The following is a 52,638-nucleotide window of genomic DNA, read 5'->3' as shown; positions in this document are numbered from 1 at the left end:
CAAACGGTCTCCACTTGTAGTACGCGAGCACAGCGGCCCAGGAGATTACGGTGTGGATCATGGTGAGCTCGTAGGGCCTCCAGCCCTTTGCGTTTGTGATAAGCAGGTAGTTGGCCCAGAGCGCCAGAACTGTGCCCCAGCCTACGGTTACCTTCGGATACGTGCCCAGCTTTGCGTCTGCGAATATTGCCGGCAGTATCAAAAAGAAGGCGGTGAAGAATATGCCCGGTGTTAGAATCCAGAAGTTTGGTTTTAGGACGTTGCCATCCACCAGGGCCCTCACCGTCGCCCCGAATACTACCATCGGGGTAACCGCCCAGAAGAGCCTCTCGTCCACCTTGATCCTGAGGGGTTTGATTATGTACCTGTACGAATATATGACGCCCAGCCCGAAGAGCAGCGCATAGACGAAGGTGTTTACGGCGTTGTATCCCTCCCTGGTGTACATGGGCTCGATGAAGTACTGGTTCAGAAACTGCCACACAGATTCCAGCATCCCATCACCCCCCTATGGTGCCCCTTATGGTTAATAAGCTTTGGGGGTTTGGAACAACTTTTTAAGGTCTTCCTCGTTATCTCCAACGGTGGTGCACCCAATGGAGTCTTATCTCCAAACTCTGCCCGGTGGTGCAGTTGATATAGGCACGGAGAGGATGATGGGCCTTATAGGGTCCATAATCGGGCTCCTGGGCTTTATTCCGTACATTGGCAACATACTGAGCCTCCTTGGGTTTATCCTGATTTTGATAGCCCTCCACGGGATAGGGAACAAGCTCGGGGACGAGAGGCCGTTCAAGAACTACCTCAAGGGGTTCATAATAATCTTTGCCGGAGTTATCGTCGCGGCAATCATAATACTCAGCGCTTTTGCGGTGTATTCCGCCGGCGGTGTTGTTCGGCACGAGCGGAATCTGGGTCTCATTTTCGTGGGAATCGCTGTTATCATTGTGGCAGTTATACTCGGAGCTTATTTCCAGAAGAAGGCGTGGGATGCGATGTACGAGATAACCGGGGTGCAGGAGTTCAAAAAGACCGCGGACTTCCTCTAGTGGGGTGCTCTTACCCTCATAATCCTGGTTGGGTTGATACTGCTCCTGGTATCGGCAATATACCGAATACTGGCGTTCTCCAACCTGCCCCAGCAGATCAGCAGAAAAACCTCCCAGCCGGAGGTTCCGGCTGAGGACTTCACGGGGGACTTCACCTGGTGAGGTCTCCCTTTTCTTCTGACCGTAAAGTTTATAAACCCTTTTTGGGTGGTGTGTATTGGTGCGGTGGTCATAGCGGCGGGGTCACACCCGGTCTCGTTTCGATCCCGGAAGTTAAGCCCGCCCGCGTTCCCGGGTGTACTGCCCTCCGGAAGGGGGCGGGAAACTGGGAACGCCGCCGGCCACTATCAAGCGCCCGGGTGGTGTAGCCCGGTCTATCATACGGGACTGTCACTCCCGTGACCCGGGTTCAAATCCCGGCCCGGGCGCCATACAGCCCTTTCTGACGAAAGCGCTGGCGGAAGATTGAGTGCCTTCTGAAAAACTCAAACCCTCAGGGGTTTACTCATTAGCTGCCATTTCTCGAACGCTTGCCATCCTCAAGGCGTCCTTTACAGGCTGTTTTTAGTGCAGGTTCACCCTATAGGGCAAAGCTTAAAAATGCATTTCAGTTCTATCAATTGCGTGGGCCCGTAGCCTAGCAGGACAGGGCGCCGGCCTTCTAAGCCGGAGGTCGCGGGTTCGAATCCCGCCGGGCCCGCCATTCTTGAAACAACCGCTCCCATACGCTTCACTTCTCCAAATGCCCCCATAAAAGCTTATTTGCGAGAGCCGACAGGTTATATTTCTCTGCCCTGAGGCCTCCGACCACTTCTTTATCAAGGTATAAATGAACGCGCGTCTTTCGCCTTTTCTGGGCTGATTTCCTTTGAGAGCCCTGCTATATGACGGCTCACTTTGTCCCCCTTTGGCCCACCAGTGTGATAATGGACTGAGGATGATATCAAGCCTGGAGGAAGGTCGGGCGGGTTCTTTGTTGATGGTCAGGAAGTCGGCCAGTTGCCATGAAAAATAATCTTTATTTATATCATGTGATGAGCCCGTGAGAATGATCGGGCGATGAGCCGCATGAGCATGAAGTCCCGGTGGGGACGGAGTTGGCGGCTTCTTTTACTCATTTCCAAACACCGTTGAGGTTCTTTTTAAGCCTTAAATAGTTACACAGGTTGTAGGCAAGCTCCATAATTTTCTTGAGCTGCCTGTCTGTTAATTTTCCTTCTACAAGAACCATTGGCTCGGATATCGCTTCTGGAGGGCCTCAACGAGTTTATCATCCATAACAAAGATGGTGTATTTATCAACATAAGCTTCGATGGTCGAAAAGAGAACTGGAGGGATCTTTGAGCCTTTGAGATATGAAAAGGCCCTCGACGCTTCAATAAAAGGCAGAATTTGGGAATATCTGGCGGAGAAATCGTTAAAGTAACTGGTTTTCTTCTTTCCGAGCTTATTAGAGTGTTTGACCCATTTAACTATGTTGCCGTAAATATGGGTCTTATTCGAGTCCGTGATTATCAGAAGGGAAACATAGGAGATGTGCCTGTCGTCTGATTTGTCCACGAAGATTAACCAACTCATTCCATCGCCAGCCAGCTCGGCCTCTTTTCCTGTGGAATCAGCTCGGCGATCTCTTTAAGCTCCTCAGGAGTTAGGATGTAAACTTCATCTGGAAGTTCAGCCTTGGACGGGATGTAAATAAGCCTCTGCTCAACATTATAGACTTTGCCCCTCTTCTTCTGCCTCTCGACTTGCTTGCGAACCCGAACCTTGAGCATTGGCTTCCGCTTGTGCCCTTCAGCGCGGAGTGACTTCACGAACTTTACCCGAAAAATTCTTTTAATCTATCCCCAACTCGGAGCTGGTGGTTGTTATGGAGAAAGAAAAACTCATTGACGAAATACTCAGGCTTAAGGAGGAGCGCAACGCGATAATCCTGGCCCACAACTACCAGCTGCCGGAGGTTCAGGATATAGCCGACTTTTTAGGGGACAGCCTCGAGCTCGCAAGGAAAGCGGTGAACGTTGATGCCGACGTCATAGTTTTTGCTGGCGTTGATTTCATGGCGGAAACCGCCAAAATCCTCAACCCAGAAAAAACTGTTCTGCTCCCGACGAGGAGGGCAACCTGCGCCATGGCCAACATGCTCAAACCGGGGCACATCCTCGAGGCGAAGAAGAGGTATCCAAACGCTCCGGTTGTTCTCTACGTTAACAGCTCCACCGAATGCAAGGCATACGCCGATGTCACGGTCACTTCGGCCAACGCCGTCAAAATCGTCGAAAAGCTTGACTCTGACGTTGTAATCTTCGGGCCAGACAAGAACCTCGCCCACTACGTGGCGAAAAAGACCGGCAAGACCGTAATACCCGTCCCCGAGGGGGGCCACTGCTACGTCCACAGGAAGTTCACAGTTGAAGACGTAGAGCGCGCAAAGAAGCTATATCCAAACGCCAAGCTCATGGTGCACCCAGAGTGCAATCCAGAAGTTCAGGAGAGGGCTGACATAATCGTCTCAACCGGCGGAATGATAAAGCGCGCCCCCGAGTGGGACGAGTGGGTCGTCTTCACGGAGAGGGAGATGGTCTACAGGCTGAGTAAGCTCTATCCGGACATCAGGTTCCACCCCGCCAGAGAGGACGCCACCTGCGTCGGGATGAAGGCCATAACGCTGAAACACATCTACGAGTCGCTCCGTGACATGAAGTACAAAGTTGAGGTTCCCGGGGAGATAGCGGAGAAGGCAAGAAAGGCGATAGAAAGGATGCTGGAGATGGGCTAATCCCTATTACCTCTTTGGAACTGCACTTCTAACTGTGTAGTGCTCCAGCGTTGCTCCCTTCTCAACGAATTCATGGGGCCATATCTTGACGTTGTACATCCTCACGTTGTCGCTTATCACCGCGTTGTCTCCTATGACGGAGTTCACTATTCTCACGTTGTCCCCTATCTCGACGTGGCGGCCTACTATCGAGTTAATTATCCTCACGTTGTCCCCGAGCTTTACCCTGTCCATCACAACAGAATGGAGGATCTCGCACCCTCTGCCGATTACGGAGTAGTTGTCTACGATTGCATCCTCAAGGGTGGTTCCACTACCGATCGAGATGTGCCTTCCGAGGAGGACCTTGCCCTCAACGAGCAGCTCACCGCGCTTTATCGAATCCCTGATTTTTCTCCTGAGGTCCTCCGACATCTCCGATTTCCCCTGCATGTAGACCTCCTGGGTCACCTCCAGGGCCTCCATCTCCTCGGGGGAGAGGTGGTGGAGCAGGTACATGGCCGCGTCAAGGTAGCGCTCCGGTGTTCCAACGTCAAACCAGTAGCCTTCCATTGGATAGCCGTAGACGTCGTAACCGTGCTCTATGAGGGCAGGGATTATATCGCCGCCGAAGTCGAGGGTTTTTCTTTCCCTCATGTCCTTCGCCCAGTCCTCCTCTAAAAACTTCCAGAAGTTCTCCGAGAGGATGTATATGCCTGTGTTCGCCAGGTTGCTCGGGGCCTCCTCGGGCCTGGGCTTCTCAACGAAGTGCTCTATTTTGTAGTCGCCGTCAATCTTCGCAACACCGAAACCGGTAACGTCCTCAACGCGCTGGAGCGCTATGGTGATGAAGGCCTTTTTCTTCCTGTGCCACTCGAACATCTCCTGAATGTTCAGCTGGTATACGTTATCCCCCTGGATCACCACAACGGGTTCGTTTATGCCGTAGTACTGCATTGTATACCACACAGCGTCGCCGTTGGTTGTGCTCTCGTAGCGCGGCATGTAGCGAATCCTCACTTCTTTCTCAAGCCCGTACTTCTCTTTGAGCCAGTAGCCCTCGCGGAAGTAGTCAAAGAGCGAGGTGTAGTTCACGTAGCCCTTTACCCCGAGGTACACCTCCTCGATGCCGTCCTTTGCCAGGCTCAGAATCGAGTGCTCGAGGATGGGCTTGTTGAGGAGCCTCACGAGGCCTTTCGATGTCTCAATCGTGAGGGGTCTCAGCCTGGTAGCTTCGCCCCCTACGGGAATGACCGCTTTCTTTATCATGACTTTCCCCGTTAAATGCTCGCCTCTGAGAATAAAAGAAATTCTTTCACTTGGAGTGATACATGTCCATGGAAAGCAAAATAAAGTCCAGTTCCCAGGTAGGCATGGTGAAAGCATGGTTTCGCTCGAGTACCTGCTCGGGTTCATCCAGGAGGACGCGCCCTTTGGAGACGTCACTAGCGAGGCAGTTATTCCTGAGGACATGAAGGCGAAGGCTATCATCATAGCGAAAGCCAGTGGCATTATCGCCGGCGTTGAGGAGGCCAGGGCCCTCTTCGAGCACTTTGGGGTTTCAGTTGATATTAGGAAGCGCGACGGTGAGGAGGTTAGGAAGGGAGACATAATCCTTGAGCTCGAGGGCAACGCGAGGGCTATTTTACTCGTCGAGAGAACCGCGCTGAACGTCATGGGTAGGATGAGCGGCATCGCCACGGAGGTAAGGAGGCTCGTAGAGAAGGTTAAAGCGGTTAACCCAAAGGTTCGCGTTGCAGGAACGCGCAAAACCCTCCTCAGACAGATAGACAAGAGGGCGATCCTCATCGGCGGCGGCGAGCCCCACCGCTTTTCCCTCAGCGATGCAATACTCATAAAGGACAACCACCTCGCCTTAGTTCCGCTGGAGGAGGCCATAAGGCGCGCGAAAGAGTTCAGCCTTTACAAGGTCGTCGAGGTTGAGGTAGAGAGCCTGGAGGACGCTCTCAGGGCCGCAAGGGCCGGGGCGGACGTTGTGATGCTCGACAACATGAATCCGGTGGAGATCTCCAGGACTTTGGAGGCATTAAAGCGCGAAGGCCTTCGCGATAGGGTCAAAATCGAGGTTTCCGGAGGGATAACGCCCGAAAACATAGAGGAATACGCCAGGCTCGACATAGATATCATAAGCCTCGGCCATCTGACCCATTCCGTGAAAAACTTCGACGTGAGTTTGGAAATAATCGGAAGGGTTTAGGCCCTTTGCAGATGTTTTTAGATTTGGGCGCTGAGCCCCTGAACTATTTCCACGACGTCTTTCAGCCTTGAGACTATGAAATCGCAGTTTTCCCAGAGCTCTCTCTTTGATGATTCCGGATCCAGCAGGACTGAGTACATCCCAACTTTCTTCGCCCCGACGCAGTCTTTCGCGGGGTTATCCCCTATGTAGATGGCCTCCTCTGGTTTGATTCCGGCCTTTTCCAGTGCTAGGAGGAACGGTCTCTCGTGGGGCTTGTAGAAGCCAGCGTCTTCACTCGTTGTTATGCTGTCAAACAGGTCGTAGATTCCCAGGGCCTCTAAGTGGGCCTTTATGTAGTCGTTGTCCGAATCTGTAATTATGCCCACGTGGAGACCCAGGGATTTCAGTGCCATGATTGTTTCCTTTGCGTCCGGGAACAGCTCTCCGTACTTTTTGTGCATTTCGACGTTTACTGTCCAGAAGTCTTCAGGGACATCAAACCCGTACCTTCTGGCAACCCTTTCTATGGCCTCTGTATCCACCTCCCTTATCTTCACATAGGGTTTCCCCGCGAGTTCTCTAAAGAGAGCCGAGCTCTCCTCCTCGTACTCCTTCCAGAGTTTAATGTAGTCCAGGTCTTCTCTTCCGGCCCTTCTCAGGATCTCTTTGATGATGTTCTGGTGAGTGACGTTTTCCCCCGATTTGGTTATCAGTGTTCCGACGAAGTCGAAAAAGACTCCCCTTATCATGGCGCTCACCCCTTGAAGTTCAGCTGGGATCTTTAAAACTTCTTCCGTCATCTCTCCAATTCGGGGGGCAGAAGTTTTTTGTCATACGGACAAAAAGACGAATTTTTATCCGAAAAATCTTTATTGGACATCCGGGTTTAATGCATGGGTGATAAAAACGGAGGCCATACTCCTGGTCTGGGGGGTTAGGGACGAAGTGCTCGAAAGGCTTCCCGTTAGGGGAGAGTGGCTCTACGGGGAGTACGACTTTATAGCCAGAGTCGAGTTTTCTGATAGGGCTGAGATGGAGGCCTTTGAAAAACTTCTCGTCAAAATAATCGGCGGGCACACTTACAAGCTCCTTCCGGTCATGATATCGGCCGTCAAAAGAAATGAGGATGACAGTTTTTCAATAGTCGAAGTTCCGGGGGAGTTCGGACTTGTTTGATCTTTACTTTTTGAAAACCTCCCCCTTCAGGGCGGGGAAGAGGTGCGGTGTGGTTGGGGTGTACTTTCGCGCAAACTATAAATACGCTGCTCTATTTTTGCAGTTGGCATGAAGAAAAAACATCTCGCGATACTCCTTTCGAAACTTGAGGGGTTTAGGAATCCAAAGCCCTGGCTGGAACAGTACAGGACTCCTGGCAACGTGGCGGCAGAACTGCTCTGGTTAGCGTATTCTCTGGGGGATCTTAGGGGGAAGACAGTGGCGGATCTCGGTGCGGGAACTGGAGTTCTTTCCGTCGGTGCTGCCCTGTTGGGCGCGGAGAAGGTCTATGCAGTCGAGATAGATCCCGAAGCCCTCGCTCTCGCGAGAAAAAACGCCGAATCCCTTGGATTGGACAATATAGAGTTCCTGTTAGAGGATGTTTCGGAATTCTCTGAGAGGGTTGATGCAGTCGTGATGAATCCCCCCTTTGGCAGCCAGGTAAAGCATGCGGACAGGCCTTTCCTCCTCAAAGCCTTCGAGGTGAGCGATGTGGTTTATTCGATACACCTTTCAAAGCCCGAAGTTAGGGACTTTATAGAGGCCTTCACACGGGACAACGGGTTTAAAATCACGCACCACCTAACCCTGCCGTTTGAAATCCCCGCCCAGTTCGACTTCCACAGAAAGAGGCTGGAAAGGATTATGGTTGACGTATACAGGTTCGAGAGGGTTGGAAATGGGAAAGCTGAAGCTGACTGACAGACAGCTCTACGCACTCATAGAGGCGGTCAAGCTCGGCGAAGAGGTAAAGCCGAGCCAGCAGGCGAAGAGAAAGGCCTTTGCCAGGTACAAAATCGAGGGCTGGGAGAACTCCAAGCTGACTGGAATATTCTACTCCATTCAGCGAAGACTTGGCCTTATAGACGGGATAATTGAAGAGCTCGTCGGCGTCTCCCCCCTCATCCTCGACCCCTGGCTGAGGGCAACTCTGAGAGTCGCCGTTGAGGTCGCTGTATTCCGTGACCCGGGAGAGAAAACGCGGCAACACCTGAAGGGCCTCGCACAGTTTCTGTCAAAGCAGACCCACCCCTACGCTGGCTATTACTACTATGAACTCCTCCCGAGGATCCTCGAGTACGTTCCGGTTATAGACTCCGAGGAGAAGAGGCTGAAGTGGGACTACCTGTTCCCGGAGTGGTTCATAGCGCGCATGAGGAACCTCGTAGGGAACGAGGCCGAGGAACTCTTAAAAGCACTAAACGAGACCCTCTCGACGAGTATAAGGGTGAACAGGCTGAAGGCGAGCCTTGAGGAAGTGGAGGAATACCTGAGGAGTAAGAACGTCCGCTTTGAGAGAAGTGAGAGGGTTGACACCGTCATCAGAATCCTCGACCCCTTCAATCCAGAGTGGCTCTTCAACAGGGGATGGGCCATAGCCCAGGAGGAAGCAGCGGCGGTTGCTTCGCTCGTCCTCTCGCCAAAGCCCGGGGAGACAGTGGTTGACCTCGCGGCGGCTCCAGGTGGGAAGACGGCCCACATGGCGGAGCTTATGGGGAACAAGGGAAAGATATACGCCTTCGACGTTGACAAAGCGAGGGTAAAGCGCATGGAAGAAGTCTTAAGGAGGGCGGGCGTTGAGGTAGCGAAGACTATCACCGCCGATAGCAGGAAGGCTCCCGAGATGCTCGGCGAGGGCATAGCCGACAGGGTCATGCTTGACGCTCCCTGCACGAGCGATGGGACGATAGCGAAGAACCCCGAGCTCAGGTGGCGCCTTCTGGAAAAGAACATCCCGAAAGTGGTTGCCCTCCAGAAGGAGCTCGTTGAGAGTGCCTGGCGGCTTTTGAAGCCGGGGGGCAGGATGCTGTATTCAACCTGTTCCATGCTTCCCGAGGAGAACGAGGAAGTCGTGAAATGGTTCCTCGAGAGACACGAGGACGCGCGGCTGATACCCCTAAACGGGCCCTATGACCCGGGCTTCCTCGAAGGGACGATGAGGGCGTGGCCCCACAGACATAGGACGATAGGCTTCTTCTATGCTTTAATCGAGAAGGAGCCCTGATTCCATCTTTCAGAGGGCGCCTCAGCCAAGTTGTGGAAAAAATCAAAACTATCATTTCAGAAGTTTCACGAACTCCCTCATCCATGCGTAGAGGTCTCCCGGGTGCCTGGAGCTGACCCAGTTGCCGTCCACTACAACCTCTTCGTCCACCCACTCTGCTCCAGCGTTCTTCAAGTCATCCCTGATAGTTATCACGCTGGTTCCCTTCCTGCCCTTCAGAACTCCTGCCGAGATGAGTATCTGTGGCCCGTGGCAGATGCTGGCGACGGGTTTTCCGTCCTCGAACATCTTCCTAACTATTGAGACGGCCTTCTCGTTGAGCCTCACTATTTCGGGCGCCCTTCCACCTGGAAGGACAAGCGCGTCGAACTCCTCTGGATCAACCTCGTCAAACGCAAGGTCAACGTTGACGGAATAGCCGTGCTTGCCCGTTATCTTGCCCCTCTGGAAGCTCGCTACATAGACCTCGTGGCCCTCTTCTTTTATCCTGTGGAGCGGGTAGATCAGCTCCAGATCCTCAAAACCGTCTGCGCTCAGAAACAGCACCTTCATGTCAAACACCCCCTTAACGTTCAGATGGGTATAGTTGTGGGGCCTAATTAACCTTTCGGCCGCAAAGCCCTTAAACTGATGGCCGTTCTTTCTCTAAGGTGGTAGGGATGGACATTGAGAGCAGGATAGAACTCATAAAGAAGAAGCCCACGGAAGAGCTCCTAACCGAGGAAAACCTTAGATACCTCTTTGAGGTCGGTGCACCCTTACAGCACTACATAGGGTTTGAAATAAGCGGTTACATTCACCTCGGAACCGGGCTAATGGCAGGTGCTAAAATAGCCGACCTCCAGAAGGCGGGGGTTAAAACGAGGGTCTTTCTGGCTGACTGGCACAGCTGGATAAACGACAAGCTTGGCGGTGACCTTGAGACCATCCAGAAGGTTGCGCTGACATACTTCAAGGAGGGCATGAAGCAGAGCATAAAGGCCATGGGCGGCGACCCGGATAAGGTCGAGTTCGTCTTGGCGAGCGAGATACTTGAGAAGGGCGACTACTGGCAGACGGTAATTGACATTTCCAAGAACGTTACCCTGGCAAGGATGATGCGCTCCATCACGATTATGGGCCGCCAGATGGGAGAGACAATAGACTTCGCCAAGCTGATTTACCCGGCAATGCAGGTGGCGGACATCTTCTACCAGGGCGTTACAATAGCTCACGCCGGCCTCGACCAGAGGAAGGCCCACGTCATAGCGATTGAGGTGGCCCAGAAGCTGAAATACCACCCCCTCGAGTGGAAGGGGGAGAAGCTCAAGCCGGTTGCCCTGCACCACCACCTCCTCCTCGGCTTGCAGGAGCCTCCCGTATGGCCTATAGAGAGCGAGGAGCAGTTCAAAGAGCTGAAAACCCAGATGAAGATGAGCAAGAGCAAGCCCTACTCTGCCGTATTCATCCACGACACGCCGGAAGAGATCAGGCAGAAGCTCAGAAATGCCTTCTGTCCAGCTAAGGAGGTCAAATACAACCCGGTCTTAGATTGGGCCGAGTACATAATCTTCCGCGAGGAACCCACTGAGTTCACCATCCACAGGCCGGCAAAGTTCGGGGGCGATGTAGCCTACACCACCTTCGAAGAGCTCAAGAGGGACTTCGCCGAGGGGAAGATCCACCCGCTTGACCTCAAGAACGCCGTTGCGGAGTACCTCATCGAGCTTCTCAGGCCGATCAGGGACTACTTTGAGAGGCATCCCGAACCTCTTAAGCTCATGGGCGAGGTAAAGATAACCCGCTGATTTTACCTTCTTCGTTTCTGGTGAAGACAATGCCCGGTATTGACGAGAAGGACAGGGAGATACTAAGAATCCTCCGGAAGGAGGGGAGGATTACCCTGACTGAGTTAGGCAGGAAAGTGAACCTTTCGCCTGCGAGCGTCAAAAACAGGCTTGAGAAGCTTGAGAAACTCGGGGCAGTAAAGGGCTATTCCGCCGTTGTCGACCCGGCTTTTCTCGATAAGTACGTTAAAGTCCTTTTTCTCCTGAAACTGAAAGTTGAGGGCCCCGATATAGACCTTATCCTTGAGAAATTTGCGGCTTATGAAAACGTTGAGTCCATCTTCAGGACGAGCGGGAGAACCCATGCGGTTATAATAGCGGAGTTTGAAGACATGGACGAGATGAAGGCTTTTGCATCGCGGCTTAGAAAGGCCCTGGGCAACTCCCTTGAGTACATAGAATGGAGTGCGATCTACGATGCCATCAAAGAGTGCTGGGTAAAAGCTGGCAAGAGGGGTGGCAGATGGACGTAAGGCTGGTTGTTTTCGACCTCGATGGCACGTTGGTTGGAGCGAAGGAATCATTTTCAGAGCTGAAGGACAAACTCAGAAAACGACTACGCCAGGCTGGCGTAAGCGACGATTTAATGGGAAACCTGAGCCCGATGTACGAGTCCCTTCTCAGGATTTCCCAGGAGACAGGGATCCCGTTTGAGGAACTTCACTCCCACCAGGTTGAGCTCGAAGTCGAAAGGATGAAGGACAGCTTTCTCTTTCCCGGTGTGGTTGAGTCCCTCCAGTTCCTCAGGAACAGAGGAATTAAAATGGCAGTGGTCACAAGGAGCTCCAGGAAAGCTGCCCTTCTGGCCCTTGAAAAGAACGACATTGCAGAGTACTTTGACGCCGTGGTTGCGAGGGAGGACGTTCCACCGGATGAGCTAAAGCCCGAAGGGGGGCAGATAAAGAGGGTCCTCGATGAGCTGAAAATCTCCCCCGAGAAAACCCTCGTCGTGGGCGACCACGGCTATGATGTCATCGCCGCAAGGAAAGCAGGTGTCCTGAGCGTCCTAATTACTTCACACGACTCCGGTAGAATGAGCTTCTCAGTCGACGCTACCCCTGATTTTGAGATACCGACTATGAGGGAGTTCGTTCCCTTCATGGAGAAACTGCTCTTGACTTACGTCGTCGTTCCTGCTTACAACGAGGAACTGACCGTTGGTGCTGTCCTTTCGGACCTCCTTCGCTATTTCAGGCGAAATGAGATAGTGGTGATAAACGACGGGTCGCGGGATAGAACGGGGGAGATAGCTCGGTCCTTTGGTGTCAACGTTATCACCCATCTGATAAACCGCGGACTTGGGGGAGCCCTCGGCACTGGACTTGCCTATGCCGTAAGAAAGGGTGCCAAAATTGTTATAACCTTCGACGCCGATGGTCAGCACCTCGTAGAGGACGCCCTTCGCGTTATGAAGCCCGTTGTTGAGGGGAAAGCCGACTTTGCCGTTGGCTCCCGTTTGAAGGGAGACACCAGTCAGATGCCCTTCGTAAAGAAGTTCGGAAACTTTGTTCTTGACTTGATAACGGCGGTATTTGCCCATAAATACGTGAGCGACAGCCAGAGCGGATTGAGATGCTTCAGCGGTGAATGCGCCTCCCGGATCAGGATAACATGCGATAGGTACGCGGTTTCAAGCGAGATCATCGTTGAGGTCACCAAAAACGGCTGCAGAATTGCCGAGGTTCCGATCAAGGCTGTTTATACTGACTACTCCATGAGAAAGGGGACAAACGTTAAGGAGGGTATAAAGATAGCCCTAAACCTCCTGTTCGACAGGTTGAGGTGATGGATCATGTACGCGGTTCAATTCGTTGCGATACTTGTCCTCGCGTATCTGCTGTTTAGGGTCTACAGGGACTACAGCGCGGGAAAGATTGACTGGCAGGGCTTTTTATCCTGGGGGCTTGTGATTGGGGTTTTTATACTGGTTGCACTCTTTCCCCTCTCCATCTCCACGGAAATCAAGGACTTGCTGGGCCTCGGCAGGGGTCTTGATGCCCTCTTTGTTGTTTCAATAGGGCTTCTCTTCCTCCTTGTGTTCGAGCTCTACACCAAGATCGACAGGGTGGAGAGGGAGATAACGGAGCTAACCAGAAAAGTTGGCATCGAACTGAAGGAGATCAACGAAAGGCTGGAGAAGAATAGGGAGGGATAGTCAGAAGTCTCCCCCGAAGAGTTCTTCCAGAAATTCCCTGACCCTTTCTTTCTTTAGCCTGAACTGCCTGATTTTTATTATCTCCTTCTCCTGGGCTTCTTTGAGTAGTATCTCAGTTGCTCTGTTGGGGTACATTTCCTCGTAGACTATCTCCCTAATGCCGGCATTGACGAGGAGTTTAAAGCAGGTGTCACACGGGAAGTGGGTAACGTAGAGCGTGGCGCCTTCGAGGCTTATGCCCTTCCTAGCGGCCATTGCTATGACGTTCTGCTCCGCGTGAACGGCCCTGTGGCAGTGGCCATTGACCATGAGACATCCTACATCGATACAGTGGTCCATTCCCCTTGGGGCACCGTTGTAACCCGTGGCGAGAATGTAGCCATCTTTAACGGCAACGGCCCCTACTCGAAGCCGGGGGCAGGTTGCCCTCAGCGAGACGAGCTTCGCTATTAGCATAAAGTACTCGTCCTTCGTCGGGCGGATCTTTTTTATCCTCTCGGCCTTTTCCTTATCCAGTACTATTTCCACTTCCATTGGGGGAGCCCTCCATCAGTTGGAGCATTTTCTTCTGGTCTCGTTTGCTTCTATAAACGAGACTATTCTGAAGATCCTGTCGTCGTAGGATGGGTGGGTTGGAAGGAAGAGAAAACTTGGCGTCCAGTATGTTCTTTCAGGCGGTTTTCTCTCCAGGGCAGGTTCTATGCCGGGCAGAGCATGTTTTCTAACCTGCGACATCAGGTCTTCGTAGTACTTTAGCTCTTCTAAGGCTCTCTTTAGGCTAAATGGCACGTTCAAAATCCTAACGGCCACGTCATCAGCTTTAAATTCCCTGCTCTTGAGACATGATGATCTCCCAAGCTCATACCAGAGATACAGCGAGAGTGATAACATGAAGAGAACCAGACTGCCGCTTAGTGCCAGTATGACAAAGGGCATTATAAACGAGAAGACTCTAAGGTAAGCCAGCAGAGGGAACAGGACAGTGTCCCTGTTCTTGATATGGCCAAGCTCGTGGGCAGTGATAGCTACGATTTCATCCTCGTCGAGAACCTCAAACAGGCCGAGGGACAGCACGACGTTTCTCCTGAAAGAGTAGGCGTTTGGAATGTAGGCATCTAAGACATAGACTTTAACGTTCTTGAGGCCGAGCTTTTTGGTCAATTCCTGAATTTTTTCCCAAAGGGGTGGATTAACGGTTTCAAGGGGGGAGTAACCGCTGTTAAGACGGGGGAGACTCATGGCTCCAACCATTAGGACGGATGCGAGGACAGCCAGCCCCACAAGAACCCCGACTTTCCCGTGAGCCAAGTACGCCAGTGTGAACATCAGGCCTATGGGGATGAGAAAGCGCATTTTCCCTCATCTCCCCTTCATGTTGGAGAGGTAGGCATATGTGGCTTCTCTGAAGTTGCTCATGAGGGCGTCGAGTATCTTTTGGACTATTTTCTTTTCAAACTCTTCTCTGGTGGTTGTGACTGAATAAACATACCTCATTCCGCCCTTTCCGTGATCGACACTCCTCTTGAGAAGACCTTTATCGCAGAGGCGGTTCATTAGTATGCTCACGGTTGAACGACGCATCTCGGGGTACTTGGACTTTAGGTGTTCGTAAACTTCCCCCGCGGTGGCGACTTTTACTCTCCACATATACTCCATTATATCCGCTTCCAGAGGAGGTAAGACCGCCTTAAGTCCCTCTTCGGTTAGCTTGAATTCATGGGGCTCCATAGGATAACCCCCACATTGAATTTCTTGGAATTTGCATAAAAGCTTTTCTTTTGGATTCGCCGGAGCTGGTGTTGCTCTCAAGCAAGCCTGGTCTGGAAATGTAATAACTCAGCCCTAAAAGGAGTGTAAAGTTCAAAAAAGGACTATTCTGGTGCCCCGGCCGGGATTTGAACCCGGGGCGCGGGCTCGAAAGGCCCGCATGTTTGACCGGGCTACACCACCGGGGCCCGATACTAGGGAAGGGTGGGGATTTAAAAATCTTTCGCAGGGCAACGTTTTTGAATTCGAAGATGAAGCACCACCGATGCTCGCCGTAAAAGTTCCCAAGAAAGAGGCGGAAAGGGTCAGAAGACAACTCCTCGAACTCGGCGTTCTTGCCGAAGGTTACGCCGTGAAACGCGAGGGCGAGTTTATTCTCTTCCCAGTTACAAAGCCCGTTGAAGGTTTCGAGCTCGTTGAGGCTGAGTTTGAGAGGCTGGAAAGGAGACCCCACAGCTACCGCGAGGTCGTTGAGGTTCCAAAAGAGCTCCGGCCGCTCCTTCCGAGTTCCTTCGACATCGTTGGGGACATAGCAATAATCGAACTCCCCGGGGAGCTGATGCCCCACGGAAGGGCCATTGGAGAGGCCATTCTGAAAGTCCACCGCAACATAAAGGCGGTCTTCGCCAAGGGGAGCAAAGTTGAGGGCGAATACCGTGTGAGGGAGCTGGTGCATCTGGCTGGCGAAAACAGGACTGAAACTATACACCGCGAGAACGGGATAAGGCTGAAGCTCGACGTGGCTAAAGTCTACTACACCCCCAGGCTCTCCACCGAGAGGATGAGGGTTTTTGAGAAGACTCAGGCAGGAGAGGTCGTCTTCGACATGTTCTCCGGTGTTGGCCCTTACTCAATACTTCTCGCAAAGAAGGCAAAGCTGGTCTTCGCCTGCGACATAAACCCGTGGGCGGTGAGATACCTTGAGGAGAACATACGCCTGAACAGGGCCAACAACGTCGTCCCGATTTTGGGCGATGTCAGAAAGGTGGCCGGAAAAATCAAGGCCGACCGCGTGATTATGAACCTCCCAAGGTTCGCCGACCGCTTTTTGAGGGAGGCAATGATGAGCGTCAAGCCGGGTGGGGTTATCCATTACTACGGCTTCGGCCCGGAAGAAGACCCGTTTTCCGAGCACGGGGCAAAGATAAAGGCAGCTGCGAGGGAACTCGGCCTTTCAGTTGAGTTTCTCGACAGTAGAAAGGTGCGCCCCTACGCGCCGAGACAGGTCAACATCGCGATTGACTTCAGGGTTTTGTGATGCCCGAACAAAACGCTGTTTAAAAGGGAAAAAGGAAATCACTTCCCGGCTATCTTCACGTTCTCGAACTTTACGTGCGGCGCTATCATCGTCGTCATGAAGGGTATAACCACCTGCTCCCCCGTCACCTCGCTCGCCTGTTTAAGAAGCTCGTAGACGTTTCCTGCAATAAGGAACACGCTCGCGCCCTTGACTTCTCCATCCTCGATGAGGAATGCCGGGTTGGCGGTTACGGCAAAGTTCCCGTTGTCCGGGTTGCTTGAATGTGCCCCCTGAAGGCCGTCGACGAGGTAGCCGCGGTCTATCTCCGCTATGAGGTCTTCAAGGGAGCGCTTTCCGTTCTCTATGACCACGTTGTGGAAGCCTATGTTTATGCCACCGCTTCCCAGGTCTCTCTTACCGTTCCCGGTGCTCTCGGTTCCGTAAACCCTGGCCCAGTAGTTGTCCCAGACGAAGCCCCTGAAAGTCCCCTCCTCGATAAGGACGTTCTTCCTCGTAGGAACACCTTCGCCGTCGGCTATGGCTGGCTCAAGCGACAGGGGGTGGAACGGGTCGTCGTAGATGGTCAAAACGTCACTCGCTATCTTCTCTCCGATCTTTCCGGCGAGCGGGGTGGTTTCCTTCACCACGCGCTCACCGCTGAAGGCCGGAAGAAGGGCGTAGCTGAAGAGCTCGGCTATTGCCCACGGGCCGAGTATAACCGGGACGTCCTCGTTCCTGCTGGCTTTGACGCTGTAGGCCCACTTAACCTTCTGGACGGCCCTCTCAACTGTTCCTTCAACGTCGAGGTTGAGGTCTCTCCTGGCGTCGAAGTCGAAGATACCCGGAGTTACTACGCCTTCTTTCCTCCCGACGAGCTCAAAGTACACGTAAGCAGCTCCGCCCTCCTGGAAGACGTCAACGCCATGGGAGTTGATGATATGCCTCTCCTCCCAGGAAACGCCACCGGCCCCACCTGCAACTACCGCATTGGAATCCTTTTCCCGGGCAAGCTTTATACCGTGAAGGAGCTTCTCGACGAGTATATCGGGGGAAGCCTCCTTAAGCTCATAGTTTGACCTCTGCCTTTCCCTGTACTTTCCGGGCTCGGGGAGGGAGACCCACCTCTCATCTCTGCCGTTGAGCTTCGACATCTTTGCGGCCTGCTCTATTGCCTCTCTAATCCTTTCAGGCTCGTCGCTGTCAACGATAGCAATGCCAAGGCGCTTGTCCTTTATCCCTCGGATTACAGTTACAGCGCCGCTCCTCGTCGAGGCCATCGAAATCTCGTTCAACTCAACGCTCGCGCTGACATTCCTGGAGCGGTAAACCGCTATTTCAAGCTCGTCGAAAAGCTTCTCGCCGAAGCGTATGAGGTCCTCCATTTTCACCACCTCACCCGATCAGGATCCCTCCATCAAAGCGCATGTGCGGGCCGCCTGAACTCACGAAGGCCGTCTGTCCCTTGCCGCAGAAGCCGGTCTCGAGGCCAAAGTCGTTGCCGACCGCTGAGATCTTCTTGAGGGCTTCGATGGCAACCCCAGTGATGGAGGTGTCCCGTATCGGCTCGGCTATCTCTCCGTCCCTGATGACGTAGCCCTCCTGGATTCCGACCTGGAAGGCCGAGTTGAGCTGGGCCTGGCCGCCGCGGAAGTCGACGATGTAGTAGCCGAACTTGATGTCCTCTATCAGCTCCTCGAAGGAATAATCACCAGGCTCGAAGATAGTGTTCCTCATCCTGATTATCGGGGCATGGCGGTAGCTCTCGGCTCTGGCGTGGCCATTCGGCTCCATGCCCCACTTCGCCGCGTATTCCCTGTTCAGCATGATTTCCTTGAGGATACCGTTCTCGATTATGTGGATGTCCTTAACCGGGACGCCTTCGTCGTCATACCTGTCGTTTCCAAAGCCGCCCTCAACGTGGCGCTCGCTCATGGTGACGTACTCGGGGGCTATCTACTTTCCAAGCAGGTCTTTGAAGGGCGAGTTTATCGTTAAGTCGGCCTCCGCAAGGTGTCCAAGCGCCTCGTGGGCGATGATGCCAACCACTATCGGGCCCGCAACGATCGGCCATTCGCCGCGCTTCGGTGCAACTCCCTCAAGCTGGCTGTGCATCTTCCTCAACACCCTCCCGGCAACTTTCTCGTTGGGCTCCCTCTCGGTCATGAGCTCCCAGCCGTAGTCAACCGCTCCTATGCTGTCCCTCGCCATTGCCAGCTTTCCGTCGGCCTTGCCCGTGACGTACACTCCCTGGTAGAGGTAGTTGTAGTCCCACTCTATCCTCGTCCCCTCGCTGGTCAGGAGGAGCTTTCTACCACCGCCGTCCTCGTAGCGAAGCTGGACGCTTTTGACGGCCTTGTCCTCTTTAAGGAGCTTCTCCAGCTCCCTGAGGTGGTTCACCTTCTCCTCAATGTCTACCTCGCTGGGCTTAACCTGCATCCTGCTCTTAACGAAGTCCTCAACGGTTTTTATCTCCGCCAGCTCTATCTTTTCTTTCTTTGTTCCGGCCACGGCCTTTGCCAGTTTGTAGGCCTCTTCAATCTTCTTCTCGAGGTTTGAAAGGTCACTGGTTGAGGAGAAGCCCCAGGCGCCATCTTCCAGAACCCTTATGGCGACTCCCCTGTGGAGCTTCCCTGTAAAGCTCGTAAAAACGCCATCCTTGAGGCCCAAAGTGGTTTTCCTCAGGTCCTCATAGCGGAGCTCAATGTACTCGGCCTTCAGGTTTTCCTCGGCCCATCTGAGGGCCCTTTCAAGTGCTTCCATGGCCACCACCGATTACATTTGTCCGTTGATGAGTGGAAAGCAACCTATAAAAGTCTTGTGAGGGCTTTGGTGGGAGTCACAAAGGAAACTCCAAGCGTTACATACTTCTGTTATGAAATTAAAACCAGCTAATTTCTGTTTCTTTACAAGCGAAAGTGTTATATATGATAAGTGAGAAACTCTTAATGCAAAATCCTACTGGGGAGGGGGGGTCGATGCGGAGGCGTGCACTGCTGGCCGTGTTTGTGGCTTTGCTCGTGATTGGAGCATATGGTGTCTACGTAGTCAGCTACCCTCGGTATCCGGAAGTCAATGATTGCGTGAACCCTTTCGCCGTTACCAAACCAGTGAGTAGGATCCAATGTGTGTTTACAATGCATGTAGCTGGGGTTCCTATTGTAGTGGAGGGACTCCAGGCCCATAAGGGGGGATAAAAATGAACGCGTGGATTGGAGCGGTTGTAGTCTTGGGCATCCTCTATCTTATTTATTTATACTCTAAAAAACGAAGTAATGCCCCCAAAGCCGGTTTAATGGCCATTACCGTATATATTCTCCTTGGATTGATCATGGTATACCTCGGATGGAACATTAATCCGTGGATAATAATCCTCCCAGGTCTCTTTGTAGCCCTATTGGATGTCATCCAGCTCAAGGGGCACCTACAGAAAGCTTCTGCTCCCCGAGAGTGATCTGAGTGCTGGAGGAGGTTATGGAGCAACTGCACATGTGTAGGGTTAATTATAACTACACCAAGCGCGTACCCTAAACCGGTGGAAGTATGTCGGTCATAGAGGTTGAGAACGTTAGGAAGTACTACGGCGATGTGAAGGGGCGTTAATGGGCTCAACTTCTCGGTGGGGGCGGGGGAAATCTACGGCTTCCTTGGGCCAAACGGCGCTGGAAAGACCACAACGGTGAAACTCCTCGTGAAGATTATCAAGGACTACGAGGGCACCGTGAGGGTATTTGGAAAGGATCTCAGGAACTGGGGAAAGGACTACTACAACAAAATCGGCGTGTCCTTCGAGTTTCCCGCCGTCTATTCGAGGCTAACTGCTTTAGAAAACCTCCAATTCTTCGCGGGCTTCTACAAAAGGCACCTCGATCCCCTCGAAGTCCTCAAGATGGTCGGGCTCGAGAAAGAGGCAGATCAACTTGTATCCGGCTTCCCAAGGGCATGAAGAAGCTCGACCTCGCGAGGGCTCTGCTTCCTGATCCAGAGGTGCTCTTCCTCGATGAGCCGCTGGAGGGCCTCGACCCCGGGAGTGCAAGGAAGGTAAAAGACCTCCTCCTCGAGATGAAGGAAAACGGCAAGACGGTCTTCCTGACAACCCACAACATGTACGTCGCGGACGAGCTGTGCGACAGAGTAGCTTTTATCGTTGAGGGGAAGATAGCCCTCGTTGACAGCCCGGGCGAGCTCAAGGTGAAGATGGGGAAGAGACTCGTCAGGGTGGAGTACGTGGCTGGTAATGATGTCAAGATAGCCAAGTTCCCGCTCGAGAACCTCGGAAGAAACGAGGAGTTCCTAAACATCATCAAAAACTACGAGGTCAAGAGGATAAACACGGAAGAACCAACGCTGGAGGAGATATTCCTCAAGGTTACCGGGAGGAGGCTCGTATGATTGGAAAGCTCGTGAAGACGAACCTGACCCTCGGCGTAAGGGGCTACGTCTATCCCATACACATCCTGATAGACTTGGCCTACGGGCTAATGCTCATGATATTCCCAGAGAGATACCTTCTCACAATGGTGCCCATATTCCTCCTCTTCGAGCCGGGCCTCGTTGGCTTCATGTTCGTTGGCACTGAGATATTCGCCGAGAAGAAGGACGGAGCGATAGGGGCTTTGGCGGTGACACCCATAGAGTGGAGGGACTACATCATCGCCAAAACACTCATTATGAGCCTGCTGTCGGTCATTGGGGCGGTTTTGATAATGATCATAGGCATCCGCTCACTTGAAGGGCTTTCTTACGTGGTGACGGGAGTTTTCTTGGTATCGGTGGTCTATACCCTCCTCGGGATTGCTGTTTTGGCAAAGTACCGCGACCTCGACGACTACTTCGTGCCTATAATGGCGGTTTCTATAGTTTCTCTCCTGCCCTTCACTCACTACAACGGCTACCTCACTGGCGAAATCTGGAAGGCCCTTTACACCGTTCCAAGCTATCCGGCGCTCTACTTCTTCAAAGCCCCTTTCGTGGAGGTTTCAGCGGATACGCTGGTGAAGTCAGGAGTAGCTTTAGTTGTCTGGGCGGGTGTGGCATGTTGCCTCGCTAAAATTAAGATTTTACAAATACGCAGTGGAGGGATTGAGATTAGCTTCGTGAAGAAGTTTAAAGCAATTTGCCGGACGGATATTAAGCTGTGAGGAGGGATCCGGTGCTCATATACAGCGTTGCAATGACGCTGGTGCTCCTCTTAATCGTCCGCTACTTCAAAGACCGCGTTGGCGTTTACTACCCTCTCCTCGCGCTCCTGACGCTGATATTCACATGATATTTGGCATGATTCCCGGCTTCATGAGGGTCAGCGAAAAGGAGGACAAGACTACACAGGCACTTCGGGTTATTTCGATATCGAGCGAGGCTTTCTTAGCCTACAGGCTCACATGGGCTTCCATAGCCACTGCGCTGATGGCTATTGTTTCTCCCTGGATCCTTGACATAGAAATGCCTCAAAAGGGAATTCTCGCGTTGATCACCCTCTTTCTCCTCGAAGTGTGGCTCTACGGGCTTCTTCTCACGGTGTTCCCGGAGTCAAGGATGCAGGCGCTAACAGTTTCCAAGGTCCTCGGCTGGTTGCTGATGCTACCTCCGCTGATAAAGCTCGTCGTTTGGAGAAACCTTTCCACCGACTGGAGCAGGTTCACGGCATTTTTACCAACTTACTGGCTCTACAGGGTCCTTGAGGGCATTCCAATTAACAACTACCCGGATTTCCCAGTTGCCGTTGTGGCTCACCTCGCGTGGTTACTCCCGCTCGTGCTGCTGTTCAGGAAGAGGGTGCTTTAATTGAAAATTTAAAATTTTGAAAAATTTACTGACTGTCGGAATCTCCAGATAGTGGACATATGCCAGTTCTTTTTTCACAAGGCGGCAAGTTTCCACCTGTGCTGACATAGACGTCCCCATACATACCTGCCAGTTTGTACTCGTTACCATTGTAGTGGAACTTGATTTTGCTCGAATACACTTTCCCCGCCACGAGTCCATCTTGGTACTCCTCTTTCAGCAGGAAAGCGACGTGAAGTAAAGAATATTGCACACTGTCTGTGTTGAATCCTACTCCAACTGCCATAACGAAAGGCGCAAGTTCAAGGTTGCTGTAACTAAGGGTCCCAAGCACAGCTGCTGAGGCGGCGAATAGGGGGAGAGTCTGGGTACTTTGAACATAGTTCAGGTCATATACTACCAAACGTCCTGTTTCCTCTTTGTAAAACGAAGGCTCCCAGTAACTGTGGACAAACCACATGGTCTTTCTCATTATCCCCCCGTCCTGACCGGGCCATCCCGGCTCCACGAAACTTCTAAGATTCATGTCCCCCTCGTCTGGCTTTCCGAGGATTACGTATGCGACATCACCAAGGGGTAGAGAGGAGAAGCCATTCCACCAGTAAAGACGGTACTTTGCCAGTACCACGTTTCCCTTTATTCCTGCTCCGATCACAGAAGGACTTGTAATCCTCGACCCCCAGATCAGGGTGTCTGAACCGGGAATACTCAAATCTTTTGTGTTGATCGTGTATGAAAAGCCCGCTACCTCTGCTTCAATTGAAGAGCTGCTATCACCTTTTTCCAGGGCAGCCGCTGCAGAGAATGAGAGCTCAAGGTTTTGTACCGTTTTTTGTTTGTACAGTGCCGTGATCACAACTGCGTTTATTGCGTTGGTATTTCCAGTAACCTGAAAAGCCGCCAGGGGGATGATTGTGTCAGGGGCCGAGGTTATGACTTCTTCAAGTTTCCACACAAGGCAGATGGGGTAACAAATTCCAGTCCAGGGGTCACATACCGGGTAGCACTGATCGTAGTCAAAGCTTGGCGGCCAGTTTTCGGTGGCTGCCGAAGCTGCGTCTCCATTAGCTTTTTGGGGCCCGGCAGGTCTAAACTTCTCCCTTATTTGTGCCCCGCTGTAGAGGGTTTTGGAGCTCTCCCTGGGTAGCTTCACCTGGATGCTTCTTCCCTCGAGGACTTTCCCTACGTTAATAGGCACGGCTTTTATGAAATATTTTACGTTGCCGTTTTCGTCTTGAAGTGTTCCCATTAGCAACAGAGAGGGAGACACCGCGCTGGGATCGATATTAGCAGTTTTCAGGTGAAGATCCCAGATTTCCGCGGCTTTTACAAGCCTGCCGTAACTTATTTTTATCTTGTCCTGCCCAGAGAACGTTCCAAGATCCATTAGAGAACCGTTGGGAAGCAGAAGGGACACCGTGACGATTCCGTATCCCTTCTGGGGAAGCTCGATTTCGAAGTTAGGGCCGAATATAAAGCTCTGCCTGTACTCAACTTTTGCTCCGAGGTATTCCTTAGAATCCACGGGGATGCTATATACGGCCACTCCTAACACCGCACTTCCCAGTAATAACACCATGGCCAGTATTATGAGGATTCTTCTCACAATATCACCCAAATATAACTGTTCACTGTAGTCTTTATAAGTCTTGTCTCGCTGTTCAGTGGAGTGTCTGACAACTGACGGGTTTCAGGCGAGCCCGACTTCGCCTATTGAGGGAATGATTTATTTATCCTCCTTCACAAAAGACCACCGGTGGTACCATGAAGGCCGAAATCAGGAACCTCATCGATAGGGGCACCTACAGAAAGCTCCCGCTCTTTGAGGGTGAGCTACCAAAGGGAAGCTACGCCCAGATAGTCGAGATAAAGCCGAACCAAACAGTCAAAAGGCACTACCATGGGAGGCAGTACGAGTTGTTCTACATAATAAGTGGTGAGGCGAGGCTTGGGATAGGTGAGACGGAGTATTTAGCAAAGCCTGGCGACATCTTCCTCGTCAAGCCGAAAACCGTCCATTGGGTCGTCAACGAGAAGGACGAGCCCTTCAGGCTCTTTGTGGTAAAGCTTAACTACTACGGCGACGACTCCGTATGGCTGGATGGGTGAGGGCTGAGGAGACATGGCCGGGCGTGTCATAGGCATCCTCGGCGGCATGGGCCCCTTAGCAACGGCCGACCTCTTCAGGAGGATAGTCGAGAAGACTCCAGCAAAGCGCGACCAGGATCACCCGAGGATAATCATTTACAACAACCCGAAGATACCGGACAGGACAGCTTTTATACTCGGTCACGGCGAGGATCCGAGGCCGGAGCTCATAGCCAGCGCGAGGAAGCTCGAAAGCTGGGGCGCCGACTTCATCGTAATGCCCTGCAACACGGCACACTTCTTCGCGGAGACAATACAGGGGGCTATAAGCATTCCCCTCGTCAGCATGGTGGAGGAGACCGCCAAGGTGGTCCGGGGGATGGGGCTGAGGAAAGTCGGCCTCATCGCAACCGACGGCACCATCAAGGGACTCGTCTACCACAGAGCGCTCCTTGAACACGGCGTCCAGATAGCGGTGCCGAACAAGACAAACCAGGAGAAGGTTATGAGGGGCATATACGAGGGAGTAAAAGCTGGAAACCTTGAACTGGGGAGAAAACTTCTCATTGAAGTCGCAAGAAGGCTGGAAAAGCGCTCTGATGGGATAATAGCCGGCTGCACCGAGGCGAGTGTTGCCCTTAAGCCCGAAGATCTGAGTGTCCCCCTGATAGACCCGATGGATATCATCGCTGAGAAGGCGGTGAAGCTTGCTTTGGGTGAAGAAGAACTCCCGGAGATATGAGAAGAAATCGAGGCTCTAAAATTCAAAAAAAGAAAGGAAGTCAGCGTCTCTTTCTTAGTAGTAGCGGAACCGCTGTTAGGCCGATTATTGTTGCGGGACCGCAGATTCCGCCACCGCCGGTGGTTTCGGTTTTTGTTTCAGTCTTGGTCGTAGTCTCAGTCTTGGTCATTGTTTCAGTCTTAGTCTCAGTTTTAGTTGTAGTGTGAGTAAAAGTCTCTGTCATGGTGTCAGTCACGGTCTTAGTCATAGTCTCAGTCTTAGTCACCGTCTTAGTAACAGTAACCGGCGTGCTCGTAGGCGCAGTAGTCGTAGTGGTCGGTGTAGTAGTCTCCGTGGAGGTCGCGGTTGTGTTAGTCGTTGTCGTTGGGGTCTCGCCACCGCCTCCAGGGGTTGGTATTAGCGGAATCATCACTATTGTTGCTCTCTCTGGGTTGGTCTCGCTGGCGTTGTATGAGGTGAGCTGTTCTTCTTGTGTTGGCCTGAATCCAGCTGGGGCGAGGAGATCCATGACGCGCGGGGCAACACCGGCTATGATAGCGTCAGCATCTCCCCCACCAATCCTCCACTCTGCTGCCTGGACTTCCACACTGCGCCAGTCGTCAATACCAAAGCCGTCCTGTGAGCCGGCTATTACCGCAAAGTAAGTGTCCGGAGTAACGTTAAGGTACTCCTTCGGAATAGTGATGATAATCGTGTTAGTTGTCAGGTTTGCGGTAGCGTTTATGTCTATAGTGCTCATGTTTGGTAGTACCAGTTTGCTTGTCCAGCCGGTGACTCTTATGGCAACGTCCCAGGGCCTGTCGAGGTTGACGTTTGCTCCTGGCCCGTTCTCAGCTAGCTTGATTGCTGTGGTGTTCCCTCCGTCTTTGAAGTCGAAGTAGGCTTCAACTATCTGCAGGCTGAAGCCGTTCCATCCGCCCCACGGGTTGCCGCCAAGGTTAGCAAAGTGAACCTGGAGGATGTATTCGTTGGAGCCCTCGTAAAGGGTTACTCCAATTATGTCGAAGAGTCCTGTCTGGTTGAAGACTGGGTTCGTTGGGTATGTGTAGGTTCCCGGCCCATAGTCGTCCCCAACAACATCAGCAACGCTCGCTATTTCCTTGTATATCCCAGGCATGAACTCTGAAATCGGCAGCATTACGACGGTTGCTCTTGTTTCTGCTTCTGTGTTGTAGCTCTGGAGCTGTTCTTCCTGCGTTGGCTTGAATCCGGCTGGAGCGAGGAGGTCCATAACCCTGGGAGCGACTCCCGCTATTATTGCGTCCGGATCACCGCCACCAATCCTCCACTCTGCCGCCTGGACTTCCACACTGCGCCAGTCGTCAATACCAAAGCCGTCCTGTGAACCAGCTATGACCGCAAAGTAAGTGTCCGGAGTAACGTTAAGATACTCCTTCGGAATCTTAATTGTTATGACGTTGGTCTCGGTGTCTGCCGAGGCCTCGATGTTTATTGTGCTCATGTTTGGTAGTACCAGTTTGCTTGTCCAGCCGGTGACTCTTACTGCAACGTCCCAGGGTCTGTCAAGGTCTACGTTCGCTCCCGGTCCGTTCTCCGCTAGTTTGATTGCCGAAGTGTTTCCACCCTCCTTGAAGTCGAAGTAGGCTTCAACTATCTGCAGGCTGAAGCCGTTCCATCCACCCCACGGGTTGCCGCCGAGGTTAGCAAAGTGGACTTTGAGGACGTAGTCACTTGCAGTTTCGTAAATCTCGGTGCCGGTTATGTCGAAGAGTCCTGTCTGGTTGAAGACTGGGTTCGTTGGGTATGTGTAGGTTCCCGGCCCATAGTCGTCCCCAACAACGTCAGCAACGCTGGCAACGAGCTTTGGAGGCATGTACTTGGTGAATCTGGCGGTGGTCTCAACGAAGTCCACTGAGGTGTCCACTACCGTGGAGTTTACATTGCCGAGGGTCAGGCTGGTGTCAACTATTGTAAGGTTCACATCTTCGGGGGTTATTGCCACGTCCTTGACAATGCCACACGAGGGTACCGTAAGGTCTTCAAGGGGTGCCCTTATGGCAAAGGCCTGCCCGTCCAAGCGTCCGCCTATTAGGGTAGCGTTCGTGTTGGCGTCGAATGCGACTGCGTTAAAGACTCCCATCTCGTCAGTTTCGTAGGTTACAGCCTTGATGACGCTTCCATTGTAGTCGGTTCTCATTGCGAAACCTTTTCCGCTGAGCTCTCCAACGGCCACAACATCGTATCCAGTGTTGATAAGTTTGTTGATCCTAACGTCCGGGTAGAATTTGGCCCACGTGAAGTTGCCGAAGTAGTGGAACTTAGCCAGAATCGTCCCGTTATCTGTGACGATTGAGACCAATACTCCGCCGGGTATCATTATTGCCGAGGTGGCCTTCTCGTCTCCAGAACCCGCGATCCCCTTCTGCCAGTAAACCACTTTTCCGTCTCCTCTGAACTTTACTATCCAAGCATCGTTCTGAGTAACGTTGGTACCGTTGGTCCATCCAACCACGTAGTAGTACTTGTAGCCCTTGTACACATCCATAACAACGTCGGCAAAGCTGTAGTTTCCATCTCCGTTGAGAGTTTTTTCCCATACAACGCTTCCGTTCTCGTCAAAGATAACTATCCAGGGGCGCCCGTTGTAGCTGCCCACGAAGGAATTTCCAGAAACAGCGACGGCTTGGGTGTCTTCCGCCCCTCCGATGGCCTTCTGCCACACAACGTTCCCGTTCTCGTCAAATTTGACAATCCACGCGTTTGTGTTGTTATATCTTCCAACGGCAACGTAGTTGGTGCCGTTTATCTCAACGTCGCTCAGCACTTGACCACCAACGGCAGCCTTCTGCCAGACCAGGCTTCCGTCGTCTGAGATCTTTGCTATCCACGCGTTTGAACTCTCAACGCCTGCTCCTGCTATACTGCCGACCAAGACAGCCCCAGAGCTTCCGTATGTTATGGAGGCTATACTTCCGCTTTCCGCCTGGTATGTTGCCACCCAGAAGGAACCAGCCTCTGGAGTAGCTGCGCCCGGTTTTATGAACCCAAACAGGCCCCCCAAAAGTAGGAGCACCATTGCCGCTGAGTACAGGGCCTTTCTCTTGTGACCCACATGCACCACCTCCAGGGGTGAATCATGGATATCTGTGATGTCTACCTTTTTAACTCTATTGCCCTTCTTCAACCGTCGATACTCAATGGAGAGCCCTCTCTTGAGGTCACAGTCCAAAACGTCTTTAACCCAAACCCCAACTGTCTGTGGGTGAAGGAAATGGAGGTAGGCGTCGTTGGAAAACCAAACGTGGGTAAATCAACATTCTTTTCAGCGGCCACACTGGTTGACGTGGACATAGCAAACTACCCGTTCACGACAATAGAGGCGAACGTGGGTGTGACCTACGCAATAGCGGAGCATCCCTGTAAAGAACTCGGGTGCAGGGCAAACCCTCAGAACTACGAGTACAAAGATGGGACAGCCCTGGTCCCTGTAAAAATGATAGACGTTGCAGGCCTCGTTCCAGGTGCCCACGAGGGTCGCGGCCTGGGCAACAAGTTTCTCGATGACCTGAGAATGGCGTCAGCTTTGATCCACGTTATTGACGCAACCGGAAAAACCGACGCCGAAGGACAGCCGACGGATCACCACGACCCGGTCGAGGACATAGAGTTTCTCGAGAGGGAGATAGACTACTGGATGCTCGGGATACTCAAGAAGGGCTGGGAAAAGTTTGCGAAGAGAATAAAGCTCCAGCACATGAAGCTCGAGCAGGCGATAGCGGATCACCTCTCCGGGATAGGCGTTAAGGAGGGGGACGTCTGGGAGGCAATCCACAGGCTCGGGCTCGGGGATGATCCAACGAAATGGACTGACGACGAGCTCTTTGCCTTTGTCCGCGAGCTCAGGAAGATTAACAAGCCTATGATTATAGCGGCTAACAAGGCCGACGCCGCGAGCGACGAGCAGATTGAGAGGCTCAAGAAGGAAGGTGAAAAGAGGGGCTACATCGTCATACCAACTTCAGCCGCCGCTGAACTGACGCTGAGGAAAGCTGCCAGGGCTGGCTTTATCGACTACATCCCGGGCAGTTCCGACTTTAAGGTCCTTAAAAAAATGAATCCACAGCAGGAAAAGGCGCTCCAGCTCATCAAGGAGAGGGTTCTCGAGAGGTTCGGTTCAACCGGTGTGCAGGAAGTAATAAACAGGGCAGTCTTTGAACTCCTCAAGCTCATCCCGGTTTATCCTGTCCAGGATGAGAACAAACTCGCCGACCAGTTCGGCAACGTATTGCCCCACGTCTATCTCCTTCCGAAGGGCTCAACGCCGAGGGATTTAGCTTACAAAGTCCACACAGATCTCGGGAGAACCTTTCTCTACGCCGTCAACGCCAGAACCCACAGGCGCGTGGGAGACGACTACCAGCTTGAGTTCAACGACATCATAAAAATCGTCGCCACAGCAAAGTAAGGGCGAGGATAGAACCTGGCCCGCACACCTTTCCAAATTTTTCTGATTCCTCCTTTGATTCCTTCTCTTCTTCTCCCATCTCCAGCTGATTTCGGCACGGGTCAATTCCAACCCTATAAAGGCTTATTTCAGCCAGATAAATTCCAGAGACGTTGTATTTTCTGGCGTAATAACAGACTATTCCCACGAACTCCTCAACCTGCTTTCTATCACTCAGATTGGCGTAGCTCAGTGCTAGGACGGGAACCTTAAGCTCTTTGAGCTCCTTTACCTGCTCGATTTCCCACTCAAGCTCCCTTCCCTTAAAAATCTCGTATCTCTGCGTTGAGAAGTCGTAGTAAGTTATGAAATCCTCGAAGAGGACGTAGTTGATGTAAGGGGCAATCTCATCCTTTATTGAGAAGCCCCTGTTGATGATTATGGTTATTCCAGGATAAAGCTCCCTTATTCTCCTTATCAGCTCCACCATGGCAGTTTTCTTTTCAGGATATTTATCAACGTAATCCAAGTTGTCGAGAATGACCCCTTCAAAGCCCCGGGAAAGGATATAAGGGATGGCTTCCTCCAGAACAATCTTCTCCCAAATTGGGGATGAGAAGTCAACTACCATCTCGTTTCACACGGGGTCTTCGCCGATGACTATGCTCTCGGGAACGTCCTTGGCCCACGATTCCCATCCCCCAATGCTCGCGAGGCTCAGATAGCCAACGACTGTGTGGTTTCTGGATAAACTTGAAATCAGATCCTGTTCAATAGTGGGTTGGAGGATCAAAATCTCAAAACCCCCAAGTTCATCAATTGTCTCCTCCCCGGGCCGGCCGTAATAAACGGCAAAGGATGTCGAGGAAACGGGAACTGAGGAGAGTGCAAGCAACAGGATGGGGAGGAGGAATTTAGCAGACCCCTTCATTAAAGACCCCCGTTTTCATTTCCAGATGTAGACGTCGAGGTAGCAGGGAAAGTAAACATCCTTAACAGGCGTCCAGTAGTTTGACCAGTAGTTCACTGGTTTCAAAGGACCGGTATGCGTTATCACCTGATAGCCAGCGACGTTTTCAGGTTTGTTCATGCAGACGAGTGCAAGCTGGGCCTTCTTTATCGGGCTCTTCAAGGCCCATATCTTGTACTCGACCTTGTACTCACCAGAGGAGACTTGTTCAATCCAAACCTCTACCTTGACGTCTCCAGTGTCTATAGTCGAACTCGGACTTGTGAATGGGTCAACATTAACCTTGATGTTCTGGGGGACATTTTCAGCTGTCCCCCTCAAGTAGTAAATTGTCATGCCGATAAGAATCAGGGCAACGGCTATAATAATCAAATACTCCACGGAACCCTGCCCTTTTTTCATTGGGGCCCACCAAAAAATCTGATCTGGAGTTATAAATATTTTTCCCTCATTAGCTCCTGGTAAAGTCTCGGTTCCACATCCCCTTCGCCCAGGCCTAATTTCCTGGCAGTTTCCCAGATTATCTCCTTTGCCCTGTTAGCATCATCCCCAATCACTTCAATGTCCAGAAAAGATCCAAGTCCTTCAACTTCGTTGAGCTCAAAGGTGACATCCCCAAGCCTGTAAACAAGCCTTCTCTTCCTGACAACCACGTCCTCCCTAAATCCGAGTCTTCTCAAAATCTCAACCGTTGTGTCAAAGTTGGAAACCTCGACCTCGAGCTCCTCGAATTCCTCGTTCCTGCCCGGGTCGTTAATCACCTTGTAGGTCAGGAAAGCTTTTCCGAGGTTTGCTATTCTCCTTACTCGGAGAAGCTGAGGATAAGGTAGAGAAAAATATAAGTCTTCCTGAGCCTCCTCTCTTATAAACGAAGCCCCAAGGCTCTCGATTTTCTCCCTGATTTCGTCAAAGGTTACCCTGAATTTGATCTCGATTTCCATTGATGCCTCACACCTCCGCGAGGAGGTTCACGAGTTCCTTGCCTTTGCCGAATTTGTCGATGGGATACACGTACACGTTCTTTAATGTGGGTAGTGTTTTTATGTTCTCGTTTATGAACTCATCGAGCTTGTCCTCGTTTTCTCCGCCTATAATAGCTATTATCGTGTCCTTGCCGCTTTTGGCTACCATGAGGACGTTGGCCATCATTGAGAGGGTCCTCATGAGATGGTTGGTATACCTTTCTAAAAAGTCCTCAATAATGGGTGTTTCTGCCTGAATTACGACGATAGCTGTTTTCTTGGGGATCATATCTTCTCCCAGAAGGATCGTATAGCGGTCTATCACTCCCTTTTCTATGAGCTTTTTGATCCTGAAGTGTATCGTTGATTCTGGCTTGTTGAGCTGCTCTGAGAGTTCCGCGATTGTTAACCTCGCGTTTCTCTTTAGCAGTCTTATTATTTCCCTGTCCATGTCGTCGAGCTGCGTCATTTTCCCTTCCCCCATCTCGAATAGTTGAATTCTCTCACTCCGAGCTGATCTAGGATTCTCCCGATTATAAAGTTTACGATATCATCCAATGTTTTGGGTTTTGTATAAAAACCTGGAGATGCTGGCATCACGACCGCACCGGCTCTGGCGGCTTTGAGCATATTTTCAATGTGTATCAGATTTAGGGGTGTTTCGCGAATTAAAAGTACAAGCGTTCTCCTCTCCTTCAGAGCAACGTCCGCGGTTCTTGTTATGAGGTTGTCGGCGTATCCATTGGCTATTGCAGAGAGCGTTTTCATGGAGCACGGTGCTATTACCATACCATCAAACCAGTATGAACCTGACGCTATTGGAGCGAAGAGATTTTTCTCGTCGTAGTCTGGCTTTACCTCAATTTCAAGCTCGTGTCTGGCAATTTTAATTGCAGTTTCAGTAGCGAGGATAACCACCTCATGACCAAGCTCTCTAAGGGCCTCGGCCGTTTTGACTCCATATATTGCACCGCTTGCCCCCGTGAGCGCAACCACGAACCGCTTCTTTTCCATGGAACCCTATCCCCATCAGTCATCCTCAGAGACCTTTTTAATTTTATCCCATGCTTATTTTTTGGTTTGGACTTGTCCCAATCCCTCCGCAAAATTTAATAACAAATCCGAAGTAGCCTGGATGGGTTAGAAATATGGCAATAGAAAAGCCTCTCCTTGATGCAGCTCTCACCCTTGCTAAGGCCGCTAAGGCTAAAGCCATGGTTTTTTTGGATGAGGTTTCCGAAGAGACACTCCTCCAAAACAGCGAGTTCTCTGAGTTTCCGCTCGTCTTAATTGGCCCCACCTTCGATGTAAAAAACAAGAGGCTCCTAAAGCTGTCGATTCCCAGAAATTTAAACCTCGGGAGCATTCTAAATTTTGTTTCTGCCTTTTTGGTTGAGCGGGGGCTCCTTAGGGAGGGTGACTCTTACGTTTACGTTTCCTCCGAAGTTGTTGGTCTCAGAAGGGTTAAAAAGAACTTTTTTGCCAGCAACGGCTTTTTCTCCCAGCCCCAGTCCGTTATACAAAGGCTCATTGAGATTGCAGTGGAGCTGAGCATTGAAGGCCGGGAAGGTTACCCCGTTGGAACTCTGTTCGTGGTAGGGGACGTTAAGAACGTCCTAAAGCACTCCCACAGTATGCTTCCAAACCCTTTCAAGGGGCACAGGATAAACGTTCTGGACAGGGAGAGTAAGGAGATAATAAAGGAGTTCGCCCAGCTGGATGGGGCGTTCGTGATAAGTCCGAAGGGGAGAATAGTCTCTGCCGGGGTTTACCTTGAGGTCGATCCAAAGGGTCTGGACTTAATGCTTCCACCGGGCCTTGGAACCAGGCATATAGCCGCGGCGGGTATAACCAAGCTAACAAAGGCCACTTCCATCAGCTTATCCGAGAGCGGCACGATCAGGGTGTTCAAAAACGGGATGATGCTCCTCGAGTACAACCCGAGGATGAAATATTGAAATGTGAGTCAGTGGTCTCTTCCTTTAACCGGGTTTCCTCCATTCATCCCCAGACGAAAATATGAGGCGGCCTGAAAATAGATTTAACTACAAGCCGTCCCCTTTCTGCCCCCATTTCGGTCTCTGTGTAATTGAAGCCTATATATGCGTCAGTGAAGAGCGCCACTAACGACACTAAAACGAGCGTGGAAGCAATTAGTATTGAAACGAGGACAAAGATTGCGTTTATAGTCTGTCTTTTGAGGATTCTCTCCTCGATCCCGTGGAGTTTAGAGTATTCCCTGGCCTCTCTATACTTGGACACCATCCCCATGGGAAAAGAGGACTGCCAGCAAGCAGGCCCTAGGACTATTGTATCCGCAAATCTCCGGTAATTCTCGCCATCCCCCTTGGAGAGAGGATTTCAAGGAAGCGTCTGACCTCTACATCCCAGAGGGCAGTAATAAGGGCAAAGGGTAAAAAGCTCAGAACAGCCACTGGTTCTCTATGCATTCATCGCAGGGCGGCTTCTCGCTGGCTATGGCCTTGAACTTCTTGTAGATGCACTCCGGCAGGCCGAGCGGGCAGCGGTCAGGGTACTGGCCGGGCCTTACCTTTGTGGGATCGAGCTTTACCTTTATGTATGCTTCGTACTCATCCACCTTCTTCCAGGGGAGCACCTTGGCGCCGTAGATTACGAGGTCATCGTTTATCCTCGCGTAGTCGCCAACCACGGCGTTCTCTTTGATGAGGACGTTCTTTCCAACCACAACGCCTTCGCCAAGGATGCTGTCCTTTATCTCCGCTCCGGACTTGACTATGTTGCTCCCGATGAGGATCGCGCGCTTGAAGTAGGCTTTGTCTTCCACTATGGTGTTGGGCCCGATGTAGGTGTAGGACTTGATCTTAACCCCATGGCCTATCTTAGCCCCCTCATCGATGTAAACTGGCCCCTGGATCTCGACGTCCTCGGGAACTTCGGCGTTCCCCCTGACGGTAATGTAGCCGTTGTTCTTGGCTATCTCATCCATGGCTATCTGGTGGGCGTAGAAGAGATCCTCCGGGGTGCCGAGGTCGACCCAGTAGTAATCCTTCGGCATCTTGTAGGCATAGACTTCTCCCCTGGCGACAAACTTTGGAAACACTTCCCTTTCGAAGTAGACCTCCTTTCCAGCCGGAATTTCCTCGAGGATTTTCCTGTTCACCATGTAGATTCCCGCATCAACCAGGTTGCTCTTGGGCCGCTTGGGCTTTTCCTCAAAGTGGGTGACTTTGCCATCGTTATCGACCTCGACAACACCGAAGCGCTCTGGCTCGTAGACTTTGGTCACGGCAACCGTTATTAAGCCACCGTTGTTCTTGTGGGCATCTATGAGCTCCCTGAAGTTGAAGTTCGTGAAGACGTCGCTGTAAATTACCAGGAAGTCCTCGTCAACGTAGTTCTCAACGTTCTTAATGGCACCGCCCGTTTCGAGGGGCATCGGGTCGTTTACAAAGCGTATGTCCTTGGGATAGTCGGCCATCTTCTCGTCTATGAACTCCCTGATCTCGCCGCGCATGTAGTGAACGGAAAGTATGACCTCATCTATTTCCGGGATCTTCTCGATGGTCTCCAGAATGTACTGCAGGTTGGGCTTTCCGAGAACGGGCACCATCGGCTTCGGTCTCGTTGAGGATATCGGCCTCAGGCGGGTTCCAAAACCACCGGCTAGAATAACCGCTTTCATGATCTCCACCATTATAGCCTTATCTTCCGGGGCTTATATATTTTACGGCCGTAAAATATATCCCTCTCAGTGAGCAATGGGCTTCACTTTTTTAGGGAGAAAGCTTTGTCCGTCAGTTTAAACGTCTCAACGCCTGGCCTGAGGCAAGACCCCCAGCAGATCTTATTCAGCGGGCAGGTTTTGCACGATTCTGAGCCGTGTTCGATCCTCTCAACGTAGCCCAGACTCTCAAGGATTTTTATCATCCCCTCGACCTCTTCCTGTGCTATTCCCAGCTTTTCGGCTATCTCGTCCTCCCGCGTGGTTCCCCCTTTGATCAATTCCAGGACTTTCTCCAGTTTTCCCATTTTCATCCCTCCAGCTGTTAAGAAACCCCCAGGGCAATGCCAAGGTGCCAGACGATAATGCCGATCACCGAGGCCACGCCTACCATGTAGAGGGTAACCACTGCGGCCCACCTCCAGCTGCTCTCGGCCCTTATGGCGCCTATAGTGGCCACACAGGGTATGTAGAGGGTCGTAACGACAGCTAGCACGTACGCCTGGAGAGGAGTTAGGGCGTTCCTTATCGCTTCCTCGCTCCCGTAGAGGACGCCGTAGGTCGATATCACGTTCTCCTTCGCCACTATGCCGAAGAGCAGGCTTACCGCTGCCTTCCAGTCGAGGCCCATCAGCCGGACGTAGGGCTCAAAGAGGTGTCCAAGCTTTTCGGCGTAGCTCTCACCGGTTCCCATGGGTGCCGGGAAGTTGCTGAGGTACCAGATGGCGATTGCCCCCGCGAGTATCACGGTGCCCGCTTTTTTCACGAATTCCTTGCTCCTCTCCCAGGGGTGCAGGAGGAGGGTTTTCCAGGTCGGAATGTTGTACTCGGGAAGTTCTATGACGAACGGACTGCCCTCTCCTTGAATAAAGTGGCCCACAATCCCCGCTGAAAGCAGGGCCACGCCGAAGGCCAGCAGGTAAACACTGAGGGCAACGAGGGCCTGGTTGGAGCCGAAGAAAGTGCCGGCGAGGAAGCTTATAACGCTCAGCCTGGCGGAGCAGGGGATGAAGGGGCTCACGAACATCGTGACCAGTCTGTCCTTCTCTTCATCGAGGGTTCTGGTCGCCATCACCGCCGGAACGTTACAGCCGAGCCCGAGTATGAGGGGTATTATTGCCTTCCCGGGAAGGCCAAACCTCCGGAATATACCCTCCATTAAGACTGCAACCCTTGCCATATACCCTAAATCCTCGAGGAAGCTCAGGGCAAAAAACAGGAGGAAGACGAGCGGGAAAAAGCTGAGTACCGCCCCGACGCCACCGATGATACCACTGACCAGACCACTGAGCGTCTCGTTCGCTATTTGAGGTGCAAGCCACTCCCCAAAGGACGAGAAAGCGTTGTCAAGGGCTTCCTGCAATGGCAGGCCAAAGGTAAAGACGAACTTGAAGAGGGCGTAGAAGACGAGCGCCATAGCCACGAACCCGTAAACCGGGTGGATGAGGATCCTGTCGAGCTGGTCCGTAAAGGTCTCTTCCTTCAGCTGGCTGTGGGTCATGAACTCATGGGTGAGCCTGTCTATGAACTCGAACTTCTGGCCGGCTATTATTAGGTCTACGGCCCTCCCGTACTTTTCTTCAAGCTCATTGATGTGCGTCATTATCTCGTTGAGCTTTTCCTCTCCGAGATGCCTCTTCACGAGCTTTATAACTTCGTCATCGCGCTGGAGGAGCTTTATCGCGAGCCAGCGCGGGGGATAGCGGGAGGCAAGCCTGGTTTCTTCCAGGCATTTTGATATGTGCTCTATCTCCCTCTCCACCTCTGGCTCGTACTGGGGTATGATTGGGGTGCCAGCGATTTCTCCATGGGCAACCTTCAGTATGGCCTCCTTCAGCCCCTCAAGGCCCCTTTCTTCCCTGGCACTGAGGGCAACGACGGGGACGCCGAGGACCTTTGACATCCTCCCGACGTCTATCTTTATGCCTTTCTTCTCGGCGAGGTCTATCTTGTTGAGGGCTATGACGACGTTTTTAATGCCCATCTCAAAGATTTCCATCGTCAGATACAGGTTCCTGAGGACGGAGGTTGCGTCGATAACGTTTACCACAACGTCCGGGTTTCCGTTGAGGAGAAAGTTCCTCGCAACGAGCTCATCAGCGGAATGGGCGGTGAGGGAGTAAGTTCCAGGAAGGTCAACTACTAAAAAGCGCTCACCGCTATACTCAAAAATTCCCTCCTTCTTCTCCACTGTTACTCCAGGCCAGTTGCCCACGTGTTGCCTCATTCCCGTGAGCGCGTTGAATATCGTGGTCTTGCCAACGTTGGGGTTTCCAGCCAGGGCAATGACCTTCATCGCCATGCTCCCACCTCAAAGCTTTCTCACGAGGACCTTTGAGGCCATTCCTCTCCCGAGGGCCAGCCTTGTCCCCCCAACCTCAACCACGACCGGCCCGGAGCTGTAGACGTTGACAACTCTGACCGCTGCACCGGGGGCGAGGCCCATGGCGTAGAGCCTGCTCCTGAAGTTCGGCCCGCCCTGGAGGTTCACGACGATACCAGCCTCGCCCGGACGAAGGGAGTTCAACGGAACAATCATGATCATCACCGTTAGGTCTTCCTAACCCAGTGAGGTTTCCAGAAAAGGCTTAATAAATTTTTGGTAAGCCTAACAAAACTCAGCGGTTCGAACTCGGAAGGGTTCTGGTTCAGGGGCATTCCAAAATCCTTTGGGGGGTTAAGGCCTACCGGGGCGAGCGCTACAAGTTCCCCCGTTGGGGAGAGTGGCTTGAAAGGTCTGAGGCTCAGACTTTTAAGCACCCCCATTTATTTTCCCCCATGCCCGCTCTTGAGGATGCCATCGAGGAGATAAAGAACTTCTCGGAGAAAGCCGGACTTCTCGATAAGAGGATACTCGTAATGTTTTCAGGCGGAAAGGACAGCTCTCTCGCTTTATACCTGCTCAAAGAGGCGGGTTTGGATGTTTCGGCTTTGACATTCTTCCATCGCTGGAGCTGGAGGGAAACTCTAAGGTGGGCGATGGGGTTCACCAAAAAGCTCAACCTCAACCACTTTCTCGTTGATATAACCGACGGCCTCCTCAGGGAAGCCGCCGGGAGGAAAGGCCCGATCTGCATAAACTGCAAAAAGGTCATGCTCTGGAACGCGAAGTGGTTTGCCCTCAACAACGGCTTCGATGTCTTAGCGAAGGGCGACAACGCCAACGACAAGATAATCGGGGCCTTGCTCGACCAGTGTAAAACCGATGTAAGGCTCTGCGAGGTTCCCAAGATAGGGATACCAACCCTCAGGCCCCTCATAAAGTACACGGCGGAGCAAGTCGAGGCCCTCGCGGATGAAGCCGGAATAAGGCCCTATCGCATGTACGAGCACGCGAGGAGGAGGCAGTGGCGCGAGGGCTGTCCGCTTCAATACATCGACAGGGAAGAAATCGTGACGCCGGAGTTAATGGACTTAGCTTACAAGGTGAATTACGAGATAAGCAAAATCGCCAGAGAGAGAAAAGTCCGCGTCAGCGTCCGGGTTCCGGGCTTTGAGGTAATGTGCTGGAACTGCGATAACGAAACTATCGATGAAATCAGACGGGTAACGGAGAAGCTCAGGTGATGCAAATGGTTGAGCTACCCCCTGGAAAGCTGAGGAATGAGCTGTTGAGAGAGGTAGTTTTTCCAAACCTTGGCGTCGGGGATGCTAAGGTGATCTACGGGCCAAGGGAGGGCTTTGATTCGGCCGTTCTGGAATACGACGATGAGAACTACCTGGTGATAGCGACAGACCCAACCCTTGGCGTTCCGAGGGAAACCTTCGGCTTCTTCACCTACCATTTCGCTTCGAGCGATGTGGCGGTTTTCGGGGCTAACCCAAGGTGGCTTGTCGTTGACATACTCCTACCCCCTGGCACGGGCAGGGAATTCCTCAGAACGGCAATGGGGGACCTCCACGGGGAGTGCCTGAAGTACGGGAGCTCCATAATAGGGGGCCACACCGGGGCTTACCCGAGCGTTTCGGAGCCTACCTCAACCACCACCGCCATTGGCATCGTGAGAAAGCACGAGCTTAAGCTCCCGCTGGCAAAGCCTGGTGACAAGATCATCGTTACGGCCAAAGTTGGCCTTGAGTTCGCGGTCTCTGCGGCGTACTTTAGGGAAGAAGAGCTTTCGAAAATCCTCCCAAAGAAGGAGCTCATGAGCCTCAAGCGCTCGTTCTACTTCGAAACCGCAGTCCCTGATGCTCTGGTGGCAAGGCCCTACGTCAGGGGAATGCACGATGCAACCGAAGGGGGCTTAACGGCTTTGCACGAGATAGCGGAGAACTCTGGCGTTGGGTTCAGGGTTTATGCTGAGAAGCTCAACCTCGATCCCCTTGTGAAGAAGGTTTTGGCCTTCTACGGCCTTGAGCCCTGGAGCGTCTCCTCAACGGGAACGCTGATAGCGATAACACCTCCTGAAAACGCGGATTCATTAATTGTGGAATTAATCAAAAACGGAATCCTGGCCTTCGAGCTCGGGGAGTTCACGGAGGAGAAGGACAGGATTTTAGTCGAAAACAATGAAGAAAAACCTTTCCCGGAGTTCAGAGAGGATCCTTACGTGGGGCTTTACGATGTATAAGAGTGTTTCGATCAGCCTGCGGGATAAAAGACGAAACAGAGTCGTGCCTGGAGCTGATGAACATTCACTTCACCCTGAACCTCAGCAGGGCTGCCAAACCGCCCAGTGCCTTCAGCTTCTCGCCCCCTTCATGCTCCGAGCTTACAACCACCACTTCGCCGCGCGAATACCTAACAGCTTCCATCAGCCCCTCTACCTTCTCCCTCTGCTCTCCTTTGAGGAGTTCGTCCAAAACGAGGAGCGTCTCCACCGCACCGTAGTTTACCGCTTCCTCCACCTCCGTGAGGCCGTACGCCGCTAAGCCGCTGTTTTTGGCTATGTTCTCCAGAACCTTCTCGACTAACTGGACTTCCTTTGCAACCCTGTTCTCGTGGTAGACCTTCTCCACAGTTCCGCGCCTGATGACCTCGTAGATGCCAGTTCTCCCCGTCACGCTCGTGTCCTCTACAACGACCTTCTTTGCGAGCTCAGGGTAGTTTTCCTGCAGGAACCTGTAAAAGGTCTCCTTGACGAAGCCGGGGCCGGCTACGATAGCCTTCTCTACCCTTTCCCGGTTCATAACCTCCTCCATTGTCTTTGCCAGGTCGTGGAAGAACCTCTTCTCCTCGCTTTCTCTGTCCGTGTCGTAGCGCTTCCCGCCGAGGTTGTGGGACGTGCTGCTGAGTACCTCAACGCCGTACTCCCTCACCAGCGCCATGTCTGCCTCCCCCTCGTCGATAACTACTATCATCACCCTTGCCCTCTTTGATGCTTCAACCGCCTCCTTGAGGCGCTCTAAGTGGTGCTCCTTCCAGCGGGGCTTCTCAATGGTTACCACAGTTCCTTCCTCAATCGCTATCGTGTGGTACTTGCCGAGGGGGACATCCTCCCTGCTCGCATAAACAATTGGCCCAGTGACGCGAACCTGGTTGGCGAACCTGTGGAAGTTTATCTTTTCCGCTTTAACCCCGAGGAAAACCGGAATGGCCTCAACCTTCTCCGCCCTCAGGGAATCGCTCCTCTGGCTCTGCTTGCGGAGGGTTTTAGCGTAAACAGTGTCTCCCGGGTCTATTAGGTGGTAGAGGTGCCAGAGGTCGTCCAAAGTTTCGGCCTTGACCTTTATCTTGCCCTCCTTGACGTTCTCCTCGATTATCTCCATGGTATCACCTCATCGCCCTCAGGCCCTGCAGTAATACGCGGGTGGAGTTTTATCCTTTGTCCCCCGAGACAGGTTCATTGGTTTTTTATATCACTCGCGGTGATACATAAGCGAAAGGTTTTTAAAGGCGGGAACTCATGTATCACTGGAGGTGATATACAATGACCCTGATCATGTACGTGTGGTTGATGACTGTTGAGCGCGAGGCGAGGGAAAAACTTCAAAAGAAAACCTTAAAGACCGACGAAGCTTGTTAATTTTTGGGTCTAAATAAGCTCTCTCTCCGTCTTTGTAAGCCTTTTAGAACCGTTCTCCGTGATGACCACGGTGTCCTCTATTCTGACGCCTCCAAACTTCGGGAGGTAGATTCCAGGCTCGATCGTTATCACCATGCCCGGCTTAAGGACCGTCTCGTCCTGCTGGCTCACGCGCGGCCACTCGTGTATCTCAAGGCCAACGCCGTGCCCGGTGGAGTGGATGAAGTAGTCACCGTAGCCGTACTCCGCTATGACGTTCCTGACTGCGGTGTCGAGCTCCTTCGCCGTAATCCCGGGCCTTGCCGCCTCAACGCCCTTCTTCTGGGCTTCCAGAACAATCTCGTAGATTTCCTTCTGCTTCTCGCTGGGAGCGCCAACGACTACCGTTCTCGTTATGTCGGAGTGGTAGTACCTGTAAAGCGCCCCTTCGTCTATAACGACAAGATCACCGCGCTCTATCCTCCTGTCACTCGCTACTCCATGCGGTAAAGCTGACCTCCAGCCGCTAGCTATTATCGTGTCGAAGGCAGGCTTTTCAGCGCCGTTTATCTTCATGACGTACTCCATCTTTGCCGCTATCTCCCTCTCGCGCTTGCCCTCGCCTATCTCCTCCAGGGCAACGAGCATGGCCTGGTCAGCTATCTTACAGGCTTCCTCTATGACCTCCAGCTCCTCCGGAGTTTTGATTATGCGGAGCTCCCTGATTACGTCATCCACTGCCGTGAAGTCCTCAACGCTGGCCTTTTCCTTGAGTGTCTGTATTGTGGAGAAGCTGGTTACCCCTTCTATTCCGAGCTTCCTGAGCTTGAAGGATGAGAGCCTCTCGTAGAGCTCCTTTCCGGTCTTGAACTTCTCAACGGGCACCTTTGAGGTCTCTTTAGCCTCTTCGTATTCAAGCTCCGGGACTATGAAGGTTGCCTCGTCCGGCGTCACAACGAGGTAGCCACCGAGAACCGGCGAGGAGCCCGTGAAGTAGTAGAGGTTGGGCTTTTGGGTTATCAAAACTCCGTCGAGCTCCTTCTCAGCCATAAATTCCCTGAGCTTTTCGATCCTCATCTTAATCACCAGACGGGTGTTTGGCTGGAAGGATAAAACCCTTTCGTCGGAAAAGTTTTATACTACTTAGCCTACTTGTGGCGGTTGGAATCATGTACCGCAGGATAGACGAGTTCATAGAAGCTGGAGGCTCGGTCAAGAAAGAGGAAGAACCGGAAAAGAGAAAAAAGCGCCTGAAGGAGACCAGTCTGGACGCTTTTCTCCCAGCTGAGCACGTTGCTTACTTCAAACAGCTCCGCATCGGGTCAAAAAAGATACGAAACGCAAAGATTGAGGAATTATAGCTCTTCCGCTATCACGGCCTTTTCTCCGATTTTAAAGACGAACGCCCTTCTTTCTCCCTTCAGATTTTCCTCGATCTTCCTCCTGATTCTCCAGTATTCGCTCTCTGGAACGCTTATTCTTAACGTTGCCCTTCCAAAGCCCTCTTTCCTCAGGAAGTCGTTTATTCTGACCGGATGGAATGGAAGAACGCCTGCAACGTGGTATGTTCTCTTTAGGTAGGGACTTTTTACTTCTTCGTTTCCGGTTGCTAAAACGCGCCTTTTCTCCCTCGTGAGCATTTTTGCTTCAACCGGGAGGGCGTGAAGGAGTTCGTTTATTAGATCGGCGTAGTCCACGCTCTGTGGTATCTCGTAGATGTATTCCCCCGGTTCTGTTGCCCACTCCACGATGTTCTCCAGGTTCGGGTTGCTTTCGATTCTTACCCCCTCCGGCAGGATAACCGCGCTTCTCTCTGCCTTTGCCAGGGGTTCCGTGTAGAACGTAAGCCGGTTGAGCGCTCCAAAGAGGTCTATGTACTCGAACTCGCCCTCCCAGGGCACTTTCTCCCGCCTAATCTGCGGGGGCAGATCAAAGATAAAGGCGTCGGTTTTCTTTTTGTAGGCGGTGTAAACCTCGAGGGGGCTGGGGAGGAGGTCTTCAAGCCTTCTCTCGGGCATTTCCGGGGGTCTGGCCGGGTCAGAGAAAACGACCTCAGCGTCGATTCTCTCAATGGTTTCAGGGGCCAGTGAGTCGGCGTTTATGAACTCGATGTTTGAAACATCGTATTTTTCGGCGTTTCTCCTGGCGAACTCTATTTTGAGGGGGTCAATGTCAATCCCATAGGCCCTGTCAACTTTTATGGCATATAAGATTATCTGAATCCCCACCCCACAGGACACATCGGCTATACTTTTAACCCCAAACTCCTTAAGCCTCTCAGCACGGTATTTTGCCACGATCTCGTGCGTTGCATAGCGGAGCCCTTCCAGGTCCATCCAAAGGTCGTTCCTGGAGAACTTGTCCCTCGCCCTTATCCTGGCGCTGGCTATCTCCGCTATGAGCTTCCAGTCCTTTCCCAGGCTGGCCCGGAGCTTTTTCTCACCGTAACCTTTCCTTATTAGTTCTTCTGCTAGCTGTATCAGTTCTTCGTTTATCTCCATCATCGTCCCAGATAGGCGGAGACATTTTAAAGCTTGCGCGGGACAAGAAGCTTAAAAGTCATTGTTCCAACGAGTGGTAGGTGGTAACATGGGTCGGACTGGCAAAATAAAATTCGTTGTTTTCCTTGTTCTTGCCATCGGCATGATGGGGGCTTCCCTCTGGTACGCTTACGGCACCGCATCCAGGGCAGACCTGGTCGACTACGTTGGAGATGAAGTCTGGTACGTCTCTGCTTCGCGGAACGTCCTTCACAGGCTCGGCTTTCAGTTGCATTACGTCCACAACGGCTACGAGGGAGTTAACGTGATCTTCAAGGACAATGAGGCGAAGCTTCGCTACCAGTACGTGGTCGAAGGCGCCATGTTGAAATTTAACGGCAACTTCTCATCCAAGGTTAACTACCAGAAGTTCCCGGCAATGTACCTTGAGATTCCTCAGAAGAACTTAGGCGATTTCCTCGCTTATCTGGAGGAAAAGATACCGCAGGATAACTTTTACGTAGTTACTGGCTTCAGGTATCCCGACGCTGAGGGGATACAGAACTACCTCAACACTGAACATCCCTTCCTCGGGAAGGATTTCATAATGCTGGCCATGATCCTCGGCGGGGACAGACCCATAGCATGGAGGATTCCCGGGATAATCCTCTACGGTCTTCTCCAGCTTCTCGTTCTGCTGACTGCTTACAGAATAACCCGCAGTTACACCGCTTCCCTGATTGCCCTGTTCTTCGCGGCCATTGATCCTCTCCTGCAGGCCACCGCAGTTACCGCAATGCTGGACATCTATGTTGCCTTCTTTGTTGCCCTCTTCGTGTTCCTCCTGGTTTATTCATGGGACATGGGCGCGGGATTCTCCGCTGGACTTGCCGGAGCTTCCAAGGTCAGCGGTGCCTTTGGTTATCCGATCTTCTTCCTGAAGCTGGTTAGAGATCTCGCTCCGGGCGTTGACTGGAAGAAGCTCGCCAGGATAATAATCGTAACTGCGCTCATTGGAGGCACGATAGTTGCCTACGCCGAGTACCGGGCCGCCTACTGGGATAAAAGCTACTTCCTGGTTTTGCTTGTCCTCACTGCTGTGGCCCTTGCAGAGTTCTCGTATTCAAGCAGAGACGCGGTAAGGGATTTAGCGTATTTCTTTACCGTGGCAGTTTTCCTTCCGCTCCTGGGCTTCCTGATCCCGGAGATCCCAATAATAAAGGTTCAGGGCCTTGATCCGTGGCTGAGGGACTTCCTCGGAAGCTTCAAGTGGCACCTCAGCTACAAGGGTGAAAACCCATGGACGTCCCCCTTCTGGGAATGGTTCTACAACGCCAATCCCTTCCACTTCCACTTCAATCCCGATATAGTTGCCAGCACTAATCCAACCCTTATGCTCTTCACCGTGGTCGCTGTCTTTGCGGTTCCCTACGTCTGGAGGAGGCGTGGTGAAGGTGCCCTTATACCCTTTGGAGTGTTCTGGAGCACTGTCCTCCTCTTCGCCCTCCAGTACGCCATGGGCGGCAAAACCCAGTTCAGCTTCTACGCCACAGCCCTGGTTCCCGAGGCGACGGTCATAATGGGCGTGTTCCTCTACGACCTTGTAAAGTGGGAGGCCTTCGAGGAGTCCCTTCTCACCTACCTCCTCTGGCTCGGCAGAGTCCTAAAGGTGAAGCGCTTTGTTGAATACGCTGAGAATAACCTCAGAAAGAGCCAGAAAATCCTTGGAGGGGTTCATGTGCCTTCCTTCCCGTTCCCACCGACCATCTGGGCCAGAGAAGGCGTTAGAAAGCCAAAGAAGACTTCAATCCGAACTAGAGAAGGGGGACTCCCAAGGAAGTCCGGTTAGTTCTTTCTTTTCCCCTTCAAAAACTCCTCTATGCTAGGCTGTTCAGCCACTTTGATCTTTTTGAGGGTCTCCCATGTCCTTCTGACTATTGGTGGGAACTCTCCGTGCTCTTTGTAGTAGCCCATCAAAAACTCTCTCGTCCTTGGATCACTGGGGTATCCGCTCCCTATCTCGCCGTACTCCTCCCTGAGCCGTTCTATCGCCCTGTCGCGGGTGACTTTTGCCAGTATCGAAGCGGCCGAAACTGGAGGGAACTTGTCGTCGGCCCTGTGTTCCGCTATTATCTCGGCCCTAAAGTTGAGGAACTTCCCTATTTCTTCTCCAAACCGCTCCTCCTTGACATCCGCGGCGTCTATGTAGATAACGTCCGGTTTAACTTTGAGGGAGTTGAGGGCCTTTACGAAGTTGTTCACCTCGAATTCGTTGAGCGTTCCTTCTCTGGAATCTATCTCCTCCGGGGAGAGCTCGAGGATAACGTAATCGTCCGCTATCCTGAGGATTTCATCGAAGAGTTTTTCTCTTCTCTTGGGGGTCAGCTTTTTCGAGTCTCTAACCCCAAGTGCTTTCAGGTTGGATATGCTATCCTCGTCAAAAACAACTGCCGCAATAACCATCGGACCGATTACAGGCCCCCTTCCGGCTTCGTCTATTCCCGCAATTTTCTTCCCCATTTTCATCTCCTCGTGAGCAGTGCCCCGTATATCAGGCCCAGCAGTATCGTGGCTATTCCGCTGGGCGGAATGGCCGTAAAGTAAGCCGTTCCAATCGAAACGAGCTGAACCGTGAGGGTAACCAGCAGGCTGATGGCGAGTATCTTTCTGATGTTATCACTTAACATCAGAGCTATAGCCCCTGGAAGAACGGCCACAACCTGAAGGGTGACCAGGCCAACGCTCTGGACTATGAGGGCTCCGGTCATGCCGACTATGACATAGAGGATTGCTAAATACAGCCTGGAATTCCCGCTGTGGCTGTCTATCCCCTCTGGATCGAAGCTCAGGTATAGGAAATCGCGGTAAAACAGGAGCATAAGGAGGGTTATCAAAAAGCCTCCTGCGCTCAGTATCTCAAGGTCTCTGGAGCTGATTAGAAAGAGCTCACCCGTCAGGTAAGAGACGACGTTTTGGTTTAGGGGGTAATACGGCCTGGTTGCCATGACCTTGTAGAGCACCCCAAATCCCAGAACCGTCAGTCCGGCAACAAAGCTGGCCACTATCCCAACCGAGGAATCCGGGGAAAAGCCTGTGTGCTCCAGGTGGGCTATTGTCAAAACTATCACCAGAGTCACCAGCATCGCCACAAAAGTTACCAACGCGTAGTTGTTTAGTAGAAGTCCGAGTATCATCCCCAAAACTGCCCCCAACAGGAGGGCATGGAATAGGGCATGGGTTAGAAAGGCAAGTCCCTTCATGTTTATCAGCGGGCTTAGCAGTCCCAGTAGAACGCTAACCGTGATGCTGGCTATTACCGCCCTTGCTATGAACTCCGGAATCATGGCTTCTTCCCCCCCGGGAGGTGAAGATGGAAGTCCCCGGTAAGGCAGTACAGCATGTCCTCGACCTTTATTACCTTGGCCGTTGGGCCGTAGACTGTCTTAATGATTTCCTCCCTCAGTGCATCATCCGGACGACCGAAAGCCATCATTCTCCTGTTTATGAGCATTACCCAGTCCCCTATCTCGAGGAGGGGGTTTATGTCGTGGGTTGTTATTATCATGGAGATGCCCTTTTCCTTTTTGATCTTGTTCAGAACTAACGCAATCTCGGCCCGGGCCGATAGGTCCAAAGCCGAGAGCGGCTCATCCAGGAGGAGTAGCCTTGGATCGCTTATCAGCGCCCTCGCCAGGAGAACCCTCTGCTTCTGTCCGCCGCTCAGATTCTTGAAGGGTTTGTCCTTCATGTCATCAAGCCCAACGAAGGAAAGGGCCCTTTCCGATTTTTTGATGACCTCCTCGGGAATTTTTCTGTGGATTATCCCGGATTTGTACAGCGCCCCCATGGCAACTACCTCTATCACTGAGAGAGGCACCTTTTCGTTGAGTGAGAAGCTCTGGGGGACGTAAGAGATTAGATCCCTGCTTTCCCCAGGTTCTCTTCCAAAAACCAGTAGAACACCTTCGTATTTGTCGTGAAAACCTGCTATCGTTTTCAGCAGGGTGGTTTTCCCTGCACCGTTCGGGCCCAGTAGTAAGAGAGTTTCTCCTGCGTTGAGGTCAAATGTAACTCCTTCGAGGGCAGGTTTGGAGTTGTAGTATATCGCTAAATCCCTGGCGATTACGGCTTTTTCGGCTGACTTGCTGCTCATGCGTGTTCTCCCTGATTTTGGGTTTAAAAGCAGGCGCTTATAAACTTATCCCCAGGCCAAAATGATTACACAACGGCTGGTCACATTGGGGTGGCCATGGGCTGATTCCACGGGGAAAGATAATGAAGGAGACCTCAGAGCTCCGCCTCACCAAGGGACTCCAGGAGGTCTAACAGTCTCCTGTCCTTGATCTGTTCAAGGATTTCCCGGAGCTTTTCTTCTTCAACTTTTCCGTCCCTGAAGAGGGCCAGGTACTTAACACCCTCAAAGAACTCCGCCAGTTCCGGAAACGCGTTCTTAAACATGTCTATGTTGTTGTATACAGTCTCAAAGTTGTCCTCAAGGAAGAGCTGCCACAGAACATCGAACAGCGCATCGAAGGCGACATCGTAGTACTCCGTCCCCCTGGCCCTCAGCATTGCGTACAGGCACTCCTGGAGCGCCGCCTCGTAGTTATCTTTTTCCTCGAATATCTCCTCAAAGGTGAGGTGTATCTCGGCCAGGAGGGCGTTGTTTCCCGTCTCAACCACCCTCGGAAGTAGAGAGCCGAGCGTGGCCTTAGCATCGTAGATGTTCCCCATTTCGAACTTCACGTAGGCTTTGTAGACCTGTATGTGAAGAATCTTTCCCTCGTCTTTCAGCTCTTCGTACTTCTTTTCCGCCAGTTCAAGAAGTTCGTAGGCCTTTTCGTAGTCCTGAAGCTCCTCCTGAATCAGTGCCATGTTGTAGTATATCTCTGCAACGTGCCCGGTGTTTCCTTTGGTTATCTCCTCCTCTAAGAGAGACTGATACAGGGCGAGACTTTTCTCAAGTTCTCCGAGGAGGAAATAAAGGTCGGCCAGGTGGAACTTAGCTTCGAACGAGCCCTCCCTTTCTGCCAGCCCCTCAAACTCGCTTATCTTGTCCACCCCAAGGAACTCGTGGTAGTAGTAGACAACCAGCTTGTAAAGTTCGTAGTCCTTTTTTTCCAGGGCCAGCTCTTCGGCCTTTTTAAGGACATCCCCGAGCTGCTCGTCGCTTAGTTCGTCCGCCTTGTAGTAGAGAAGGCTGGCGAGTTTCTTTACCTCTCCTCCTTCAATAGCCCTCATGATTTCTTCCATTTGTTTCACCGGTAGAATCTACGACCTGCAGGTTTTAACTCTTTCCGGGGGCAGAGCTTTTAAGACGGCAAGGGGATTTTCGAACATGGTGCAGATTTACTTTCTCGGTACTGGAGGCATAATGCCGAACCGGGAGCGGAACGTTCCCTCAATAGCGGTGAGGTATGGGGGTGAAATCCTGCTCTTTGACGCCGGGGAGGGAACAATCCGGCAGATGAACGTCGCAAAGCTCAGCCCGATGAAGATAGATAAGATATTCATAACCCACTTCCACGGTGACCACTACCTCGGTCTCGGGGGGCTTCTCCAGACCATGAACCTCTGGAACAGAAAAAAACCCCTTCACATCTATGGGCCAGAGCACACCTTTGAGTTCGTCCAGAACTTTATTAACAGCGGCTTTTTTGGGCCCGCCTTTGATATCTACGTCCACGAACTCGGAGAGGCCAGGCTGAAGTTCGATGGGTATGAAATATGGAGTTTCAGAGTTAAACACGGGATTCCGGCCCTTGGCTACGTATTCAAGGAGGAGGACAGGCGCGGGAAGTTCCTTCCTGAAAAGTTAAAGGTTTATGGGCTGGAACCCGGGCCATTACTTGGGAAGCTCGAGCGCGAGGGTCAAATCGAGTTGAACGGCAGGATCATCCGCCTGGAGGACGTGACTGGGCCCCGGAGAAGGGGCGTTAAACTGGTTTACACCGGCGATACGGCACCCTGTAAAAGGGTGGCCCTCTTCTCCGAGAAAGCTGATCTCCTTATTCATGACGCAACTTACCTAACTCCTGAGGATAGGGGGGAGAGCTATCATTCCACAGTCGAGGAGGCCTGTGAAGTGGCAAAAAGGGCAAAGGTAAAACTCCTCGCCCTCTTCCACAGGGCCTTTCGCTATTCCTATGGCGAATACCTGTCCAAAGCCACCGAACTGTGCGACGTGGACTTTATAGTCCCAAAAGATTTCGATCTTTTGACAGTTGAATCTGACCATTGGGAGCTCAGAAACGTCCTGGAGGGAGCGTTATGAACTACCTGCGCTACGTGAAGGTGATAGGGACGATGCACGTCTCTCCCCTCAGCAGGGAGGAGGTTGTTTCTGCGATAAAAAAGGAAAGGCCCACTGCCGTAGCGGTCGAACTTGATCCCCTTCGCCTCCACTCCCTTCTCTCCGGAGAGAGGGCAGACTTCGTAACGAGCCTTAAACTCGGCCGGGGTGGGTTGGTTGGGTATCTATTGACGAAGTTTGAGGAGATTCTCGGAAGGGAGTTTGGAATGGAACCTGGCGGTGAAATGATCGCGGCTGTGAAAGCCGCCAGGGAAATGGGGATTCCTCTGTACCTTATCGATGAGGACATCAGAACAATTCTGACAAAAATCCTTGCCGCCCCACGGAGGGAAAAGTTACTTCTCCTCCTGGAGGGCTTTTCGGTGTTTTTACCCCGGGTTGATGGGGCGGAAACGCTTGCCAGCCCTATGGAAGATTACCGGTGGATGACCCTCGAGTTTCGAAGGAGATATCCCTACCTCTACAGGGTTCTGGTGGAGGAGCGAAACGCAATCATGGCGAGGAACCTTGTCTCGATAGTCAGGAATCTCCTCGCCGTAACCAGGAAGCCAAAGGTAGTTGCCGTTGTTGGCCTGGGGCACAGGGAGGGCATTGAGCGCCTCCTGAATTCGGCTTTCGATTGAGCTCACCGTGAAGCTTTTATAACCCCCATCAATATCCTCCCGGGGAGAGCCATGGACGAGACTTTCAAAAAGCTCAAGAGAATGCTCAACGTCGAGATACTGGATGTTGAGTACGAGGGGGATAAGATAATCGTCTATGTCCCGGCTGACCAGGTTAGAATAGCCGTTGGAACTGGGGGGGCGGCAGTGAAAGCGGCCGAACTTGTGCTCGGCAAGAAAATTGAGGTGAAAGCCAGATGAACCCCAGCGAAGTCGAGGACCTCGCAATATCTTTTCTCGTGCTCCTGCTCCTTTTCTCAAACTTTGACATAAGAAACATGCCCTACGTCTCACTGGCAGTCCTGACGGCTTTCATCTTCCACGAGCTCGCCCACAGGCAGGTGGCCGGGCGGTACGGCTATCGGGCGTACTACAAGAGATGGGACACAGGGATAGTCATAGCCCTGGCTTTAGGCCTGCTTACCAGAGCTCTAACCGGGAGCGCTTGGATATTCGCGGCCCTCGGTGCAGTCCAGATCTACGCTCCTTATATGCTCGCGGACAGGGAGGCCTTCGGGAAGATAGCCCTGGCCGGCCCGGCAACCAACATGGCGGTTGGCATAGTGTCACTTCTCCTGATTCAGGCCACCAGGGGAGCAATACGGGTAATCCTGGGAATAACAGCCTCGGTTAACTTCGGACTGGCGTTCTTCAACCTCTGGCCGGTACCTCCCCTCGACGGTTACAAGGTTCTGAGGTGGAACGCCGGCTACTGGGCGGTGGCCGTGGGAACAGCGTACACCCTCAGTGTACTCGTATAACACCGCTGGTGATACAGAAGGGAAAGGTTAAATAGGGCCTGGCGTATCTTATCCCGGTGATGCCGATGGAGTACAAGAAACCGCTCGGTGTTGACATAGACCTCGAAACCGGCGTCATTCCGGGGGCCCAAAAGCTCGTCAGGAGGCTCAGCAGTTTGAAGGGCTATTTCCTCGACGAGAAGGCCTACAACGAGCTCCTCAGGGAAGACCCGGTCGTTTATGAGGTCTACGCCATAGAGCAGGAAGAGAATGACGGCGACCTCAACTTTGCGACCACAGTCCTCTACCCGGGCAAGGTCGGTAAGGAGTTCTTCTTCACGAAGGGCCACTCCCACGCGAAGGCCGACAGGGCGGAGATATACTACGGCATCAGGGGGAAGGGGGGAATGCTCCTCCAGACGCCGGAAGGGAAGGCCGAGTGGATACCCATGGGCCCTGGAACCGTCGTTTACGTCCCGCCCTACTGGGCCCACAGGACTGTGAACACTGGCAACGAGCCGTTCATCTTCCTGGCGGTTTACCCTGCCGACGCCGGCCACGACTACGGGAGCATAGCCGAGAAGGGCTTCTCCAAGATTGTTATCGAGGAGAACGGGGAAGTTAAGGTAGTGAACAACCCGCGCTGGAAGAAGTGAGCCTTTTCTCTTTACCTTCCCAATATTAGGGGGAGCAGGATAGGCACGACCATGGTTATAACGAAGCCGTGGACAAACGCAATTAGAGCTATCTCCTTTCCACCGGCCCTGGTTATTATTCCAAGCGTCGTGTCCATTGTGGTTGCTCCGCCCATGGTGAGGCCCACCTCTGGGGGAATCAACCTGACCGAGAACGGGTACAGGATTACTGTGAGAATTTCCCTGAGGAGATTGGCAAGGAAGCCCAGTGTGCCGTAGATGGCAGAATACTGGGCTATTATTGGACCGGTTATCGAGTACCAGCCGCAGCCGGCCCCTATGGCGGAGGCGTACCTTGGGGGGATGCCCAGGAAAAGCCCTGCGAGGAGGGCCCCTGCGATGGAGCCCAGAATGGTTGTGATGGCCAGAAACACGCCTAAGCTCCCCGACTTCCGGAGGGCGTTAAAGTCCAGCCCCTTCCCGAGATCAACGCCGATCAGAAAAATCAGGGCATAGAGAACCCACTCGTAGAGGTTTCCAAGGTCTGGGGACAAAATCCTGCCCGCTATGAAACCGAGTGAGAGAGAGGCAATGACCATTACCGGGAAGCGGTTCACTTCAACCACCTCCAGGCGAGGAAGCCAAGGAGAACACTACCGGCGGAAGTTAGAGCCGCCAGGAGAATGGATGAGAGGGCAAGCCAGCCGGCGGCGATCTCAACCTTCCCGGCCTCGATCCCCATGAGGAACACCAAGAGGAGAACCGTCGCACTGAGGAGTGAGTCCAGCTTCATCCCTCTAAGGGATTCGCTGGCCAGCAGTGCGCGCCCTACCGCGAAACCGATGAGAAGCGGGATTAGGATGTTCATGTTGAACAGTTCGCGGGGGTATTATAAAAGTTTGCGCTCTCAGCTGATTCAGGGCTACGAAAAAGTTTTATGAAGGGTCTCTCATCATTAAGGTGGTGATTGAAATGATTCGTCCATCTGAAAGGGCCA

At 52.3% G+C, this 52,638-nt stretch carries 62 protein-coding genes, 3 tRNA genes, 1 rRNA gene and 3 pseudogenes (2 of these 69 only partly in view); 34 read left to right on the top strand and 35 right to left on the bottom strand.

All coding sequences use genetic code 11. The annotated features are described in order from the left end of the window. Positions 1-496, bottom strand: the 5' portion of a protein-coding gene (locus ACZ47M_RS07325; RefSeq protein ID WP_315342399.1) for a DUF63 family protein. 299 nt of this gene lie to the left of the window's left edge; only the first 496 of its 795 coding nucleotides appear in the window; it begins with the start codon at positions 494-496; its stop codon lies off the left edge, out of view. A gap of 88 nt (positions 497-584) precedes the next feature. On the opposite strand from ACZ47M_RS07325, the gene ACZ47M_RS07320 reads away from it, so the two are divergent. From ACZ47M_RS07320 to ACZ47M_RS07300, 5 genes are all read left to right on the top strand, one after another. Then, positions 585-1,049 (top strand): DUF996 domain-containing protein, encoded by a 465-nt coding sequence (locus ACZ47M_RS07320; protein WP_315342402.1) that lies wholly within the window; start codon positions 585-587, stop codon positions 1,047-1,049. Between the two features lie 33 nt (positions 1,050-1,082). After that, a complete protein-coding gene (locus ACZ47M_RS07315; protein WP_315342405.1) occupies positions 1,083-1,211 on the top strand; it encodes a hypothetical protein in 129 nt (42 codons plus the stop codon). A 59-nt stretch (positions 1,212-1,270) separates the two neighbouring features. Beyond that, a 5S ribosomal RNA gene (gene rrf / locus ACZ47M_RS07310) occupies positions 1,271-1,392 on the top strand. A gap of 10 nt (positions 1,393-1,402) precedes the next feature. Continuing rightward, positions 1,403-1,480 (top strand) — tRNA-Asp (locus tag ACZ47M_RS07305). Positions 1,481-1,675: 195 nt separating this feature from the next. Then, positions 1,676-1,752, top strand: a tRNA-Arg gene (locus tag ACZ47M_RS07300). 515 nt (positions 1,753-2,267) lie between these two features. On the opposite strand, the gene ACZ47M_RS07295 is transcribed toward ACZ47M_RS07300, so the two are convergent. Together ACZ47M_RS07295 and ACZ47M_RS07290 are read right to left on the bottom strand one after the other, a co-directional pair. Further along, entirely contained in the window at positions 2,268-2,609 is a 342-nt protein-coding gene (locus ACZ47M_RS07295; protein ID WP_315342408.1) for a hypothetical protein, read from the bottom strand. A 14-nt stretch (positions 2,610-2,623) separates the two neighbouring features. Continuing rightward, a complete protein-coding gene (locus tag ACZ47M_RS07290) occupies positions 2,624-2,863 on the bottom strand; it encodes a t26-17p (RefSeq protein ID WP_315342410.1) in 240 nt (79 codons plus the stop codon). 56 nt (positions 2,864-2,919) lie between these two features. On the opposite strand from ACZ47M_RS07290, the gene nadA reads away from it, so the two are divergent. Further along, positions 2,920-3,828: a quinolinate synthase NadA gene (nadA, locus tag ACZ47M_RS07285; protein ID WP_315342615.1), complete on the top strand. Its 909-nt coding sequence runs from the start codon at positions 2,920-2,922 to the stop codon at positions 3,826-3,828. A gap of 6 nt (positions 3,829-3,834) precedes the next feature. Here the strand turns inward: nadA and ACZ47M_RS07280 are convergent, their stop codons facing one another. After that, positions 3,835-5,076, bottom strand: a complete 1,242-nt coding sequence (locus ACZ47M_RS07280; protein ID WP_315342413.1) for an NDP-sugar synthase — start codon at positions 5,074-5,076, stop codon at positions 3,835-3,837. Positions 5,077-5,191: 115 nt separating this feature from the next. Here ACZ47M_RS07280 and nadC point away from each other — a divergent pair, with 115 nt between their 5' ends. Next, entirely contained in the window at positions 5,192-6,025 is an 834-nt protein-coding gene (nadC, locus tag ACZ47M_RS07275; protein ID WP_315342416.1) for a carboxylating nicotinate-nucleotide diphosphorylase, read from the top strand. A gap of 17 nt (positions 6,026-6,042) precedes the next feature. Here the strand turns inward: nadC and ACZ47M_RS07270 are convergent, their stop codons facing one another. Then, a complete protein-coding gene (locus tag ACZ47M_RS07270; protein ID WP_315342617.1) occupies positions 6,043-6,756 on the bottom strand; it encodes a TIGR02253 family HAD-type hydrolase in 714 nt (237 codons plus the stop codon). 148 nt (positions 6,757-6,904) lie between these two features. Between ACZ47M_RS07270 and ACZ47M_RS07265 the strand changes: the two genes are divergently transcribed. The 3 genes from ACZ47M_RS07265 (at position 6,905) to ACZ47M_RS07255 (ending at position 9,227) form a co-directional block, all read left to right on the top strand. Then, positions 6,905-7,183 (top strand): hypothetical protein, encoded by a 279-nt coding sequence (locus tag ACZ47M_RS07265; RefSeq protein ID WP_315342418.1) that lies wholly within the window; start codon positions 6,905-6,907, stop codon positions 7,181-7,183. A gap of 108 nt (positions 7,184-7,291) precedes the next feature. Then, positions 7,292-7,924, top strand: a complete 633-nt coding sequence (locus tag ACZ47M_RS07260) for an METTL5 family protein (RefSeq protein ID WP_315342420.1) — start codon at positions 7,292-7,294, stop codon at positions 7,922-7,924. After that, complete coding sequence (locus ACZ47M_RS07255) at positions 7,902-9,227, top strand: RsmB/NOP family class I SAM-dependent RNA methyltransferase (protein WP_315342423.1); 1,326 nt, start codon at positions 7,902-7,904, stop codon at positions 9,225-9,227. Before ACZ47M_RS07260 ends, ACZ47M_RS07255 begins: the two co-directional genes overlap by 23 nt. A 51-nt stretch (positions 9,228-9,278) precedes the next feature. Here ACZ47M_RS07255 and pfpI read toward each other — a convergent pair whose 3' ends face one another. Then, positions 9,279-9,779, bottom strand: a complete 501-nt coding sequence (gene pfpI / locus ACZ47M_RS07250) for a deglycase PfpI (RefSeq protein WP_315342426.1) — start codon at positions 9,777-9,779, stop codon at positions 9,279-9,281. 107 nt (positions 9,780-9,886) lie between these two features. Between pfpI and ACZ47M_RS07245 the strand changes: the two genes are divergently transcribed. The 4 genes from ACZ47M_RS07245 to ACZ47M_RS07230 are packed head-to-tail and all read left to right on the top strand — an operon-like array spanning position 9,887 to position 13,208. Beyond that, positions 9,887-11,014 (top strand): tyrosine--tRNA ligase, encoded by a 1,128-nt coding sequence (locus ACZ47M_RS07245; RefSeq protein WP_315342620.1) that lies wholly within the window; start codon positions 9,887-9,889, stop codon positions 11,012-11,014. Positions 11,015-11,043: 29 nt separating this feature from the next. After that, positions 11,044-11,526 (top strand): Lrp/AsnC family transcriptional regulator, encoded by a 483-nt coding sequence (locus tag ACZ47M_RS07240; protein WP_315342429.1) that lies wholly within the window; start codon positions 11,044-11,046, stop codon positions 11,524-11,526. Further along, positions 11,517-12,839 (top strand): HAD-IA family hydrolase, encoded by a 1,323-nt coding sequence (locus ACZ47M_RS07235; protein WP_315342431.1) that lies wholly within the window; start codon positions 11,517-11,519, stop codon positions 12,837-12,839. Before ACZ47M_RS07240 ends, ACZ47M_RS07235 begins: the two co-directional genes overlap by 10 nt. Positions 12,840-12,845: 6 nt before the next feature. After that, positions 12,846-13,208: a DUF2304 domain-containing protein gene (locus ACZ47M_RS07230; RefSeq protein ID WP_315342434.1), complete on the top strand. Its 363-nt coding sequence runs from the start codon at positions 12,846-12,848 to the stop codon at positions 13,206-13,208. On the opposite strand, the gene ACZ47M_RS07225 is transcribed toward ACZ47M_RS07230, so the two are convergent. From ACZ47M_RS07225 to ACZ47M_RS07210, 4 genes are all read right to left on the bottom strand, one after another. Continuing rightward, positions 13,209-13,742, bottom strand: a complete 534-nt coding sequence (locus ACZ47M_RS07225; RefSeq protein WP_315342439.1) for a deoxycytidylate deaminase — start codon at positions 13,740-13,742, stop codon at positions 13,209-13,211. It abuts the gene before it with no gap. Positions 13,743-13,757: 15 nt separating this feature from the next. After that, complete coding sequence (locus tag ACZ47M_RS07220) at positions 13,758-14,561, bottom strand: M48 family metallopeptidase (RefSeq protein ID WP_315342440.1); 804 nt, start codon at positions 14,559-14,561, stop codon at positions 13,758-13,760. A 6-nt stretch (positions 14,562-14,567) separates the two neighbouring features. Continuing rightward, entirely contained in the window at positions 14,568-14,936 is a 369-nt protein-coding gene (locus tag ACZ47M_RS07215) for a BlaI/MecI/CopY family transcriptional regulator (RefSeq protein ID WP_315342443.1), read from the bottom strand. 149 nt (positions 14,937-15,085) lie between these two features. Beyond that, positions 15,086-15,163 (bottom strand) — tRNA-Glu (locus ACZ47M_RS07210). Positions 15,164-15,240: 77 nt separating this feature from the next. On the opposite strand from ACZ47M_RS07210, the gene trm5b reads away from it, so the two are divergent. Continuing rightward, positions 15,241-16,233, top strand: coding sequence for a tRNA (guanine(37)-N1)-methyltransferase Trm5b (gene trm5b, locus ACZ47M_RS07205; protein ID WP_315342445.1), 993 nt, complete (start codon positions 15,241-15,243; stop codon positions 16,231-16,233). 38 nt (positions 16,234-16,271) lie between these two features. On the opposite strand, the gene ACZ47M_RS07200 is transcribed toward trm5b, so the two are convergent. Together ACZ47M_RS07200 and ACZ47M_RS07195 are read right to left on the bottom strand one after the other, a co-directional pair. Continuing rightward, entirely contained in the window at positions 16,272-17,597 is a 1,326-nt protein-coding gene (locus tag ACZ47M_RS07200; RefSeq protein WP_315342448.1) for a TldD/PmbA family protein, read from the bottom strand. Between the two features lie 10 nt (positions 17,598-17,607). Continuing rightward, a pseudogene (locus tag ACZ47M_RS07195) lies at positions 17,608-18,975 on the bottom strand (metallopeptidase TldD-related protein). A 436-nt stretch (positions 18,976-19,411) separates the two neighbouring features. Between ACZ47M_RS07195 and ACZ47M_RS07190 the strand changes: the two are divergent. From ACZ47M_RS07190 to ACZ47M_RS07170, 5 genes and pseudogenes are all read left to right on the top strand, one after another. Then, complete coding sequence (locus ACZ47M_RS07190; RefSeq protein ID WP_315342450.1) at positions 19,412-19,666, top strand: hypothetical protein; 255 nt, start codon at positions 19,412-19,414, stop codon at positions 19,664-19,666. Positions 19,667-19,831: 165 nt separating this feature from the next. After that, positions 19,832-20,158 (top strand): ATP-binding cassette domain-containing protein, encoded by a 327-nt coding sequence (locus ACZ47M_RS07185; RefSeq protein WP_315342452.1) that lies wholly within the window; start codon positions 19,832-19,834, stop codon positions 20,156-20,158. Further along, positions 20,155-20,604 carry an AAA family ATPase gene (locus ACZ47M_RS07180; protein WP_315342455.1) on the top strand — a complete coding sequence of 150 codons (450 nt, stop codon included), beginning with the start codon at positions 20,155-20,157 and terminating at the stop codon, positions 20,602-20,604. Before ACZ47M_RS07185 ends, ACZ47M_RS07180 begins: the two co-directional genes overlap by 4 nt. Then, positions 20,601-21,312: pseudogene (locus ACZ47M_RS07175) on the top strand (fluoroquinolone export ABC transporter permease subunit). The gene ACZ47M_RS07180 and the pseudogene ACZ47M_RS07175 overlap by 4 nt, the downstream one beginning before the upstream one ends. Then, positions 21,300-21,996: pseudogene (locus ACZ47M_RS07170) on the top strand (ABC transporter permease). Before ACZ47M_RS07175 ends, ACZ47M_RS07170 begins: the two co-directional pseudogenes overlap by 13 nt. A 25-nt stretch (positions 21,997-22,021) precedes the next feature. Here the strand turns inward: ACZ47M_RS07170 and ACZ47M_RS07165 are convergent. After that, positions 22,022-23,614, bottom strand: coding sequence for a hypothetical protein (locus ACZ47M_RS07165; RefSeq protein ID WP_315342457.1), 1,593 nt, complete (start codon positions 23,612-23,614; stop codon positions 22,022-22,024). A gap of 146 nt (positions 23,615-23,760) precedes the next feature. On the opposite strand from ACZ47M_RS07165, the gene ACZ47M_RS07160 reads away from it, so the two are divergent. Beyond that, positions 23,761-24,105 (top strand): cupin domain-containing protein, encoded by a 345-nt coding sequence (locus tag ACZ47M_RS07160; protein WP_315342460.1) that lies wholly within the window; start codon positions 23,761-23,763, stop codon positions 24,103-24,105. A 13-nt stretch (positions 24,106-24,118) separates the two neighbouring features. Beyond that, positions 24,119-24,826, top strand: coding sequence for a cysteate racemase (gene cuyB / locus ACZ47M_RS07155; RefSeq protein WP_315342463.1), 708 nt, complete (start codon positions 24,119-24,121; stop codon positions 24,824-24,826). Positions 24,827-24,866: 40 nt separating this feature from the next. Here cuyB and ACZ47M_RS07150 read toward each other — a convergent pair whose 3' ends face one another. Further along, positions 24,867-27,899 (bottom strand): glucodextranase DOMON-like domain-containing protein, encoded by a 3,033-nt coding sequence (locus tag ACZ47M_RS07150; RefSeq protein ID WP_315342465.1) that lies wholly within the window; start codon positions 27,897-27,899, stop codon positions 24,867-24,869. A gap of 159 nt (positions 27,900-28,058) precedes the next feature. Here ACZ47M_RS07150 and ACZ47M_RS07145 point away from each other — a divergent pair, with 159 nt between their 5' ends. Then, positions 28,059-29,252, top strand: a complete 1,194-nt coding sequence (locus ACZ47M_RS07145; RefSeq protein ID WP_315342622.1) for a redox-regulated ATPase YchF — start codon at positions 28,059-28,061, stop codon at positions 29,250-29,252. On the opposite strand, the gene ACZ47M_RS07140 is transcribed toward ACZ47M_RS07145, so the two are convergent. From ACZ47M_RS07140 to ACZ47M_RS07115, 6 genes are read right to left on the bottom strand one after another with little or no spacing between them, the layout of a single operon-like run. After that, entirely contained in the window at positions 29,224-29,862 is a 639-nt protein-coding gene (locus ACZ47M_RS07140) for a hypothetical protein (RefSeq protein WP_315342468.1), read from the bottom strand. The two genes, ACZ47M_RS07145 and ACZ47M_RS07140, sit on opposite strands and share 29 nt — an antisense overlap. Before the next feature lie 6 nt (positions 29,863-29,868). Next, positions 29,869-30,162, bottom strand: coding sequence for a hypothetical protein (locus ACZ47M_RS07135; RefSeq protein WP_315342470.1), 294 nt, complete (start codon positions 30,160-30,162; stop codon positions 29,869-29,871). A gap of 15 nt (positions 30,163-30,177) precedes the next feature. Then, positions 30,178-30,603 carry a class III signal peptide-containing protein gene (locus ACZ47M_RS07130; RefSeq protein WP_315342473.1) on the bottom strand — a complete coding sequence of 142 codons (426 nt, stop codon included), beginning with the start codon at positions 30,601-30,603 and terminating at the stop codon, positions 30,178-30,180. A 29-nt stretch (positions 30,604-30,632) separates the two neighbouring features. Beyond that, positions 30,633-31,142 carry a class IV adenylate cyclase gene (cyaB, locus tag ACZ47M_RS07125; RefSeq protein ID WP_315342475.1) on the bottom strand — a complete coding sequence of 170 codons (510 nt, stop codon included), beginning with the start codon at positions 31,140-31,142 and terminating at the stop codon, positions 30,633-30,635. Positions 31,143-31,149: 7 nt separating this feature from the next. Then, positions 31,150-31,632 (bottom strand): Lrp/AsnC family transcriptional regulator, encoded by a 483-nt coding sequence (locus tag ACZ47M_RS07120; protein WP_315342477.1) that lies wholly within the window; start codon positions 31,630-31,632, stop codon positions 31,150-31,152. Continuing rightward, complete coding sequence (locus tag ACZ47M_RS07115; protein ID WP_315342480.1) at positions 31,629-32,177, bottom strand: UbiX family flavin prenyltransferase; 549 nt, start codon at positions 32,175-32,177, stop codon at positions 31,629-31,631. Before ACZ47M_RS07115 ends, ACZ47M_RS07120 begins: the two co-directional genes overlap by 4 nt. 134 nt (positions 32,178-32,311) lie before the next feature. Here ACZ47M_RS07115 and ACZ47M_RS07110 point away from each other — a divergent pair, with 134 nt between their 5' ends. Continuing rightward, a complete protein-coding gene (locus tag ACZ47M_RS07110) occupies positions 32,312-33,121 on the top strand; it encodes a DNA integrity scanning protein DisA nucleotide-binding domain protein (RefSeq protein ID WP_315342482.1) in 810 nt (269 codons plus the stop codon). A 43-nt stretch (positions 33,122-33,164) separates the two neighbouring features. On the opposite strand, the gene ACZ47M_RS07105 is transcribed toward ACZ47M_RS07110, so the two are convergent. From ACZ47M_RS07105 to ACZ47M_RS07080, 6 genes are all read right to left on the bottom strand, one after another. Next, positions 33,165-33,428: a hypothetical protein gene (locus ACZ47M_RS07105; RefSeq protein WP_315342485.1), complete on the bottom strand. Its 264-nt coding sequence runs from the start codon at positions 33,426-33,428 to the stop codon at positions 33,165-33,167. Positions 33,429-33,585: 157 nt separating this feature from the next. After that, positions 33,586-34,827 carry an NDP-sugar synthase gene (locus tag ACZ47M_RS07100; protein WP_315342624.1) on the bottom strand — a complete coding sequence of 414 codons (1,242 nt, stop codon included), beginning with the start codon at positions 34,825-34,827 and terminating at the stop codon, positions 33,586-33,588. A gap of 83 nt (positions 34,828-34,910) precedes the next feature. Continuing rightward, positions 34,911-35,180, bottom strand: a complete 270-nt coding sequence (locus ACZ47M_RS07095; RefSeq protein ID WP_394356309.1) for a helix-turn-helix domain-containing protein — start codon at positions 35,178-35,180, stop codon at positions 34,911-34,913. A gap of 11 nt (positions 35,181-35,191) precedes the next feature. Further along, positions 35,192-37,168: a ferrous iron transport protein B gene (gene feoB, locus ACZ47M_RS07090; protein ID WP_315342487.1), complete on the bottom strand. Its 1,977-nt coding sequence runs from the start codon at positions 37,166-37,168 to the stop codon at positions 35,192-35,194. 9 nt (positions 37,169-37,177) lie between these two features. Continuing rightward, on the bottom strand, positions 37,178-37,405 hold the full coding sequence (locus tag ACZ47M_RS07085; RefSeq protein ID WP_315342627.1) for a FeoA family protein: 228 nt from the start codon (positions 37,403-37,405) through the stop codon (positions 37,178-37,180). Positions 37,406-37,416: 11 nt separating this feature from the next. Further along, on the bottom strand, positions 37,417-37,632 hold the full coding sequence (locus tag ACZ47M_RS07080) for a hypothetical protein (RefSeq protein ID WP_315342488.1): 216 nt from the start codon (positions 37,630-37,632) through the stop codon (positions 37,417-37,419). A 12-nt stretch (positions 37,633-37,644) separates the two neighbouring features. Between ACZ47M_RS07080 and ACZ47M_RS07075 the strand changes: the two genes are divergently transcribed. Together ACZ47M_RS07075 and ACZ47M_RS07070 are read left to right on the top strand one after the other, a co-directional pair. Continuing rightward, the gene (locus tag ACZ47M_RS07075) at positions 37,645-38,433 is read left to right on the top strand and encodes a 7-cyano-7-deazaguanine synthase (RefSeq protein ID WP_315342490.1); all 789 of its coding nucleotides are present in this window, start codon (positions 37,645-37,647) and stop codon (positions 38,431-38,433) included. A gap of 5 nt (positions 38,434-38,438) precedes the next feature. Further along, positions 38,439-39,437, top strand: coding sequence for an AIR synthase family protein (locus tag ACZ47M_RS07070; protein ID WP_315342492.1), 999 nt, complete (start codon positions 38,439-38,441; stop codon positions 39,435-39,437). 64 nt (positions 39,438-39,501) lie between these two features. Here ACZ47M_RS07070 and ACZ47M_RS07065 read toward each other — a convergent pair whose 3' ends face one another. Both ACZ47M_RS07065 and pepQ read right to left on the bottom strand, forming a co-directional pair. Then, positions 39,502-40,575: an mRNA surveillance protein pelota gene (locus ACZ47M_RS07065; protein WP_315342494.1), complete on the bottom strand. Its 1,074-nt coding sequence runs from the start codon at positions 40,573-40,575 to the stop codon at positions 39,502-39,504. Positions 40,576-40,841: 266 nt separating this feature from the next. Next, on the bottom strand, positions 40,842-41,894 hold the full coding sequence (gene pepQ / locus ACZ47M_RS07060; protein WP_315342629.1) for a Xaa-Pro dipeptidase PepQ: 1,053 nt from the start codon (positions 41,892-41,894) through the stop codon (positions 40,842-40,844). Between the two features lie 86 nt (positions 41,895-41,980). On the opposite strand from pepQ, the gene ACZ47M_RS07055 reads away from it, so the two are divergent. After that, complete coding sequence (locus tag ACZ47M_RS07055; RefSeq protein ID WP_010478823.1) at positions 41,981-42,172, top strand: PCNA-inhibitor; 192 nt, start codon at positions 41,981-41,983, stop codon at positions 42,170-42,172. On the opposite strand, the gene ACZ47M_RS07050 is transcribed toward ACZ47M_RS07055, so the two are convergent. Then, positions 42,167-43,315, bottom strand: a complete 1,149-nt coding sequence (locus tag ACZ47M_RS07050) for a methyltransferase domain-containing protein (protein WP_315342496.1) — start codon at positions 43,313-43,315, stop codon at positions 42,167-42,169. The two genes, ACZ47M_RS07055 and ACZ47M_RS07050, sit on opposite strands and share 6 nt — an antisense overlap. Before the next feature lie 85 nt (positions 43,316-43,400). On the opposite strand from ACZ47M_RS07050, the gene ACZ47M_RS07045 reads away from it, so the two are divergent. Continuing rightward, the gene (locus tag ACZ47M_RS07045; protein WP_315342497.1) at positions 43,401-45,140 is read left to right on the top strand and encodes a dolichyl-phosphate-mannose--protein mannosyltransferase; all 1,740 of its coding nucleotides are present in this window, start codon (positions 43,401-43,403) and stop codon (positions 45,138-45,140) included. Here ACZ47M_RS07045 and rnhB read toward each other — a convergent pair. From rnhB to ACZ47M_RS07025, 4 genes are all read right to left on the bottom strand, one after another. Then, complete coding sequence (gene rnhB, locus ACZ47M_RS07040; protein WP_315342498.1) at positions 45,137-45,811, bottom strand: ribonuclease HII; 675 nt, start codon at positions 45,809-45,811, stop codon at positions 45,137-45,139. The two genes, ACZ47M_RS07045 and rnhB, sit on opposite strands and share 4 nt — an antisense overlap. Before the next feature lie 2 nt (positions 45,812-45,813). Then, a complete protein-coding gene (locus ACZ47M_RS07035) occupies positions 45,814-46,635 on the bottom strand; it encodes a metal ABC transporter permease (RefSeq protein ID WP_315342500.1) in 822 nt (273 codons plus the stop codon). Then, on the bottom strand, positions 46,632-47,444 hold the full coding sequence (locus ACZ47M_RS07030) for a metal ABC transporter ATP-binding protein (RefSeq protein WP_315342501.1): 813 nt from the start codon (positions 47,442-47,444) through the stop codon (positions 46,632-46,634). The genes ACZ47M_RS07035 and ACZ47M_RS07030 overlap by 4 nt, the downstream gene beginning before the upstream one ends. 134 nt (positions 47,445-47,578) lie before the next feature. Next, on the bottom strand, positions 47,579-48,544 hold the full coding sequence (locus ACZ47M_RS07025; protein ID WP_315342631.1) for a tetratricopeptide repeat protein: 966 nt from the start codon (positions 48,542-48,544) through the stop codon (positions 47,579-47,581). A gap of 85 nt (positions 48,545-48,629) precedes the next feature. On the opposite strand from ACZ47M_RS07025, the gene ACZ47M_RS07020 reads away from it, so the two are divergent. The 5 genes from ACZ47M_RS07020 (at position 48,630) to ACZ47M_RS07000 (ending at position 51,662) form a co-directional block, all read left to right on the top strand. Beyond that, a complete protein-coding gene (locus tag ACZ47M_RS07020; RefSeq protein WP_315342503.1) occupies positions 48,630-49,565 on the top strand; it encodes a ribonuclease Z in 936 nt (311 codons plus the stop codon). Continuing rightward, positions 49,562-50,227, top strand: coding sequence for a TraB domain-containing protein (locus tag ACZ47M_RS07015; protein ID WP_315342505.1), 666 nt, complete (start codon positions 49,562-49,564; stop codon positions 50,225-50,227). Before ACZ47M_RS07020 ends, ACZ47M_RS07015 begins: the two co-directional genes overlap by 4 nt. A gap of 51 nt (positions 50,228-50,278) precedes the next feature. Next, positions 50,279-50,467 (top strand): KH domain-containing protein, encoded by a 189-nt coding sequence (locus ACZ47M_RS07010; protein ID WP_315342506.1) that lies wholly within the window; start codon positions 50,279-50,281, stop codon positions 50,465-50,467. Beyond that, positions 50,464-51,027, top strand: coding sequence for a zinc metalloprotease (locus ACZ47M_RS07005; protein ID WP_315342508.1), 564 nt, complete (start codon positions 50,464-50,466; stop codon positions 51,025-51,027). The genes ACZ47M_RS07010 and ACZ47M_RS07005 overlap by 4 nt, the downstream gene beginning before the upstream one ends. Before the next feature lie 65 nt (positions 51,028-51,092). After that, positions 51,093-51,662: a glucose-6-phosphate isomerase gene (locus ACZ47M_RS07000; protein ID WP_315342633.1), complete on the top strand. Its 570-nt coding sequence runs from the start codon at positions 51,093-51,095 to the stop codon at positions 51,660-51,662. 11 nt (positions 51,663-51,673) lie between these two features. On the opposite strand, the gene ACZ47M_RS06995 is transcribed toward ACZ47M_RS07000, so the two are convergent. Continuing rightward, on the bottom strand, positions 51,674-52,258 hold the full coding sequence (locus tag ACZ47M_RS06995) for a LysO family transporter (protein ID WP_315342509.1): 585 nt from the start codon (positions 52,256-52,258) through the stop codon (positions 51,674-51,676). Next, on the bottom strand, positions 52,255-52,509 hold the full coding sequence (locus tag ACZ47M_RS06990) for a hypothetical protein (RefSeq protein WP_010478798.1): 255 nt from the start codon (positions 52,507-52,509) through the stop codon (positions 52,255-52,257). The genes ACZ47M_RS06995 and ACZ47M_RS06990 overlap by 4 nt, the downstream gene beginning before the upstream one ends. A gap of 104 nt (positions 52,510-52,613) precedes the next feature. Here ACZ47M_RS06990 and ACZ47M_RS06985 point away from each other — a divergent pair, with 104 nt between their 5' ends. Continuing rightward, positions 52,614-52,638, top strand: the beginning of a protein-coding gene (locus tag ACZ47M_RS06985) for a pyridoxal phosphate-dependent aminotransferase (RefSeq protein ID WP_315342635.1). 1,172 nt of this gene lie beyond the right edge of the window; the window shows 25 of its 1,197 coding nt (coding positions 1-25); it begins with the start codon at positions 52,614-52,616; its stop codon lies off the right edge, out of view.

It is taken from the genome of Thermococcus waiotapuensis (genome assembly GCF_055384795.1).
Note: the sequence above shows the minus strand (reverse complement) of the source record. Positions and strands in the feature narration are given on the sequence as shown.

Excerpts from the sequence above, each read along its gene's own strand:
- nadA (WP_315342615.1), top strand. The coding sequence starts at position 2,920 with ATGGAGAAAGAAAAACTCATTGACGAAATACTCAGGCTTAAGGAGGAG.
- ACZ47M_RS07280 (WP_315342413.1), bottom strand. The coding sequence starts at position 5,076 with ATGATAAAGAAAGCGGTCATTCCCGTAGGGGGCGAAGCTACCAGGCTG.
- nadC (WP_315342416.1), top strand. The coding sequence starts at position 5,192 with ATGGTTTCGCTCGAGTACCTGCTCGGGTTCATCCAGGAGGACGCGCCC.
- ACZ47M_RS07270 (WP_315342617.1), bottom strand. The coding sequence starts at position 6,756 with ATGATAAGGGGAGTCTTTTTCGACTTCGTCGGAACACTGATAACCAAA.
- ACZ47M_RS07260 (WP_315342420.1), top strand. The coding sequence starts at position 7,292 with ATGAAGAAAAAACATCTCGCGATACTCCTTTCGAAACTTGAGGGGTTT.
- ACZ47M_RS07255 (WP_315342423.1), top strand. The coding sequence starts at position 7,902 with ATGGGAAAGCTGAAGCTGACTGACAGACAGCTCTACGCACTCATAGAG.
- pfpI (WP_315342426.1), bottom strand. The coding sequence starts at position 9,779 with ATGAAGGTGCTGTTTCTGAGCGCAGACGGTTTTGAGGATCTGGAGCTG.
- ACZ47M_RS07245 (WP_315342620.1), top strand. The coding sequence starts at position 9,887 with ATGGACATTGAGAGCAGGATAGAACTCATAAAGAAGAAGCCCACGGAA.
- ACZ47M_RS07240 (WP_315342429.1), top strand. The coding sequence starts at position 11,044 with ATGCCCGGTATTGACGAGAAGGACAGGGAGATACTAAGAATCCTCCGG.
- ACZ47M_RS07235 (WP_315342431.1), top strand. The coding sequence starts at position 11,517 with ATGGACGTAAGGCTGGTTGTTTTCGACCTCGATGGCACGTTGGTTGGA.
- ACZ47M_RS07230 (WP_315342434.1), top strand. The coding sequence starts at position 12,846 with ATGTACGCGGTTCAATTCGTTGCGATACTTGTCCTCGCGTATCTGCTG.
- ACZ47M_RS07225 (WP_315342439.1), bottom strand. The coding sequence starts at position 13,742 with ATGGAAGTGGAAATAGTACTGGATAAGGAAAAGGCCGAGAGGATAAAA.
- ACZ47M_RS07220 (WP_315342440.1), bottom strand. The coding sequence starts at position 14,561 with ATGCGCTTTCTCATCCCCATAGGCCTGATGTTCACACTGGCGTACTTG.
- ACZ47M_RS07215 (WP_315342443.1), bottom strand. The coding sequence starts at position 14,936 with ATGGAGCCCCATGAATTCAAGCTAACCGAAGAGGGACTTAAGGCGGTC.
- trm5b (WP_315342445.1), top strand. The coding sequence starts at position 15,241 with ATGCTCGCCGTAAAAGTTCCCAAGAAAGAGGCGGAAAGGGTCAGAAGA.
- ACZ47M_RS07200 (WP_315342448.1), bottom strand. The coding sequence starts at position 17,597 with ATGGAGGACCTCATACGCTTCGGCGAGAAGCTTTTCGACGAGCTTGAA.
- ACZ47M_RS07190 (WP_315342450.1), top strand. The coding sequence starts at position 19,412 with ATGAACGCGTGGATTGGAGCGGTTGTAGTCTTGGGCATCCTCTATCTT.
- ACZ47M_RS07180 (WP_315342455.1), top strand. The coding sequence starts at position 20,155 with ATGAAGAAGCTCGACCTCGCGAGGGCTCTGCTTCCTGATCCAGAGGTG.
- ACZ47M_RS07160 (WP_315342460.1), top strand. The coding sequence starts at position 23,761 with ATGAAGGCCGAAATCAGGAACCTCATCGATAGGGGCACCTACAGAAAG.
- cuyB (WP_315342463.1), top strand. The coding sequence starts at position 24,119 with ATGGCCGGGCGTGTCATAGGCATCCTCGGCGGCATGGGCCCCTTAGCA.
- ACZ47M_RS07145 (WP_315342622.1), top strand. The coding sequence starts at position 28,059 with ATGGAGGTAGGCGTCGTTGGAAAACCAAACGTGGGTAAATCAACATTC.
- ACZ47M_RS07140 (WP_315342468.1), bottom strand. The coding sequence starts at position 29,862 with ATGGTAGTTGACTTCTCATCCCCAATTTGGGAGAAGATTGTTCTGGAG.
- ACZ47M_RS07135 (WP_315342470.1), bottom strand. The coding sequence starts at position 30,162 with ATGAAGGGGTCTGCTAAATTCCTCCTCCCCATCCTGTTGCTTGCACTC.
- ACZ47M_RS07130 (WP_315342473.1), bottom strand. The coding sequence starts at position 30,603 with ATGAAAAAAGGGCAGGGTTCCGTGGAGTATTTGATTATTATAGCCGTT.
- cyaB (WP_315342475.1), bottom strand. The coding sequence starts at position 31,142 with ATGGAAATCGAGATCAAATTCAGGGTAACCTTTGACGAAATCAGGGAG.
- ACZ47M_RS07120 (WP_315342477.1), bottom strand. The coding sequence starts at position 31,632 with ATGACGCAGCTCGACGACATGGACAGGGAAATAATAAGACTGCTAAAG.
- ACZ47M_RS07115 (WP_315342480.1), bottom strand. The coding sequence starts at position 32,177 with ATGGAAAAGAAGCGGTTCGTGGTTGCGCTCACGGGGGCAAGCGGTGCA.
- ACZ47M_RS07110 (WP_315342482.1), top strand. The coding sequence starts at position 32,312 with ATGGCAATAGAAAAGCCTCTCCTTGATGCAGCTCTCACCCTTGCTAAG.
- ACZ47M_RS07105 (WP_315342485.1), bottom strand. The coding sequence starts at position 33,428 with ATGGTGTCCAAGTATAGAGAGGCCAGGGAATACTCTAAACTCCACGGG.
- ACZ47M_RS07100 (WP_315342624.1), bottom strand. The coding sequence starts at position 34,827 with ATGAAAGCGGTTATTCTAGCCGGTGGTTTTGGAACCCGCCTGAGGCCG.
- ACZ47M_RS07095 (WP_394356309.1), bottom strand. The coding sequence starts at position 35,180 with ATGAAAATGGGAAAACTGGAGAAAGTCCTGGAATTGATCAAAGGGGGA.
- feoB (WP_315342487.1), bottom strand. The coding sequence starts at position 37,168 with ATGGCGATGAAGGTCATTGCCCTGGCTGGAAACCCCAACGTTGGCAAG.
- ACZ47M_RS07085 (WP_315342627.1), bottom strand. The coding sequence starts at position 37,405 with ATGATTGTTCCGTTGAACTCCCTTCGTCCGGGCGAGGCTGGTATCGTC.
- ACZ47M_RS07080 (WP_315342488.1), bottom strand. The coding sequence starts at position 37,632 with ATGGGGGTGCTTAAAAGTCTGAGCCTCAGACCTTTCAAGCCACTCTCC.
- ACZ47M_RS07075 (WP_315342490.1), top strand. The coding sequence starts at position 37,645 with ATGCCCGCTCTTGAGGATGCCATCGAGGAGATAAAGAACTTCTCGGAG.
- ACZ47M_RS07070 (WP_315342492.1), top strand. The coding sequence starts at position 38,439 with ATGGTTGAGCTACCCCCTGGAAAGCTGAGGAATGAGCTGTTGAGAGAG.
- ACZ47M_RS07065 (WP_315342494.1), bottom strand. The coding sequence starts at position 40,575 with ATGGAGATAATCGAGGAGAACGTCAAGGAGGGCAAGATAAAGGTCAAG.
- ACZ47M_RS07055 (WP_010478823.1), top strand. The coding sequence starts at position 41,981 with ATGTACCGCAGGATAGACGAGTTCATAGAAGCTGGAGGCTCGGTCAAG.
- ACZ47M_RS07050 (WP_315342496.1), bottom strand. The coding sequence starts at position 43,315 with ATGATGGAGATAAACGAAGAACTGATACAGCTAGCAGAAGAACTAATA.
- ACZ47M_RS07045 (WP_315342497.1), top strand. The coding sequence starts at position 43,401 with ATGGGTCGGACTGGCAAAATAAAATTCGTTGTTTTCCTTGTTCTTGCC.
- rnhB (WP_315342498.1), bottom strand. The coding sequence starts at position 45,811 with ATGGGGAAGAAAATTGCGGGAATAGACGAAGCCGGAAGGGGGCCTGTA.
- ACZ47M_RS07035 (WP_315342500.1), bottom strand. The coding sequence starts at position 46,635 with ATGATTCCGGAGTTCATAGCAAGGGCGGTAATAGCCAGCATCACGGTT.
- ACZ47M_RS07030 (WP_315342501.1), bottom strand. The coding sequence starts at position 47,444 with ATGAGCAGCAAGTCAGCCGAAAAAGCCGTAATCGCCAGGGATTTAGCG.
- ACZ47M_RS07025 (WP_315342631.1), bottom strand. The coding sequence starts at position 48,544 with ATGGAAGAAATCATGAGGGCTATTGAAGGAGGAGAGGTAAAGAAACTC.
- ACZ47M_RS07020 (WP_315342503.1), top strand. The coding sequence starts at position 48,630 with ATGGTGCAGATTTACTTTCTCGGTACTGGAGGCATAATGCCGAACCGG.
- ACZ47M_RS07015 (WP_315342505.1), top strand. The coding sequence starts at position 49,562 with ATGAACTACCTGCGCTACGTGAAGGTGATAGGGACGATGCACGTCTCT.
- ACZ47M_RS07010 (WP_315342506.1), top strand. The coding sequence starts at position 50,279 with ATGGACGAGACTTTCAAAAAGCTCAAGAGAATGCTCAACGTCGAGATA.
- ACZ47M_RS07005 (WP_315342508.1), top strand. The coding sequence starts at position 50,464 with ATGAACCCCAGCGAAGTCGAGGACCTCGCAATATCTTTTCTCGTGCTC.
- ACZ47M_RS07000 (WP_315342633.1), top strand. The coding sequence starts at position 51,093 with ATGGAGTACAAGAAACCGCTCGGTGTTGACATAGACCTCGAAACCGGC.
- ACZ47M_RS06990 (WP_010478798.1), bottom strand. The coding sequence starts at position 52,509 with ATGAACATCCTAATCCCGCTTCTCATCGGTTTCGCGGTAGGGCGCGCA.